We start from the raw sequence: 57671 nt of genomic DNA on the forward strand, positions 1-57671 counted from the left end.
TGAACAAATAAGTTTGAAGGAATATATCGACCCGTTTACGGGTGAGCCGGTGAAAGGAAATAAGAAATAAAGCACCTTATAGGTGCAGTTTGTAAAAGTATGCGGTTGGCAAACCGTTTCGATGTGCGAGTAGCACAGCCAGTAACATGCCCTTATAGGGCTAGAGCAAACCACCCGTTTTACGGGTGGTCATGATTTAGTCAATAAGAAATATAAAATTTGATTTATAAAAATTCATGTAAATAGGAAATTTAATATATAAGGTATTAGAATATGTATTTTTATAAGGAAAAAATTAATAAATTAAACATTAAAAAATAATTATATTTTTTAAAAAATACTATGAGAAATAAAAAAATTCTGTTATTCTAAATATTGTATTTAGACAAAAGACAAAATAGTAATATACATTAGGAGAGATTAATTTTGAAGCAAAATATAAAGGAATATGGAATTATAACCTTAGGTGTTTTTTTAATAGCAATATCAATTGAATATTTTTTTGCACCTAATAATTTAGCAGCAGGAGGGGTCACAGGACTTTCAGTTGTAATAACGCATTATTTCCCAGCATTGACTGTTGGAGGTATAACCTTTGTAATGAATTTATTTTTATTTGTGATAGCTTTCATAGTAGTTGGCGGTGATTTCGGTTTTAAAACTATATATGCTAGCTTTGGTCTATCATTTATATTATGGTTTATGGATGAATTTATACATCCACAGGCTTTAACAAGTGATTTAATGCTTGCTACAGTTTTTGGAACAATTATAACAGCAATAGGACTTGCAATAGTTTTTAATATAAATGCATCAACTGGAGGAACAGATATTTTAGCTAAAATACTAAATAAGTATACAAGTTTTAATATAGGTATATCTCTATTATGTGTTGACTTTCTAGTAACATTATTAGGTGCTATAACATTTGGAGCAGATAAAGGATTTTATGCACTTTTATCAGTAATATTAAATGGGCCGCTTATAGATAAAATAATTGCGGTTATGAATCAAAAGAAACAAATTACAATAATAAGTGATAAGAATGAAGAAATAGCAAGCTTTATAATGGATGAATTAAAAAGAGGATGTACTTCTCTTTCAGGGGCAGGAGCATATAGCAAAGAAAATAAACAAATAATATATTCAGTTTTAGATAAGAAGGAACTTGAGAAAGTTAAAGAATTTATAGATACTATTGATCCCGAAGCATTTTTTACAATTGGACAAATTGATGAAGTTCAAGGAAAAGGCTTTCTTAAAGTAAGTGGAATATAATTAAGGAGAATGTTAGTAAGATAATTGAGAATCTTACTAACATTCTTTTTTTATCAAAGTAAAATTAGTGTTAATAAATAAGCAAGTAAATAATCATACTAATAATAGTTGGTATAATTATAGTATGTTTAATAGGAGGGGATTTTTATGAAAAAATTGATTGCGCTTATATTAGCATTAGGAATTACGTTTGGATTAATTGGGTGTGGAAATAATACTACTAACAATAAGGTAAATGAACAGACCAAAAAAGTTGCTCCCGAAAATACAATAAACTCATTTTTTGCAGAATTTAAAAAATGTAACTTTGATAATGCAAAAAAATATTTGCTTGTTGATAAAAATATAGACTTTACAGCATATAAAGATTTTACAAATGGAGAGAAGGATGCAATAGGATATTGGGTTGAAAAGACTGGTTATGAAATAAAGTCAATGGAAGTAACTAACGAAAGTGCAGAGGCAACGGTAAATGTATCAACACTTAATGGTCAAAAAATATACAGTGATTATATGGAGAGCTTACTTAGTTTAAAAGAGAAATACATATCTGCAAAGGATCCACAAGATAAGAAAAATTATATGCAAGCTTATGATAAGGCATTAATAGATTCAATAAAAAGCAAAAACAATGAAATTGTAACAAATACAGTTAATATTGAATTAGAAAATAAAGATGGTAAATGGTATATAATAGGAAATCAAAGTTTCACAAATGCACTTTATGGTGGATTTGATCCAGAAAAATTAAAGTTCTAGAGAAAAGTGGGGGAGACTAAATATGAAAAAGATAATATTAGTTTTAGTAGCTATATTTATGTCAGTATTTTTAATTAGTTGTGGAGGAAAAACAGAAGCAAAAGATAGTGTTAAAGATTTTTTTAGTGCGTATCAAAATATGGATTTAAGTAAAGCTAATGAATATGTAGAAGATGGTGGACTTCTTCAAAAATCAATAAAGCAATTTGAAGATTATGATAAGAGTAGAATAGAAGCCCTTAAATATTGGAGTAGTAAATTAAATTATAAAATATTAGATTCAGAAGAAAAAGATAAGGAGTCTAAGGTCAAAGTTGAGGTAACTGCGCTAAATGGGTCACAGATTTATAATGAGTATATGCAAAATGTTCAGTCACTTAGAATTAATGAAGCAACATTAAATAATGAATCTGTAGATGGTGATGCAGTAGGAAGTGATTTTGATAAAGCATTTATAACTGCATTAGAAAATCAGACTAATTCATTAATTACTACAGATGTAACAGTGATACTTAAAAAAGAAGATGGAAAGTGGAAAATACAAAATGATAAAGAGGTGTTACAAGCTATATTAGGAGGATTAAATCCAGATCAAATAATATCATAGAGATTATTTTAAATTATATCAAGGTATTCTAATATATTTATCTTGATATAATTTTATTATTGACTTATTTATCATTATATCGTAATATTACGATATAATGATAAATAATGAAGAATTAAGAAGGTGTTATATATGCAAAATAATTATAAAGAATTAGAATCGCAGGCTGAATTTCTAAAGGTTTTAGCGCATCCAGTTAGACTTTGCATTGTAAGAGGATTAATGCAAAAGGATAGTTGTAATGTAAGCTTTATGCAAGACTGTTTAGGAATGCCACAGTCAACTATATCACAACATCTACAAAAGCTTAGAAGTGTTGGAATTATTGAAGGCGAAAGAAACGGATTAGAAATAAATTATAAAATAAAAGATAAAAGAGTAGAGAAAATTATAAAAACTTTATTAGGTGAATAATTGTTAGTAAGTTTTTTAGAGGGAGGATATAGGTTATGAAAAAGAAAGTTTTAATTGTTGGAGGAGTTGCAGGTGGAGCATCTACTGCTGCAAGACTTAGAAGGTTAGATGAAGAGGCAGAGATAATAATTTTTGAAAAGGGAGATTACATATCATTTGCAAATTGTGGATTACCTTATCATATTGGAGAAGTGATTAAAGATAGAGGAAAATTAATACTTCAAAGTCCTGAAAAAATGAGAGATAGATTTGAGATAGATGTAAGAGTTAATAGTGAAGTTACTGGAATTGATACAGAAAATAAGAGAATAAAAGTTAGATCAAAAAATGATGGTTCATATGAAGAAGAGTATGACTATTTGGTGCTGGCTCCTGGTGCAAAACCAATTACACCAAAATTACCAGGATGTGATAGTGAAAAGATTCATATTCTTAGAACTATAAATGATATGGATTTAATAAAGGATGCTGTTGATAAAGGCGATGTAAGAAATGCAATAGTAATAGGTGGAGGTTTTATAGGAATTGAAGTAGCTGAAAATCTAAAACATAGAGGGATTAACGTAAACCTAATTGAAGCTGCACCACATATCTTAGCACCCTTTGATTCAGAGATGTCAGAATTATTAGAGATGGAAATGAATGATAATGGAGTATCAATTATTCTAAATGATAGAGTAGAAGCATTTGAAGAAAATAATGATACTATAAGTGTTAAATTAAATAGTGGAAAAAGTGTAACATCAGATATAGTAATCTCTGCAATTGGAGTTATGCCAGATACTGATTTCATAAAGAAATCAGGAATAGAACTTGGTGAAAGAGGTCATATAATAGTTAATAAAAATATGAGAACTAATATAGAAAATATATATGCTGCTGGAGATGCAGTTGCAGTTTCAGATTTTATAAATGGAAAGGTTGCGTATATTCCTCTTGCTGGTCCTGCAAATAGACAAGGTAGAATAATAGCAGATAATATTTCAGGAATAAAATCAGAGTATAAAGGAACTCTTGGAACATCAATAATAAAAGTATTTGATTTAGTAGCAGCATCAACAGGAAATAATGAAAGAACTCTTAATAATTTAGGAGTTAATTATAAAAAAGTTTATCTATATCCAATGACTCATGCTGGTTATTATCCAGGTGCTAAGCAACTATCAATAAAAGTTTTATATGATGTAGAAGGAAAAGTACTAGGAGCTCAATGTGTTGGAGTAGATGGTGTTGATAAATTTATCGATGTAATAGCTACTGTTATAAAGCTTAAAGGAACAATGGAAGATTTAAGAGAGCTTGAGCTTGCATATGCACCACCTTTCTTATCAGCTAAATCACCAGCAAACATGGCAGGATTTATTGCAGACAATGAAGAGAAAAGATTAACTAATTTATTCTTTGTAGAAGATCTTAAGGATTTTGATAAAGATAAAGCAATATTAGTCGATTTAAGAGATTCAATTGAAGTTGAAGGTGGAATGATTGAAGGTGCTGTTCATATTCCTTTAAATAATTTAAGAAGTAGATTAAATGAATTGGATAGAAATAAAGAAATATGGGTTTATTGTGCTGTTGGAGTAAGAGGTTGGATTGGTGAGAGAATACTTAAAGGTCGTGGGTTTAAGACTAAAAATCTATCTGGCGGATATAAAGCATATAAAACTTTTGGATATAAAGCAAAAGAAATAACTTTTGATGATAGTGATAAAGGTGGAAATGAAAATGGCTTAGATAGAGGCTGTGCCAGGCAACATCAGGAAATAGCAATAGAAGATAATAGAGAAAGAAAAGTTAGAGAATTAGATGCGGAAGGATTATGCTGTCCAGGACCATTAATGCAAGTTAAGATGATGATGGATATGATGGAAGATGGAGAAATGCTAAATGTTAGAGCTTCAGATCCAGGATTCTTTAAAGATATAGAAGCCTTTACGAAAAGGACAAAAAATACTTTAGTAAGTGTAGAAAAAGATAAGGGAATAGTTAAGGCATCTATTATAAAGGGTATTGAAGGAAATACAGAAATTGCAGTTGATAGTAAAAATAATAATTCAACATTAGAAGAAAAGAATGGGCAGACATTAGTTGTATTTAGTGGAGATTTAGATAAAGCTATAGCATCATTTATAATAGCAAATGGTGCAGCTGCAATGGGTAAAAAAGTTACAATGTTCTTTACTTTCTGGGGACTTAATATATTAAGAAAAGATGAGAAGATTGATTCAGATAAGAATTTAATTGAAAAAGTATTTGGTAAAATGATGCCAAGAGGAAGTAAAAAGTTAAGTTTATCTAAAATGAATATGGCTGGTATTGGTCCTAAAATGATAAGAGGAATAATGAAAAATAAAAATGTTCAATCTTTAGAAGAACTTATAGAAGCTGCAATAGATAGTGGTGTTGAAGTAGTTGCTTGCACAATGTCTATGGATGTAATGGGAATAAAAGAAGAAGAGTTAATAGATGGTGTAAAACTTGGTGGCGTAGGTTACTACTTAGGAGAAGCGGAAGAGTCTACATCAAATTTATTTATATAAATTTAAAAGACAAGTAGCTTTATGTAAGAGATAATATTATTAGAGAATAAAATCTATCTGCATAAATTTAAGAGAGATTAATCATAAATATTTTAATAGAAATTTTCTATAAAATATAATATGGTTAGTCTCTTTTGAACGTTTTAAATATGTATTTTACCGAATAACGCATTCATATTTAAAACATAATAATTTTAAGAGGGAGGTTAAGGAGATGGATGTAAATAAGAAATGTTCAAAGAGCATTCATTTTAGAGCTTTTAGAGTAATAAATGATATATTGGTATCTCGTAAAGATAAGAGATGCAAAGTTCCTATTAACATAATATCTAGATTAGATATTCCATATGATAAAGAAAAGGATATTTGTAAGTTAGATATACATAAGCCAAGATTTATAGGAGAGTCACTACCTATTATAATTTATTATCATGGTGGTGGATGGGCTGTTGGAGATAAGAGTATATATAGAAATTTTTGTAGTTTACTTTCAGGAAAAGGATTTGTTGTTTTTAATATAAATTATGAATTAACATCAAACAAGCCTCACCCAGAGCCAATTAAAGATTGTATAAAGGGTGCAGAATGGGTGTATAAACACGCAAAGACATATGGAGGAGATAGAAATAATATTTTTATTATAGGGGATTCAGCAGGAGGTCATATTGCAGGATTACTTGGTGCCTTATGTACAAATAAAGAGATGAGAGACAGGTATAAAGATAAATATAATATAACAATCTCTTTTAAAGATAAATTACGTGCAATAGGAGTGCTATGTGGATTAAGCGATTTTAGAGCTTGCTATGATATGGAAGTGCATTATATGAAAGTACCTATAATGAGACAATTTGCTGAAATGCTTCTAAATACAGAAAATATTGATGATTCAGAAATAGGAAACGAATTATCAGTAGCTAAAAATATGACGAAGGATTTTCCAAAAACATTTATGACAACTGTAGAAAGTGATCCGGTACATTGTGAGAGTATTGATATTGAAAAGGCTCTTATAGAAAACAAAATACCATATAGGATGGTTGCCTTTGATAAAAGCCATAAAAAGCTATGGCATATATATCAGTTAGACCAAAGTTTACCTGAATCGCAAAGATGTTTGGATGAAATGATAGATTATTTTATAAAGAGCCAAAAATAGGGGGAATAATATAATAAATTAAATGAATATATTGTTATAGGTATAATATGATAATAAAGATATGGTACTAAATTTTGAACATATTCTATATAAGTAGTTGAATAAGTCTATTTATTTCCATATAATTAATTGATAGTAAATATTATGTAGAAAGGGAGAAATAAATGAAAAAAATATTTATTGCTTTTATACTGGGGGTATCAGTACTTGGTATGGTTGGATGTGCTGATAAGGAAAGTAAGAATGATAGTAATCAAGAAGTCCTATCTAAAAATGAATTATTAGAAAAAGAGAAGGCTGAAGAAGAAGCAAAGAAAGAAGAAGAATTAAAGCTTGCAGAAGAGAAAGCCAAGGAAGAAGCGGCTAAGAAAGAGGCAGAAGAGAAAAAAAAGAAAGAAGCTGAAGAAAAGGCGAAAAAAGAGCAGGAAGCTAAGAAGAATGATCAAAACAAAGATACTAATATAAAAGAAAAGACATTTACGTTATATTCAGTAGATGTTTCAAATGATAAAACTATAACAATTGGAAATGTTAAAACAAAGTCTGATGATATAAAAGAAAATTTAAGTGCTATAGCAAGCACTTTATCAAAAAAGAATTTTAAATCATTTGCAATAGAGGTTAAGGAAATAAAAAAGGTTAGTGGAAAATCAATTGCATATATAAATCTTAAAGACAGTGGAAATAAGAAATGGTCTGAAAAATATTTTCAAGGGTCATCCGGGGGATATATAACAACTACATCACTTACTGAGAGTTTTCTTCAAAGAAAATATAAAGGTAAATGGGTAGATGGAGTAGCATTTACTTATAATAATAAAAAAGTAGAAGATACAGGACATATACCAGAATTAACAAAGATAAATTATAGATAAATAAAAAGATAAATGATATAAGAACATATCATTTATCTTTTTTATTAATGTTATATTATTTTAATAGATTAGAATGGGAAACTATAAGCCATAGATGATATTAAAGTAGTTAAAAGTGTACCTACTATTATTGCAATAACTCCTGCTGATGCTAATAAAACTAAAGGTGCAACTAAAGTAGTACCACCATTAGCTTTTAAAGCTTCATCAGTATCACCATATTTATCAAAGAATTTCTTTAAAGATAATATTTTCTTTTTAGAATGTCTTATATAAATACAATTACCAAATATGCCTAAAAGTATCATAATAATTAGTGGAATTAATCCAGCTAAAAGTGGACTAAAATTATCAAGGATTGCAACTGCAAGAAAATCAACTATTGTTACACCTACAAACCAAGCGTATAGTTTTCTATATAATAGCCAGTATCCACCTAAAAAGAATGATGCCCAATTCCATGAGGAAAAAGTATTTTTATTTTCATTGTTTTTCCATTGATTAAAGTAATGCTCTGTGTTTTTTAATCCAACAAATTTAATGAAATTAGAATCGGTTATTTTATCTAAAGATGAATTAGAATCTTCATTAGGATATTCTGATTCATAACAATCAGTAAAACCTTCCTCTTTTATATTTTCTTTGATTTCTTCTTCAAAACTCATATTATAGCCTTCTTTCTATAATGTATTAATTATTTCATTATGAGTATACTAAATAAATTTTAATAAAGTATGTAAATTAATCAAAAAAGAGGCTTTTTATATAAAAATTTAAAATTTGTACAAATTTATAGTTTTAAAGCTTATAAGATTATAAAGGAAAGTAGTTAGAATTATTATTTTATTATCAGTAGATAAGTGAACTTTTAATGATATATGTTTAGACAGATGATATATTTTGCATAATAAAAATTAGTATGTAAAATATGATAGAAAGTGGTTTTATAAAATATCAATATATAGAGGAAGAAGGAGATTATAAATAATCTCCTTCTTTTTGGTGTAGTTAAATTTATATTACTATTTAATTGTTATAGTTGGTAAATTACTTAAGTTATTTGACTCATTATCATCAGGTAGGCTTCTTAAGTATTCGTCACCCTTAGCTGATACACTAATAGCAACTCCTTTGAGTTCACCATTCTTAGCCATCTCAATTGCTGCTGCTTTATCCACTTGATGACCGTTTTGAATTTCATAACCTACAATTCTACTACCATATTTAATAACTCCTGTAATTTCCTTTGCATCATCTTTAGGAGTAGGGATATTCTTATTAATATTTTTAGGTAATCTACCTGTTGTTTCGTCTGCCATATTAATACACCTCCGTTTGATACAAATATAGTTTAAGTAGAATTAAAGAAAATATACATAACTATATAAAGTTCGTAGAAATAGTCATATTCAATAATTATATTTAATAAGGAGCAAATAACGATAGTGTTATTCTAATTAGAATTATGTATTAATAGATTATACAAAGGAATTATATTAGGAGAATCTTATGAGATTAGATTTATATACGATTTATCTTTATAACTATTCAAAAGAATATCTTTTCCAAAAAAATGTTGATTTTAAAAAGATAAGTGAGTTCTCAAAGTCATCAAAGGCTGTATTTAGAGATGATTTTATTTTTGAAAAAATAGTAGCAACAAATGTTATTGAATTTTATGAGTATTTGAAAAAGAGAAAATGTTTTAAAGTAGGACTATTAATACACAATAAAAAGGAACTATTTATAAAGTTTTGGTGCAAATTTTCACTAGAATATTGGCATGGAGAATATATTACTAAATCTGAAATAGACTGTTCATATATGGAATATAGAAAAGTAAAAGAAGAGTTATGGGCAGATAAGTATATGGAGCTTACAAAAAAAGAAAAAGATGAATTAAGATTAAGGTTTAAAATCAATAATTATATAGATGATTAGATAAAGAAAAAAACTCCTTACGGAGTTTTTTCATATTACCAAAATAAGATTCCAGTTGCATTTAATTTTATACAAAATATAATAAAAGCTAAAGTATTAGTATAGTAATGTTTATTTTTAATAGAAAATATTGTTATACATGTAAAATTAAAAAAGAAGCATAATTTTAGATTTAATTATCCTCTGAAAAAATAATTTCTACTCCTTTTTCTTCTAATTTTTTAACTTCTTCTTTATTAGCGTTTATATCTGTAATAACATAGTTTACTTTATCTATGTCACCACTAGAAAAATTATGATGTATTCCTATTTTTGAACTATCAGCTAATATAAATGTTGGACCATTACAATTTTCTAGCATTTTCATATTAACGGTAGTTTCTTGAAGAACAGAAGTACTTATTCCAGAATTAGAGGTTATACCACTCACTCCCATAAAGCATTTTGTTGCTGTTATTTTTGAAATAATTTGTGTTGCTATGTCTCCAACCATAGATTGTTTTCTTCCGTAAACTTCTCCGCCTGTAAGAATTACTTCAACTTTAGAAGACAGATTCATACCTAAAATTTTTCCATTGTTTGTTATTACTACAACTCGTTTATCTTGTATATAATCTAAAATCTTTATGGCAGTTGAGCTTGAATTTATAAAAATGCTATCTCCATCTTCTATAAATTCTGCTGCCTTTTTAGCAATTGATTCTTTAATTTTATGTCTTGCATCATTTTCTTCATTAGAATAAGGATCTTCATTTAGAGCACCCTCTATAAGTTCAGCTCCTCCGTAACGTCTTTTTATAACGCCTTCATTTTCTAAATTTTGAAAATCTCTTCTTATAGTTATATTAGAAGTATTTAAAAGTTTTGCTAAATCTTCTGTCTTAGCAAACTTATTTTCTTTTAAATATTTTAATATGGCTTGTTGTCTTTTAAAGACAAGGCCTTTTGCATTTTTCACGTTATCTTCCTCCTTAAAAGCTATTTGCTTATTAGAGCTTCATATAGAATTTAATTTGTTGTTACTTATTTCCAATAATTATTATAAATTAAAAAATACAGTTTATATAGTTAATTATATTTTATTTTAAATTTTAAAAGAACAATTAAAATGAACATAAATTATATATATATTCATTTTATATTGAAAATGTATATAAATCAATAAAATAGTTCAGAAAGAACATAAAAATAAAAATTTTTAAGAAAAAACGATCAAAAAGTACTTGCAAAGAAAACAATTACAGTATATAATTAAGTCAATAAATGATTGAACGAACCTTTAAACGTTCAAAACAATCATAAAAGATGGACAAGGTGTAGGAGGTATATATTATGAGTACAGTAAATGAAATAACAAGAGAATCATGGATTTTAAATACATTCCCAGAATGGGGAACTTGGTTAAATGAGGAAATAGAAAATGAAGTAGTAGATCCTGGAACATTTAAAATGTGGTGGCTTGGTTGTACAGGGATATGGCTTAAATCAGAAGGAAACGCTAATATATGTATAGATTTTTGGTGTGGAAGTGGAAAGAAAACAAAAAAAAATCCATACATAAATCCAGAGCATCAAATGGCAAGAATGTGTGGAGGAAAGAAGTTACAACCTAACTTAAGAGTTGCACCATTTGTATTAGACCCATTTGCAATAAAAGAAATAGATGCAGTAATATCAACACATGATCACAACGATCATATAGATGTAAATGTTGCAGCAGCAGTTCTTAAAAATTGTTCAGAAGAAGTTCCGTTTATAGGACCACAAGCTTGTGTAGATAAGTGGATTGGTTGGGGAGTTCCAAAGGAAAGATGTATAGTTGTTAAACCAGGAGATGTAGTAAAAATTAAAGATATAGAATTACATGCATTAGAATCATTTGATAGAACAGCATTAATCACAGCTCCACCAGAAGGAGATTTAAGAGGTAAGATGCCTGTTGATATGGATTATAAAGCAGTTAACTACTTCATAAAGACTCCAGGCGGAAATCTATATCATAGTGGAGATTCACATTACTCAAATTACTATGCAAAACATGGAAATGATTTTAAAATTGATGTAGCACTTGGATCATACGGAGAAAATCCAAGAGGTATTACAGATAAAATGACTTCAGTTGATATTTTAAGAATGGCGGAATCATTAAACACAGAAGTTGTTATACCATTCCATCATGATATATGGTCAAACTTCCAAGCTGATACTAATGAAATATTAGCATTATATGATATGAAAAAACACAGGTTACAATACAAATTTAAACCATTTATATGGCAAGTTGGAGGAAAGTTCACATTCCCAGAAGATAAGGACAGGAGAGAGTATCATTATCCAAGAGGATTTGATGATTGCTTCGAAGTAGATATAAACTTACCATACAATTCATTCCTATAAAATATAAAAGCAGTGGGAGGCAAAAGACATGTTAAAAGAGTTGATAGAAAAAGGGAGATATTCTTTCCATGAAGGCTTTGATAATTGGGAGGATGCAGTGAAAGCTGCATGCGCTCCCTTAGAAGAAGAAAAAGCTATCGAAAGAGAATATTCGGATTTAATAATAGAAAGTATTAAAAAGCATGGACCTTATATAGTAATTGCACCAAAGATTGCTATACCACATGCACAAGAAGGCAAAGGAGTCAATGAAACTTCTATATGCTTTATGAAAACGAATACACCGGTTAGGTTTGGAGATGGTGATGAATATGATGCACAATTATTTTTTGTATTAGCATCAACAGATAACAATATCCACCTACAAAACCTTTCAAGAATGGTAGAACTTATATCAGACGAAGAAATGGTAGAGAAACTTTTAAAAGCGAAATCAGTTGAGGATTTAAAAGAATTAATATAGTAAATATTTAATTTTAGGTTTTAAAATTTCTATAGAACTTTAGCGTTCAACCTAAATACTAAAGTTCTATAGAGATTTAAGATACATAAACTTTTTAAATTATCTTAAATCTTAAAAATAAAGATACGGATAAAATTATTAAGTTAAAGGTGGATGAAATATAAAGGGATAAAAGGGAGGATAAATCTTATGGATTATGTAATTTCAGTTTGGGAATTTTTCCAAAATAACATTCTAACAAAACCTGCATTCTTTATTGGTTTTATAGTTCTTATTGGTTATTTATTATTAAAAAGACCTTTTTATGATGCATTAGCAGGGTTTATAAAAGCAACAGTTGGTTACTTAATTTTAAATGTTGCAGCAGGTGGACTTGTTAGTAACTTCCGTCCAATTCTTGCAGGGCTTAAAGATAGATTTAACTTGCAAGCAGCTGTTATAGATCCATATTTTGGTCAAACGGCAGCACAAGAAGCAATAGGTAAAGCTGGAAAGTCGTTCTCAATGATGATGGTTGTTTTACTTATAGCATTTATATTTAACTTAGTTCTTGTATTACTTAGAAAGTTTACTAAAGTACGTACAGTATTTATTACAGGTCATGTAATGGTACAACAATCAGCAACCGCTTTATGGCTTGTATTCTTCTGTTTTCCTGATTTGAATAATATGGGAGTAGTAGCTATGCTAGGACTTTTGTTAGGAACTTATTGGGCAGTATTTTCAAATCTTACTGTTGAGCCTTGTCAAGAACTTACAGAAGGTGGCGGTTTTGCAATTGGACACCAGCAAATGCTTGGAGTCTGGATTACAGATAAGATTGCAGGTAAAGTAGGAAATAATAAAAAGAGCATTGAAGATTTAGAACTTCCAGGATTCTTATCAATATTTAGTGATAACGTTGTAGCAACTGGTATATTAATGACAGTTTTCTTTGGAATTATAATGGGAATACTTGGACCAGACTTAATGCACACTATTGATAAGGGATTTGATCAAAATACAAACTTTATATTCTATATATTAGAAAAGTCACTTAACTTTGCAGTTTATTTAAGTATATTACAACTTGGAGTTAGAATGTTCGTTGCAGAACTTACAGAATCATTCCAAGGAATTTCAAATAAAATACTTCCAGGTTCAGTACCAGCTGTAGACTGTGCAGCTACATACGGATTTGGACATCCAAATGCAGTAACAATTGGTTTCTTATTTGGAGCAATCGGTCAATTTATAGCAATAATAGGTCTTGTAGTATTTAAGAGCCCTGTGCTTATAATTGCGGGATTTGTACCATTATTCTTTGATAATGCTACATTTGCAGTATTTGCAAATAGAAAAGGTGGATTAAAAGCAGCAATGATAATACCTTTTGCATCTGGAGTTATACAAGTTCTTGGTGGTGCATTTGCAGCTTACTACTTTGGATTAGCACAATTTGGTGGATGGCATGGAAACTTTGACTGGGACACATTATGGCCAGTAATTGGAGTTTTAATGAGTAAATTCGCTTATGTTGGAGTGGCAATAGCAATTATAGGAATGCTTTTAATACCACAACTTCAATACAGAAAAAATAAAAAAGGGTACTTTAAAATAGTTGAAGATTACGAAGGCTATTTAGAAGATGAAGAAAAAGAGAAGGAAATGGCCTAAAGTTTAGATTACAAATAATCTTAGTAATAAATTAATATGGGCTAAACTTTTTAGGATTTACAATATAAAGGTTTAGTCTATATAAAAGCAGATTAAAGGTTAAAAATATAGATAAAAAAGAATTGATTTAAATTAGGAGGAGATATTTATGTTAAAAGTAATAGCAGCATGTGGAAATGGAATGGGATCAAGCCAAATTATAAAAATGAAAATAGAAAAGGTATTTAAAAAATTAAATATTCCAGTATCAATTCATCATACAAGTATTGGAGCAGCAAAAACAGAAGCATCAAGTTATGATGTAGTATTTTGCTCAGAAGCTTTAAAAGGAAACTTTGATAAAGCAAAAGGTTCAGGAACTATAGTAATTGGACTTAGAAACCTTTTATCAGAAAAAGAAATTGAAGAAAAAATAACAGAAAATATAGTTAATAAATAAAGATTAAAATTTTAGTAGTACTTATCTCTTAATATTTTTTTATGAGATAAGTACTATGTTCAATTTTGGAATTTAGGGAGGCATTTTATATGAAGATAGAAAAGAAGTTCTTAACTGATTTACATAGATGTTATGCAACTAGTAGCACAGTTATAGATGGGGATAGAAAAATACTTATAGCAACAGAAGGAGAAGGCCCTTGCTTTATGTATGAGGGTGAAGATTTTAAACAATCAACAGTATGGGATGGTCCTGGAGGAACAATGTCAATTATACCTATACCGGGAAAGAATGGAGATTTCCTTGCAGTACAAAGGTTTTTCCCAACATTCCAATCAGAGGATGCTGAAATAGTATGGGGAAAATATGTGGACGGGAATTGGAAAATAAAGACTTTGTTTAAACTTCCATATCTACATCGCTTTGACATACTAGAGGCAAATGGAAAGATATATTTCTTGGGGGCAGTTTTATGTAATAGCAAAAAATTTAAAGAAGACTGGAGTGATCCTGGGAAAATATATGTTGGAGAAATTAAAGAAGACTTAAATGAAAATATAGAAATTAAAGTAATTAAAGAAGGATTAACTAAAAACCATGGATATTGCAGATCAGAACATGATGGAAAGATGGTTGGACTTGTAACATCAGAAGAAGGGATATTTAGGATTACGCCACCTCAAAATAACGGAGAAGAATGGTTAGTTGAGCAAATAATGAATAGGCCAACAAGTGATGTTGCTGTTGTTGATATTGATGGTGATGGCGAAGATGAATTAGTTACTATAGAGGAGTTTCATGGAAAGCACTTTAGAATAAATAAAAAATATGGGGATGAATACAAAATAATTTATGAATATCCAAAAGAAATGGATTTTGGACACGTTGTATGGGGAGGAAAACTTAGAGGAGTTCCAACAATAATTGGTGGATATAGAAGATGTGATAAAGACTTATTTTATGTACAGTGCATAGATAAAGAAAATTTAGAATTTAAAACAGAAGTTATTGATTCAGGCGTTGGGCCAAGTAATGTAGCTGTTATAAATGAAGCGGATAGGGATATTATAATATCAGCAAATAGAGAACTTGGACAAGCTGCTTTATATATAGTAACTGATTAAGTTGATTTTATAAATAAATAGTAAAAAGACAATTATTAAAATCTAAAACGGTAATTAAGGATTTTAAAAGAGTATCAAAGATATATATGTAAAAAGATTAAAAGGCTATTTTAAAAATTAAAGGTAGAAATCTAAATTTTAAGGTTTCTACCTTAATTAAAAGAGATTATTTTAGGGAGGTTTTTATATGTTAGAAAACTTAAAAAAAGAAGTTTATGAGGCAAATATGCTTCTTCCAAAATACAATTTAGTAACTTTTACATGGGGAAATGTTTCAGCTATAGATAGGGAAAAAGGACTTGTAGTGATTAAGCCATCAGGTGTTGAGTATGATACTATGAAGCCTGAAGATATGGTTGTTGTTGATTTAGATGGAAAGGTTGTAGAAGGCAAATATAAACCTTCATCAGATACAGATACTCATATAAAGATTTATAAAGAGTTTGAAAATATTGGAGGTGTTGTTCATACTCACTCAAGATGGGCAACAATATTTGCTCAAGCAGGAAGAGGAATAAAACCATACGGAACAACTCAGGCAGATTATTTTGCAGATGAAATTCCATGTACAAGAGATATGACAAGAGAAGAAATTGAAGGAAATTATGAATACAATACTGGAGCAGTAATAGTTGAAAGATTTAAAGATATAAATCCGAAGTATATTCCAGCAGTTCTTGTTAAAAATCATGGACCGTTTACTTGGGGGAAAGATGCACATGAAGCAGTCCATAATGCAGTAGTTTTAGAAGAAGTCGCAATGATGGCATATAATACAGAAATTTTAGCAAATCAAAAGGTTAATAGTATGTCAGATGATTTATTAAATAAGCATTTTTCAAGAAAGCATGGTCCTAATGCTTACTATGGACAAAATGGAGCTTAGTAAATAGTAAGAAGAATATAAGAGGTTTTCTGAGGATTAAATTTAAGGAGAGATTTTTATGAAAGATTATTTTATTGGATTATATGAAAAAGCAATGCCAAATACTCTTACATGGAGACAAAAGCTTGAATGTGCAAGGGAAAATAATTTTGACTTTATTGAAATAAGCATAGATGAAACAGATGAAAAACTTAAAAGGCTTGATATGACAAAGGAAGAAAGAAAAGTTCTGGTAGATCTTATGTTTGAAGTTGGTGTTCCTATAAGGACTATGTGTCTTAGTGGACATAGAAAGTATCCTTTAGGTAGCGAAGATGAAACTACAAGGAAGCGTTCAATGGAAATAATGGAGAAAGCTATAGAGCTTGCTGATGATTTAGGAATTAGAATAATTCAGCTTGCTGGATATGATGTTTATTATAAAAGCGGAAATGAAAAAACAAGAGATATTTTCTTTGAAAATCTAAAAAAAGCAACTGAAATGGCATCAAGATCAGGTATTATATTAGCTTTTGAAACTATGGAAACTGAGTTTATGAATACAGTAGGAAAAGCTATGAATTATGTAGAGAAAATAAATTCACCATATCTTGGTGTATACCCGGATTGTGGGAATATAACAAATGCAGCATTGACTCATAACGAGAATGTAATTGAAGATTTAAAAAAAGGGGAAGGGCATATAATGGCAATTCATCTTAAGGAAACAGTGTCTGGAAAGTTTAGAGAAATTCCATTTGGAACAGGTCATGTTAACTTCGAGGATATAATAAGAACTTCTTATTATATGGGGGTCAGAAGGTTTGTTACTGAATTTTGGTATACAGGAACAGGAGATTATAGAGACGGTATTAAAAATGCAAGAAGCTTTATGGAAGATAAGTTTAAAAACGCTTTAGGGAATTTGTAAGGGAGTGAGTTTTTTGAAAATATTTATAGATACTGCTAATGTAGAAGAAATAAGAATGGCCAGTAAGCTAGGAGTTTTATCAGGAGTGACTACAAATCCATCATTAATTGCTAAAGAAGGAAGAGATATAAAGGAAGTTATAGAAGAGGTTTGTAGTATTGTAGATGGACCTATAAGTGCTGAAGTTATGAGTTTAAATGGAGATGAGATGGTTAAAGAGGCTAGAGAACTTTCTAAAATCCATAAAAATATAGTAATTAAGATTCCGATGTGTGAGGAAGGTCTTAAAGCTGTAGCTACTCTTTCAAAAGAAGAAATAAAAACGAATGTAACATTAATCTTTTCACCACTTCAAGCATTACTTGCAGCAAGAGCAGGAGCTAGTTTTGTAAGTCCATTTCTTGGAAGGCTTGATGATATAGGAAATCCAGGGATAGAAGTTATTGAGCAAATATCTGACATGTTTACTATACACGGAATTGAAACTGAAATTATTGCAGCTAGCGTAAGAAATCCAATGCATGTATTAGATGCGGCAATGGCAGGATCAGATATAGCAACAATTCCTTATAATGTTATAGTGAATATGATAAAGCACCCATTAACAGATGCTGGAATTGAGAAGTTTATAAAGGATTATGAAAAATCTAAGAAGCAAAGAAAAGGATAAGCTGTATAGACACATTTAGTTTGATAAAAGACCTCTGTTTAAAAACAGAGGCCTTTTATATTTTTATATATAGATTTTCAATAAAGTTTCAAGTTGAAAAATATTATTAAAAATAATTATATCAAATATAAAAACTACGAGAACATCGTAGTTTCTATATTTTAAATATATCTAGTATTTTACCATCACATTCTTTAATTGAGTGATTTAACATATTTAAAATAGTAGTTCCTTCGTCTACTAGACTCATGTCACCTATATAATTATTCTTTTTTATATTTGGCCCTTTTATCATAAAGAATGTTCTATAATCTAGACTTTCAGGGAAATAGCCATGAGTTGCAACATCGTGGTTTCCAGAGGTTTCTTCAATTATATCTCCATCAATAGAATTAATGAAGTAGTAACCATCATTTGCTTCTAACATAAAATCACAATTTTTATCAGCTCCGAATGATATGGCCTCTTTATTTGAATATATATTTTTTATGCACTTATTATTATCTTTAGAGAAATTATTAATAAGTACATAAACAGTTTCTCTAGAAATATTTGAATCTTTATTTATATAAATATAAGCTGAGCCATCACAATAGTTACAATATATATCCCATGATGTTATTTTATTTTTATTATCAACTTTGATATAGCCTTTATCTAAGAAGAATTTATTTAGTTTAATTACATAATCTGCATCCTTAAAACTATGATCACCAAGTGCTATTAATGTGCTATTTTCATAAATATTATTATCTTCTAAGAAGTTAATTATTTTTCCAAGTCTATCATCATGACGATTTAAGGCTTCTTTAATTTTAGGTGATTTAATACCAAAGTTATGCTTATGAGTATCTACATCTGTAAGATGAACTAATATAAAATCAGCAAGATCATTTTTAAGTACATACATAAGGCTTTCAAAGGTAAAGTTATCTAAGTTAGGTTGATTAAGTCCATCTCTTAATTTTCCAAATAAATTATTTAATTTAAGCTGAAATGATAGTGTGCCATTTAGAGCTGAAACTAAAATTTGATTTTGCCAAGGTCTATTTGCAAAAACTTCAGGTAAATTCAATTCAATAGTCTTTGATTTTGCTGTAACTGGCCAAAGTAGGGCACAGGTCCTAAATCCAGACTCCTTAGCTACATCATAAATTGTTGGCCCTTTTATATATTTTTGTTCCCAAAACCAATCAGGATTCTTTCTAAATGGTTCAATCTTAATATTATTTACAATTCCATGATTAATAGGATATTTACCTGTTGAAATTGATACATGTGCTGGATAAGTAAGAGAAGGGTATACTGATTTTACTATATCTGAATATGAGGATTGTTCCATAAGCTTTTTAAAATTAGGTAATGTTTTTATATATTTAAAATCATTTGTATCTACTGCATCGAAAGATAATATTATAAATTTTTCTTTCATAAAAATAATCCCCCTTTAAAGGTAAAATATTATATTAATATTCTACTATAAAGGGAGAAGTTTATATAATTAGTTTTTAAATTTTTATTTTAGAATAATATCTCCATTAGTATTGCTTAAGTTTACAATATTCTTTCCATTACCTAAAGAGAAAGATTTATCATTGATAGACCTATCTTCATGATAAATACCATTAGTGTTACTTTTTGCTAAGATTTGATAATCATCAAGATTTTTAATGTTATTAAAAGTTATTTCTCCATATTTAGTAGATATGTTTGTATTCTTTCCTAATTTAGAAAGATTGGTTCCAATATTACCATTATTAGATTTAATATTAGAATTTCCAATAAAACCTTGTACATAAATATCACCATAATTAACGGATATATCAGAATTATTGATGTTAGAATCATTTGATTGTATATGACCATTTGAAGCTTTTAAATTAGCATCAGTAGCTTTTATGGTCTGTAGATTAATATCTCCATAATTAAGGTCTAAATTTAATCTAGAAAGAGTCAAATCTCTAAGATTAACATATCCGTTACTAGATTTTATATTTAAATTTCCAGTATAACTTTTAGGAAGTAAAAGTGTAATACTTATATTATAGATATTGCTAAAATCATTAGGTAAAGATAGTTCTAATGAGTCACCTGTTTCTTTAAATTTTATAGTGGAATATTTAAACTCGGTTACTTTGCTTTGACGTCCACTTAATGAATAGTTTACTTCAATATCATTAGAAGATGTACTTTCAATCTCTATATCTGCAGACTTATAATTTATATTGATATCTTTTATATTTTTATTTAGTTTATGGTTATATGATTGATTTATTGAAGTATGAGGCTCATTCCAAGTTGAAAAGTCAAATATTGATCCATCTATACCAAAGTATTTAGTAACTTCATCTTTATAATTAGATAATCTATAATTGCCACTATATAGAATAGTACATGCACCTATATATGAAAAAATGCATACAAGAAGGAGAACTAATAAGGTTATTTTAAATTTCTTTTTAATTAGTGGTTTTCTCATATTAATTACCTCCTTCAGGTGATTTTTTAAATAAATTTATAATCGTAAATAATACCAATTTTATAAGGTAGTAGGAAAGCATAGTTAAAAGAGCTGTTAATGCAAGTGAACCTATTATAAATAATATGATTACGCTGTTTGGAAATTCAGTAATAAATGCTGGAGTACTTGAAGCACCAATAACAACTATCCCTATTTTGCTAAGCATCACAAATATTCCGCTTACACTTATTGCTAGTCCACCAATGATTAATGCACCAAGAAGAGCAACAAAAGCAATAAATAATCCAATGGCACAGGCTCCTGCACCTAATGCTAGTGGTGCTAAAAAAATAAATGCTATTATTATTAAAATAAATTTAATTAAGCCTTTAGCACTAAATGAAAAGTTTTTAAAGGGCCTTGAATCTTTTTTATTTTCGGTTTCTTCTTTAGAAAAATTATATTTATAATCTTCAGTGTCTTCAAAAGTCTTTTCCTTAGAATCTTCTTCACCCTCTTTAGTAGCTTCTTCATCAGATATAGCTTCATATTTTACATCACCATAAAACTTTGTATCATTTTCAGTATATGATGAAGTAGTATCTTCAGTTGTTTGAACCTTTTCTAGGTATGCACTTCTATATTGATAAACTAATTCATAAGGATTTCCTAGTTCATCTATAATTTCTTCTTCTGTTTTACCATTTGATAATCCAACTGTAAAATGCTCTTGATAATCAAATATAATATCTGCAAGCTCTTTTTCAGGGAAATCTTTTAATCCGTTAGCTAGTATAGATAAAAATTCATTTTTACTCACACTTATAACCTCCCATAATAATGTTGTTAACTGCGTTTTGGAACGCTAACCATTCACGTTCAAGATTTTCTTTATAATCATAGCCAAGTGCTGTAAGTCTATAATACTTTCTTGGTGGGCCTTCCATAGATTCTTGAAGATATGTGGTGAAATATCCCTCCTTAGTTAATCTCCGAAGAATGGGGTAAACCGTGCCATCTGAAATTGAGATATGTTTTGAAATTTCGTTAATTAACTCATAACCATAACAATCCTTAATAGATAATACTGAAAGAACACATAACTCTAAAACACCTTTTTTTAATTGAGTATTCATGGCATCAGAACCTTTCTGTAAAATATTTCATGTCTATAGTATACAATTCAGTACTATACAATGCAATATAGTGAAATAGAATTTATTTATATTTTAAGAAAATAATAAGATTTCTTAAGAATTAGATTTTTAATGAAATTTTATTATAGCTCTAGTAAAAATAGATAATAATATAAATAAAATATCATCATATTCTAAAAGTAAATTTTTATAGAATATGATGATATTTATATAGGGTAGCATTATTACATTTTTAGCTTTGAAACTTGCTTAAACATATTAATCTCTTTTTCAGAGGATACTTCCTCTAGAGATTCATTCCAATCTTTATCAAATTTTATTTTAAATAATTCTATTTTTTCATGAGACTTAACTGGAGCTAGTGCAACGTATTCTGATCCAGATATTAAAACTTGCTCTAAAATCTCATAATCAATTTTGTTATTGTTTTCATCTCTAAAGGTCATTACTTTTTTATCACTCAAAATTATCACTCCTTACCTTATAAGATTAGTATCTTAATTAAATAGATTTTTATGCTATAAACTGTTCTAAATTTACTATTTTAAAATTATGAAAATAATTACATGGGAAAATCAAATCCAAAATATGTAAGTTTAATACACAGTCAGAAAACGTTGAAGATAGGAGGTTTAAGGGGGATTGTGTTAATAATGTGGATAAGTCTAATAACTTTGTGGATAAGTTCTCTTTGATGTTAAAATTTAAAAAAAATAAGGTTTGTACAATATATATGTATAAAATAAAATATAAGTAACAATATAACGTATATTGTAGAAATAACAATTATCAATTACAATTTATTGTAGAATGATAATGAATAGTGTTAAAATTACTCAATATTACTAACAAAGCTGTGGACAAAAACTGTGGATAATGTGGACAAGTTAGAAAATTCACAAAATAAAAGGAGATTAATAATGAAATATAATAAAGAAATATTAGAAGCTAAATTTATAAGTAGACCAAATAGATTTAACGCCAAGGTAAATTTAAATGGAGAAGATATAACGGTTCATGTTCCTAATACTGGAAGATGTAGAGAGATATTAACAGATGGTGCAACTGTGCTTTTAAGGAAAGAAGATAATCCAACTAGAAAGACAGCCTATGATTTAGTTGCAGTTTACAAGGGAGAGATGCTTATAAGTATAGATTCTCAAATACCTAATAAAGTGGTTTTTGAAGCTCTTCAAAATAAGAAAATAAAAAAGCTAGTTAAGTACAATAATATACTTAAGGAAAAGACCTTTGGTAACAGTAGATTTGATTTTAAGTTATCAAGTGATGAAGGTGAAGAATATTATTTAGAAGTTAAAGGTGTAACATTAGAGGAAAAAGGTCACGCTGCCTTTCCAGATGCGCCCACTGATAGAGGAAGAAAACATTTATTAGAGCTTATTGATGTAAAAAAGAGTGGAAGAGGTGCTGGAGTATTATTTTTATTGCAAATGGAAAATATGAAGGATTTTGTTCCTAATGATGAGAGAGATGAAAAGTTTGGTGAGGCACTTAGAGAAGCACGTGATAATGGTGTTGATATATTTGTATATGAGTGCATTGTAGATAAGGAAGGTATAACTTTAAATAAAGAGGTTAAAGTTAATTTTTAGAAAACATACTTCTAAAAGATAAGAGGGTACTTTATAATAGAGGTAATTGATGTTTTATAAGAGGGAGAAAGTGTATGAAATATAAATTTTGTCCAAAGTGTGGAAGAGAATTAGAAATGTTTAATTGTTGGGATGAGGGTGAAGTTCCGTATTGCCCAGTTGATAATACATTGTATTTTGATACTCCAAGACCATGTATTGTTGTTGGAGTAGTTAAAGGTGATGAAATTCTTTTATTAAAACAAAGTTATATATATAAGAATTCTAAGGTGTTAATATCTGGATATGTAGATCAGGATGAATATGCAGAAGATACAGCTTATAGAGAAGTACTTGAAGAGACTGGAATAGAGACTAAAAATATAAAATATTTAGGATCTGATTTTGTGGAAGGTAAAGAGCTTTTAATGATAACTTTTATGGCTGAATATAAATCAGGTGAAATAAAAAAATCTGATGAAGTTGAAGGCATTGGCTGGGTTAAAATAGATGATGCTTTAGCACAAATGCAAGAAGATAAAATAGGAACAAAAGTTGTTAAGAAGATTATTGATATTAGAGAAAAATAATAATTATTAGAGATAAAAGATAAGTAGTATTATATATTAATTTATAAATTTATGTTTCATAAATTTAGATAAGTATAGTATTACTTATTTTTTTGTAAAGAGTGTATTGAAATATGTTATAAATGCCCTATATGGTATAATTAGGTAAAAGGGGCGTGATAGAATGGTGGAGAATAATAAATCAATAGTTATAAAGTTAATAGGATATTTTTATATCTTTGGAGCAATAATTTTGGTTTTAACATTTGGAGTTAAACAGGAAATCAATTTCAATATTAGGTTTGGAATGCAATATATACCAGAGGGTATATTTAAAGTAGCCCTTATATTAGTTACGGCTATAATGGCTTATGGATATTTAAAGATGAAGATATGGGGATACTGGATGATGGTTATATACTCAATATTATTTTTATTCGCAAGCTTAAATGGTATTAGCAATTATAATAGCCAACCATTTATAGGAAATACTATATTTTCTATTATTGTATTAGCTTGTACATTCAAGCAGAGAAAGAGCTTCACTTAAAATGACAAAACCTAAATAGATAGGAAGATATATGTGTATAAAATATATAGATAAAAAACACTATTGTAATATTACAATAGTGTTTTATTCTTTTTGAAATAAGTGTTATAGAAATATATTAATGTGATTCTATTCTTTGAAGTTCTATATGAAGTACATTACTTTCATAATTAATATTTGCGCTATCAACCATCATACCTACAAGAGAAAGTTCACAATCAAATTCACTTTCGCCACCAAGGTGCCAGTAATACTGTTCAACTTCATGCTGACGAGGGATGTTCAATGTTTGAACTAAGTTATCATAATCATCTTTAGGGAAATTATCAATAATAGCATCTATAGTTATATTAGATGTATTATCTATATTTTTTACATTAACAGTTATGTCTTCTGCTAAAAAGTGATAGCAAAAGGACATTAATTCATTTATTATCCTAAGATTTTTTTCAATTTTAAATTTCATCCTTACGAACCTCTCTTTTAAATGTAGTAATAATAGGTATTAAAATCATAGCTACAAATCCACCGGCTAAACCATTATTATAAAGATTTAGACCACCATGTAAGTACCCCACATTTGTAACTAATGCTACATGAAGTATTCCTGAAATTATACCAATCTTCCAGCCAAATTTACCGCCTATAGGAGCTAAACAGGTACTAAAAAGTATTGCAAGTAATATTCCAGGGTCAGATATGGAATAGATACTTATAAACCCTCCAAGAGTTGCACCAATCATAACAGGTATTATGTTTCTTATATGTTTACCAAAGCATCCAAAACCTATTATGGTAAATATTCCTCCAAGGGTTGGACCATTTAGATCTCCACCTATAAGTAGTAAATAGAATGTAGCAAATAGACCTACTATTCCCATATTAATATAAGCGGTCTCTCCAAAAAGTAGGTAAAAGTCTGACACAAGTTTACCAGATTGTTTACTTATCCTTTTTAAATTATTTTTTGTATTTCTTCCATAATAAAGGCCAATACCAATTAAATAAAGGCATATTATTATCATAAATACAAGAAAGAATTCATTATTACCTTTATTCCAAATTAATTGAGTCTTAAAGTCAATGCCTATTGATCTAAATAAAGACATTAATAGAGTTGCCAGTAGTCCACATGCAAAACCTATATTGTATAAATTATATCCAGCATGGGAAGATATACAGTGTGTTGCTATAGGAGTTAAAACAAATCCTATAAAAACACCAATAATTGAACCAAAAAATAATCCTAAGATTGGGTTATCTGAAGTAAAGCTAAGCTGACTAACTGTTGGTGCAAGGGTTGTGGATAATAGCATAACTAATGTGTAATTAAGTAGTGGTTGTTTTTGATATCTTGCAAAAAGATAAACACCAAACATAACAGGCCATATGTTTAAAATATTTTTTCCAAAGAAAGAAAAGCCAGTCATAAGCCATAAAGCCATTATTGTTGAACCATTTGGTTTTATACCTACAAGAACTAATATAAAGATGCTTATTATACTAGTTAGTGCTGCATTAACTAAGGTAGCTCCTATGCCACCAATCTCTACATAATCAGTAATTAATATGTCAGGGGTTAAGAGAATTTTCTTCAAACCATTAAAGATCTCATGGGGTGAATTAATAATAAAGGCTGTAACTATAAAAAATAAATAAATAACCAATAAAATTTTATATGGTAAGAAGAGTTTTTTCTTTCCAATCACAGTCTTTTCACCTCGTTTTATTCTATTATTTGTAAATATTATATTACAAAACTAGTCATATTAGCTAGAAAAATAATTAAAATATTACTATATAATATTTCCACAAAGGAAAGTTGGATATATAATATAGTGTAAAGTTAATACATAATTTTGGAGGGATAATAATGAATAAGGATAATGAAAGGTATGTACCTGAGATTTTAGGGACTTTGAGAAATCATATAATTGAAGCACCAGCAATTATAAGGAAGTGTAGTGGAATAAAAATATTTGGGAAGAGAGTTAAGTCTATAATGTTTTCCACAGATGTTGCAATGATAAAGAATACAAATGCAGACGCAATAATGGCAGTATATCCTTTTACCCCCCAGCCTAAAATCACTGAAGCCATAATAACAGCTGCGGATGTTCCCGTATTTTGTGGAGTTGGTGGGGGAATAACTCAAGGTAGAAGGGTTGTAAACTTAGCATTAGATGCAGAATTTAAAGGAGCAATAGGAATAGTTGTAAATGCTCCAACTTCAAATAGCATAGTGAAGAGAATAAGAAAGACAATAGATATACCGGTAGTTGTAACTGTTGTTTCAGAAGATACAGATATAGAAGAAAGATTAAATGCAGGAGCAACTATATTAAATGTATCAGGTGGAAAAGATACACCTAAAATAATAAGAAGGATAAGAGAAGAATATCCATTAATACCTATAATAGCAACAGGTGGGCCAACACAAGAAAGTATTCAAGAGACAATAGAAGCAGGCGCAAATGCAATAAGTTATACACCACCATCATCAGCGGAAATAATGGGGGATTTAATGGATGTTTACAGAGAAAGAAAATTATAGAAAAAATTAGAAAAAGTTTCAAAAAAGTATTGTAAATTAATAAAAATATGGTATCATAATTAGTACAAGTTGTATAAAATATAATATAAAATTGAAGACAAACCTAGGGTAGAGGTGCCAAGATTAAGAGTAATCTTTAGGAGTTTTGCAGACTATGATAAAAGATGAAAGGAAGATTGGCCGAAGTGTAATTATTAGCAAAGGTAATTATGCTGGGGGTGTATATAATATATGCATCACTGTCACATATCGTGGAGAGCTACAAGGATTAAAAAGTTACAATGATTATTTCACCTATTGCATCTTAGCAGTAAGTAATATTCTTATACGTAATAATAGACCTTATAACCACACGCTATTACCCGTCACAGTTTAATCTGTGGCGTTTTGTTTTACTTAAATAGAGTGGAGGAATCATTATGAAACTATTTGGTAATATGAAAACAGAAGAGAATACATTGGTAATTGGAGGCGTAAAAACAACAAAATTAGTAGAGGAGTTTGGAACACCTCTATATGTTATGGATGAACAATTGTTAAGAGATAATTGTAAGAAGTATATTACTTCTTTTAAATGTAAAGAAAGAGGAAATAAAGTAGCATATGCAGGCAAGGCTTTCTTAACTCTTGCAATGTGTAAATTAATTGAAGAAGAAGGACTTTGTTTGGATGTAGTATCAGGGGGAGAACTTTATACTGCATACAAAGCAAATTTTCCGTTAGATAGAGTATTATTTCATGGAAATAATAAAACATTAGAAGAAATTGAAATGGGTGTACAATTAGGAGTGGGAACATTCGTAGTTGATAATTTATTTGAAATAGAACAACTAAATCAAATGGCAAAGAATTATGGGAGATCACAAAATATTTATCTTAGAATAACTCCAGGGATAGAAGCACATACTCATGAGTATATTAAAACTGGTCAGATAGATTCAAAATTTGGGTTTGCACCAGTTGGAGATAATATAATAAATGCAATAAAAAGAGCGATAAAACTAGAAAATGTAAATCTATGTGGGTTACATTGTCATATAGGATCTCAGATATTTGAGCTAACGCCATATGAAGATGCTGCTGAAATAATGCTTAATTTAATTAAGAGAATACAAGATGAAACAGGATATTTAATTGGAGAGTTAGATTTAGGTGGTGGATTTGGAATTTACTATAGCAAGGAAGATAAGCCTAGAGAAACAAATGAATATTGCGGTGCTATATTAGATAAAGTTGATGCAGTATGTAAGGAAATTAATTTAGAATCTCCAACACTTGTAATTGAACCAGGGCGTTCAATTGCAGGGAATGCAGGAACTACATTATATACAATAGGATCAATAAAGAATATTCCATCAATAAGAAAGTATGTATCAGTGGATGGAGGTATGACAGATAATATTAGACCAGCGCTTTATAAAGCAAGATATGAATGTATTGTTGCAAATAGAGTTATATATGATTCAAAAGAAAAGGTAACAATATCAGGAAAATGTTGTGAATCAGGAGATATATTATTAAATGCTATAAAGATACCATCAGTTTTAAGTGGTGACTTATTAGCAATGATGTCAACAGGAGCTTATGGATATTCAATGTCTAACAACTATAATAAAATACCAAAACCAGCAGTTGTTATGGTTAAAGATGGAGAAGCAAGAGTTATATGTAAAAGAGAGAGCTATGAGGATATAATAAAGAATGAAGTAATATAAAAAATTAACTAAAGGGTATAAAGAGGGGAAGTATGGATAATAAATTTATAAGAGAGTGGTTACCTCCTATAATTGTGGCTGTTTTACTGGCTATAATGATAAACAAATTCTTAATATTTAAAGTAGATGTTCCTACAGGTTCTATGGAACCTACTATAAATATAGGAGATAAATTCTTAGTAACTAGGGTATATAATTTTGAAAATCTAAAAAGAGGAGATATTATAGTCTTTAAAAATAATGAGAAGAATCAAGTTATGGTAAAAAGACTTATAGGAGTTCCAGGAGATGAGATAGATATTCAAGGTGAAAAATTATATATTAATGGAGATGAGATTAAAGAAGACTATGTAAAATATCCAGATAAATACTTTGGAAAATTTAAAGTTCCAGAAGGTAAATACTTTTTCTTAGGGGATAATAGGGCAAATTCTGGAGATTCAAGAGAGTGGAAAGAGCCATATATTGATGAAAATGATATAAAAGGAAAAGTTCAAATAAGGGTATATCCTATTAAGAATTTTGGAAGTATAAAGTAGTATATTTAGAATTTATATCTAAATAAAAGAGGAGATTATATAGTCTTCTCTTTTATTTATTGATTTGGATTATTAAATTTGGACAGAATCATAAATAAGTTAAAAGTAGAGTGTTCTAGAGATATATTGAAGATTAAAAACTTTAATCTATGTATTATCATATCTTAAATTTAATCAGCATAATTTAAACCTATAAATAATATTAAGATAACTATAAAAACAAATATCCATAATACCCTATATATTTCACACAATACTATAAATATCTGCTGAACTTATAAAAATTATTTTTATTACCAAGTTTATATTGATAACAAACAATAAAACTAACTGTTTTAAGGGTTATTATATATTATATTATATATATATTGAAATTATATATATAATAGGGTAAAATGAAAAATAAATTATCTTAAATGTATAATTTTCATACAAAATTCATATAAGTTTATTCTAAAAATAATATATATTAGAATAATTTCTAAATTTACACATATGACACATAAAGCTTAACTAACTTTATAATAAATTTAAATCTCCTGAAAGAAAATTGACAAAAAAATATGATATAATTAATGATAATATCAAGTTTTAGAAAGGTTAAAGAGGGCGATAATATATTTATGAAAGACGCATATATAGTGGATAGAAAAGAAGGCGAATATTATATTTTGGAATCTCCAAGTGGAGATATGATTAATGTTCATGAAAGTGAAGTCCATATGTCACCAAAAGATGGAGATGTATTATATAAAAAAGAAAATAAATACTATTATAGTAAAGAAATGACCAAGCAACGTAAGAATGATATTAAAGAGTTAATGAAAGGAATATGGGTGGAATAATGATCGAAGATCCAAATACATCACAAGATCAGAAGATAGAAGAAGAAAAAAATGATGTAAAGATAACTGACTATACAATGAAAAGATCCGATAGAGGAAAGAAACAAGTTAAAGAAAAGAAGAAGAATTTCTTTTTTGATTGGATTGTACCAGTTTTTATAGCAGTAGTTCTTGCTATATTGATAAATAATTTTTTAATCTTCAAGGTATATATCCCAAGTTCCTCAATGGTACCAACTTTAAAGGTTGGAGATCGACTTTTGGTAACTAGGGTTTATAATCCAGAAAAGTTACATAGGGGTGATATAGTTGTATTTGACTCTGATGAGCTTAATGAAACTGTAATAAAAAGACTTATAGGACTTCCAGGGGATTCAATCAAAATTGATGGAACAGCAGTCTATGTTAATGGGAAAAAGTTAGATGAACCATATGTAGAATATCCAATGGATTCATATGGAACTTATATAGTTCCGGAAGGTAAGTATTTTTTCTTAGGAGATAATAGAGCAAATTCTAATGATTCGCGTTTTTGGAAAAATCCTTATATAGATGGAAGTAAGATACAGGGGAAAGCCCAAATAAGGATTTATCCTTTTAATAACATAGGTTTTTTAGAGTAGAGAATTATACTAAAGAAAGAGGTGGATTAAATGGAACAGCAAAATAAAAAAAGAAATAAAGCTGGGATTATTTATTTTATAATAGCTCTAGCTATAATAATGTCTTTTAATTATGTTAGAGAAACATCTATGAATAAAGAGATTAGTTATACAGAGTTCCAGCAAATGGTTAAGGACAAACAAATTTCAAAAGTTATAATAACTAATGAGAATCTAATAATAACACCAAAGGATGATAATGAATTTAAAGGTAAAACTTTATATACTGCAAATATAAAAAATGATGATTTACTTAAAGAGTTAAATGCTTCAAATATTACTGTTACAGGACAAAATCCTAAACAATCACCAGTATTTGATTTATTACTTGTTTACGGATTACCAATACTTTTAATGTTCTTTGTATGGAGAATGTTATTCTCAAAGATGGCAGGTAAAATGGGTGGCGGAATGATGTCTATGGGCAAAAATAACGCCAAAGTTTACATGGAAGATGAAATTGGAGTTACTTTTAAGGATGTTGCAGGACAGGAAGAAGCTAAAGAATCACTAGAAGAGGTTATAGACTTCTTAAATGATCCAAGAAGATATACAGAAATAGGTGCTAAGCTTCCTAAAGGTGTCCTTTTAGTTGGACCTCCAGGAACAGGTAAAACATTACTTGCAAAGGCAGTAGCAGGAGAAGCAAAAGTGCCATTCTTCTCAATATCAGGTTCAAGCTTTGTTGAGATGTTTGTTGGTGCTGGTGCAAAAAGAGTTAGAGAATTATTTAAAGATGCTCAAGAAAAAGCTCCTTGTATCATATTTATAGATGAAATAGATGCCGTTGGTAAGAGTAGAGATAATCAATTACAAAGTAATGATGAAAGAGAGCAAACTCTTAATCAATTACTTTCAGAAATGGATGGATTCGACTCTTCAAAGGGTATAGTAATACTTGGTGCTACAAATAGACCTGAAATACTTGATAAAGCATTACTTAGACCAGGTAGATTTGATAGAAGAGTAATAGTTGATAGACCAGACTTCCCAGGAAGAGAAGCTATACTAAAAGTTCATGCTAAAGATATAAAACTTGGAGATGATGTAGATTTAGAAGAAATAGCAAAGAGTACTCCAGGAGCTGTCGGAGCTGATCTTGCAAACATAATGAATGAAGCAGCACTTAGAGCAGTTAGAGAAGGAAGAAAAGAAGTTATTCAAGCTGACTTAAGAGAAGCTGTTGAAGATATAATAGCAGGTAAAGAAAAGAAAGATAGAATTCTATCACCTAAAGAAAAGAAAGCTGTTGCTTTCCATGAAGTTGGGCATGCTTTAGTTGCAGCACTTTTAGATGGAGCAGATCCAGTTCATAAGATTACAATAGTTCCAAGAACAATGGGTGCACTTGGATATACTATGCAATTACCAGAAGAAGATAAATACTTAATTTCAAGAGAAGAGTTATTAAACCAAATTACAGTAATGCTTGGTGGAAGATCTGCTGAAGAGGAAGTATTTAATTTAGTTTCAACAGGAGCATCAAATGATATAGAAAGAGCAACGCAAACAGCTAGAAGTATGGTAACTGTTTATGGTATGTCAGATAAGTTTGATATGATGGCTCTTGAATCAATACAAAATAGATATTTAGATGGTAGAGCAGTAAGAAATTGTAGTGAAGAGACTTCAACTATGATAGATAATGAAGTTTTAAAAATTATAATAGAAGCTCATAAAAATGCTAGAAAGTTATTACATGATAATAGAGATCTTTTAGATGAGATATCAAATGTTCTTCTAGAAAAAGAAACAATCTTTGGTGATGAATTTATGGATATAGTATATAATAAATATCCAGAAATGAAAGTAAAAAAAGAAGAAGAAGAGAGAATAAAAGAAGAGGCTAGAAAAGAAGCTAAAATGCTTGCAGAAAGTAGAAAAGAAATTAAAAGGGAAGCTACTATTCTAAGTCTTGAAAAGATAGATGAAGATGGCGAAAGTGAAGCTGTAGTTACTAAAACTACGACAATAGACGAGAACAATGATGAGAGTTCTTCAAAAGAACAAGATGGTTCAGATAATCAATAATTTGAAAAAAAAGGAGATGTAGCGCGCTTGAATAATAACCTAGATTTCCTAATGGAAGAACAGCATTTAGAGAATACTTTAAAGACATTAAATGAAGAGATATTAAATTATATAGAGAAAAGAAAATATATAACAGAATATATCGTAGACTATAGAAAAAAGGTTATAGAAGAATACAGAGATGATGAAGATAGGGTATTAGAGTATTTTGATCATGAAGCTTATGTAAAAGAGGAAGCTTATAAAAATATTGATAAAAAGCTTAGAGAATATACTATTCTTAAGGAGTCACCTTATTTTGGAAGGATAGACTTTATAGAAGATAGTACTCCAGAAGAGATCTATATTGGTAGATTCGGATTGACTAAAGAAGGAACATATGAGCCAGTTATAGTTGACTGGCGTGCTCCTATTGCATCACTATTTTATAAAGGAAGCCTTGGAAAATCATCATATGAGTCACCAGTTGGTGATATAGAAGCTGATATATTGGCAAGAAGACAGCTTATAGTTAAAAATAGTGAGCTTAAGGGAATATTTGATTCAGCAGTTGATGTAAAAGATGATATTCTTCAAATGGTTTTAACTAGTAATGCTGGAGAAAAGCTTAAGGATATAGTAATGACAATTCAAGAGGAGCAAGATGAAATCATAAGAGCTCCTAAAGATAAAGCTGTAGTAGTAAACGGAGTTGCAGGATCAGGTAAAACTACAATAGCACTTCATAGAATATCATATCTTTTATATAACTTTAGAAAGCAATTTGGTGATAAAGTACTTATTTTAGGACCAAATGATATATTTATGGATTATATTGCTGGAGTCTTGCCTTCACTTGGAGAAGATGGAATAGATAATATGACATTTGAAGCTTTTGCAAGAAGAGAGATAGGAATAGACGAAGATATAACTGAATTCTCTTATTATATAGAAGAAGCTATGAAAGGGAATGAAAAGGCTCTAGAAGAATATAAAGAAAAGAGCTCAAAAAGATTTGTTTCAAAGCTTGATGATATAGTTAATGATATGAATAGTACTTATTTTAATATTGAGCCAGTAAAATTCTTCGGAGAAGAAATAGTATCTAAAGATGAGATACAGGCTTTATTTACTGATCATTACGCATATATGCCTTTATTTAGAAGAAGTGAAAAGGTAAAGAGAATACTAACTTCAAAAATAAAGGATAAGAGAGATGAATTAGTTTGGAAATTAAATAAGGATATAGAAAAGAAGATAAGTGAATTAAGTGAAGATGATCTTATTTTTGAAAAGAATAATTTAGATTTCCAAAGAAGAATTAGAATAAGAGAAATAGTAAGAGAAGTAATGAATGCTAGAGATAGAGTAGACGCGTGGTTATCACATGAAAGTATCCTTAGCATATATAAAAGGGCTACTAATACTGAGTTTTTAGGATATATGGATCTTGCAGGAATTCTTTATTTAATGATTAAATTAAATGGGAAGAAGACAAAGAAAGAGTATAAACATCTTGTAATAGATGAAGCACAGGATTATAACTATATGCAATTTATGGTTTTAAAAGAGCTAACAGGATGTAATAGTTGTACAATAGTTGGAGATAGCAATCAAAGACTTATTGATACAAAAGAAATACCTGCAATGCTGAAATTAGATGAAGTATTTAAAGATAATGTCTTAGAGTTCTCATTAAATAAGAGTTATAGATCAACTCAAGAAATAATGGAATATGCAAGTAAATTCTTAGATGAGGATAGAATAGTACCATTAGTTAGAAATGGAGAAAAAGTTCTTGAAGAGGAAACTGAAAGTATTGGGGAGACAATTGATACAATAACTTCAATAATTGAAGATTATGAAGAAGAAGGTCTTGAAAGTATAGCAGTTATAACTAAAAAGAGAGAAGAACTTAAGGATATATCTCATAACTTAAAAGAAAAAGTTAAGATTCTTACTTTTGATAGAAATGATATAATTTATAGAGGTGGTAAGGTACTTGTTCCAGCTTACTTTGCTAAGGGATTAGAGTTTGATGGAGTAATAATATTAGAAGATGAAGAGGAGACTCCAAATCTTGTTAAATATATTATGTGTACTAGAGCGCTTCATAGATTATCTGTTATAAAACAAAATAAAAAATAAAAGAGCCTGTAGGCTCTTTTTTTATTATCAAGAAACGCATAAAAATCTAAGATTATATATATTACTTTTTAAACTGTTCAAACTCTAAGATAATTTCATCATAAATTTTATTTACCACATCAAAGTCCATATTATTAGCATAATGCTTTTCAAGTTTATCATGAAGAAGCTTTGCTTCAGTGATTAATGAAAGACCTTTATTTAATAATATATCAAATTCGCATCTATCAAAATCTAGTTCATCTTTATACTTATCAAGTTTATGTTTGTTACATAGAGATGACATATCAAAAACTGTTCCGTTTATATTAAGTTTCGATATTTCATTTTCAGTAAATACTCCGATGTTTTCATCAGGTATAATAATGTGTTCAATATCATTGGGTAGTAATGGATGATGATAGTACTCTACATAAAGACCTGATTTTTGAGCAGATTCTCCAATTGATTTTAAGATATTACTTTTAGAAAGTCCAGGCTCTCCTTTAAGTACAAATAAATTTTCAACAGAGCTTGCTAAATCTTCACCAAAAGAAACTATGCCATTTGGAGTGAATGCTGTAGCAAAAGTATGTCTTTCTCCTCCAAAAGCAGGTGATGATTTCTTTGGAAGAACTATACCTTTAACAGTTGCTTCAAATTTAACCAATAGATCTTTGTCTACTGAGTTATTATTAAGATTTCTCCAGTCTAAGTAGACTTTGCTAGCCGAATTAAAGAAGGTATATGCTCTACTAAAACTTTCGCTTATATCTTTTCCGATATTTATTATTTCAGTCTTATGAGTAACTAAGTTTTTATAGTTAAGAGCTTGAGCTAAATCTATTATTTTATCCACGGCACCAGGGGTTACAGGATCAGTTGTATGGGGTGCAGTACCATCTAATATTGCGACCTTTAGTTCTTTAACTAGAATTGCATCTAGTGATTGATCATCAGAAGAACAATGGTATTCTTCTACAGTATAAAAATTAGATTTAAAATAAAAGGCTAATTTTTTCATTAGAGAAGATTTTCCAGTTCCGGGTCCTCCTTTTAAGCATATTATTTTATTAGCATTCTCTTGAGAAATTAGATTTTTAAATAACGAATAAAATCCTTGAGAGGTATTGTTTCCAAGAAACATGTGTCTATTCTTTGCTTTGCTCATAATGCCACCTTCTTACATATAATATATTCTAAATAATATATTATATATTGTCTTGAATATATTTGTTACTACAACAAAGTATACTGCACTTAGGAAGGTTTACATGAATTGAAATTAAGTAAATATACATTAAATATGCATAAATACTTAAAAAAAGTGGGTAAATCGAAAAAATATAAAAAATACTTGCATAAATATTAATTTGTATTGTATACTTATAACAAGTTGAAAATGTAAATGAATTGAAACACTTAAATAAAAAGGGGGATATAGATATGAAAAAAGGATTATTGAAAAAAATATTTGCGGTAGCACTAGTAGGAGTAATGACATTTAGTATAGTAGCTTGTGGGGACAAGGCTAAGACAGATGAAGGAAATAAAAAGGAATTGGTAGTTGGACTAAGTGCAGATTATGCACCTTATGAATTTCATGCAATGGTAGATGGAAAAGATACAATTGTTGGGTTTGACGTTAAACTTGCTGAAGAGATAGCAAAAGATTTAGGAGCAACACTTAAAATTAAAGAAATGAAATTTGATTCACTTCTTGGGGCATTGCCAGCAGGACAAATTGATATGATAATTTCAGGAATGAATCCTGATCCAGAAAGAGCAAAAAAAGTAGACTTTTCAGATATATACTATACTGCACAACACTCTGTATTAGTAAAGAAGGAGGATGCAGCTAAATATAAAAAGACTGAGGATTTAAAGGATGCTAAGGTGGGAGCACAAATGGGATCAACTCAAGCAGATATAACTAAAGAGGTTATAAAAGCTAAGGATCCAACACTTTTATCTAATGTTAATAATTTAATATTAGAGCTTAAATCCGGTAAAATCGATGCTTTAGTTACTGAGAAACCAGTTGGAGAGATGGCAATTAAGAGTAATAATGATCTTGTATTGTCAGATATAGAATTTAAAGATGAATCAGGTGGAAATGCAGTTGCTGTTAAAAAAGGAAATAAAGAATTATTAGATCAAGTAAACAAGACAATAAAGAGATTAAAAGATAGTGGAGAACTTGATAAATTTATAGTTGAAGCTAACGAATTAGCTTCAAAACAAATACAACAAAAATAATATATGAAAAGAAATTTAAGATTGACGATGAAATTACTTCATTGTCAATCTTAGCTTAAAAAGGGGGCTTTAAAATGGGATATCAATTTGACTTTAGTTTTCTTCCACAATACTTTCCAGTATTTTTAGATGGAGCTAAGATGACATTAATTATATCACTTATATCAGTATGTTTTGGTACTGCATTTGGATCGGTTTTATATTTTATGAAAACTGTTAATTTTAAAATAGGTAAATTCAAGCCATTATTATGGATTGCAACTATTTATATAGAGATAGTTAGAGGAACACCAATGATATTACAAATCTTAATGGTGTATTCAGGATCAGCATTATTCTTTGGGTGGGATTTTAGTCCACTTACAGCAGCGGTTGTTGCGATTTCATTAAATTCAGCAGCTTATGTATCTGAGATTATAAGAGCAGGTATAGATGCTGTAGACAAAGGGCAGATGGAAGCTGCTAGAAGCTTAGGAATGACAAAGGTTCAATCTATGAAAATGGTTGTACTTCCACAAGCAGTTAAAAATATTATGCCAGCTGTAGGAAATGAATTTGTTGCAGTAATAAAAGAATCTTCAATGGCTTCATTTATTGGAGTTGGAGAGCTTATGTTTAGTGCAGATATAGTAAAAGGATCAGTTTATTTAGTTTTTGAACCACTTATGGTAATAGGTGTATTATACTTTATTATGACTTTCTCACTTGGAAGGCTTATGGCATATTTTGAAAGGAGGCTGAAGGCTAGTGATATACGTTAAGGAACTTGAAAAATACTTTGGAAAACATAAAGTTTTAAAAGGAATAAATGAAGAGGTAAAAAAAGGCGAGGTTGTTGTTGTAATAGGGCCTTCAGGGTCAGGAAAGAGCACATTTTTAAGATGTTTAAATCTTTTAGAGCAGCCAACAAGCGGAGAGATAATATTTGAAGGAAATAATATTATAGATAAAAAGATTAATATAAATAAGATTAGAGAAAAAATGGGAATGGTATTCCAACAATTCAACTTATTTCCACATAAAACTGTTATGGAGAATATAATAATGGCTCCAATGAAGGTTAAAGGATGGAAAAAGGATGAAGCAATAAAAAAGGGCGAGGAACTTTTAGAGAAAGTTGGGCTTTTAGAAAAGAAAGATGCTTATCCAAATTCATTATCAGGTGGTCAGAAACAAAGAATAGCAATTGCAAGGGCATTAGCTATGGAGCCAGACGTAATGTTATTTGATGAACCTACGTCAGCTTTAGACCCTGAAATGGTTGGAGAAGTTTTAAGCGTAATGAAATCTCTTGCAAATGATGGTATGACTATGATTATAGTTACACATGAAATGGGATTTGCAAAGGAAGTCGGCGATAGAATTCTTTTCATGGATGAAGGTATTATAATAGAAAGTGGAAGTCCTGAAGAGGTATTTGATAATCCTAAAAATCAAAGGACTATGAACTTCTTATCAAAAGTTTTATAGATATATGTATAAATAAAAAATTATAAGTATAAATAGAGAGGAAAAAAGCTCTCTATTTATATTAATTATAAAAAATTAAAAAAATATTTAAAAAGTGGTTGAAATTGTAAAGGAAAGATGTTATTCTTAATTCAAGGAAACGTTTTCTGAGATGAAAACTAGTAAAATGATATTTTTTTATTTTAAACTTTTTGGAAAGGATTCTAAGTGGGAAAATAATTTATATTAGTTTAGAGGCGTTATATAAATAATAAATTTTTTTTGAGTTAATTGGAAAGGTTTCCAGATGTGATTGGGAGGTTTAATATGGCTGGAGTTATTTTAAAAGATGTTTATAAAATTTATGAAAATGGATTTAATGCAGTAAAAGATTTTAATTTAGAGATAAAGGATAAAGAGTTTGTAGTGTTTGTTGGTCCATCAGGATGTGGAAAATCAACAACATTAAGAATGATTGCAGGACTTGAAGATATAAGCAAGGGTGATATGTATATTGGCGATAAGCTTGTAAACGATGCACCGCCCAAAGATAGAGATATAGCAATGGTATTCCAAAATTATGCACTATATCCTCATATGTCAGTATATGAAAATATGGCATTTGGATTAAAACTTAGAAAAGTTTCAAAAGATGAAATAGATGAAAAGGTTAAAGCAGCAGCAAAGATTCTGGATATAGAGCATCTATTAGATAGAAAACCAAAGGCACTTTCAGGTGGACAAAGACAAAGAGTTGCTATGGGAAGAGCAATAGTTAGAAACCCGCAAGTATTCTTAATGGACGAGCCTCTTTCAAATTTAGATGCAAAACTTAGAGTTCAAATGAGAATAGAGATATCAAAATTATATAAAGAACTAGATACTACTTTTATATATGTAACACATGACCAAACAGAAGCTATGACGCTTGGAACTAGAATTGTTGTTATGAAGGATGGGGAGATTCAACAAGTTGCAACTCCAACTGAGATATATAATAATCCTGTAAATATGTTTGTAGCTGGATTTATAGGAAATCCTCAAATGAATTTCTTGTATGGTAGTGCAGAATTTAAGAATGATAAATCTTATATCAAGATAAATAATATAGGAGTAGAACTATCAAAAGAGAATACAGAAAAATTAAAGCAAATTAAAAAAGATAAAATAGATTTAATAATTGGAATAAGACCAGAAAAAATATTATATATGCCTGAAGATATGAATAAAGAAAATATTTTGAAATTTGAAGGTGTGGTTGAATTAACTGAGAACTTAGGTGGAGAGGTTTATATTCATGTAAAAGTTCAAGATAGAAATATCGTTATAAAAGCAAAGGGTGGCACAGAGAAGGCCATAGGAGAAAAGTTAGAAATAGCATTTGATATCAATGATATACATGCTTTTGATAAAGAAACTCAAATAACTATTTTCTAAGATTTTTGATAAAAGTATTATTGATTTTTGGAGGGATTAACATGGTTAAAAAGAAACTTATTGCTTGCCTTATGGCTGTAGTAGTAACAGGATCATTATTCGTAGGGTGCGGAGGATCAAAAGAAGCCTCAACAAAAGGACAAGAAATAACTATTTGGACAAAAGTAAAAGAAGATGAAATGAAGGTTATTGAGGATTCAGCTAAGAAATGGGCAGAAAGTACAGGAAATACCGTAAAAGTAGTAAATGATGAAGGTGAATTCCAAGATTATTTACAAGCTGCAAACTCAAGTAAAGGACCAGATGTATATATAGGTATGCCTCACGATAATCTAGCAACATTTAAAGAAGCTGGTTTATTAGAAGAAGTACCAGATGGAAAATTTGATAAGAGTAAATACACAAGTGATAGTGTTTGGGATGCAACAGCATTTGATGGAAAGAATTATGCAGTACCTTTAGCACAAGAGACAGTAGCATTATTCTACAATAAAGATAAGGTTAAAGAAGCACCTAAGACTATGGATGAATTAGTTAAAGTAGCAAAAGAAAATAACAATGGATTCCAAATTGATTTAGGAAACTTCTATATAACAGGCGGAATTATTCAATCATATGGTGGATATATATTTGGTGGAAAACCAGGAAATTATGATCCAAATGATATAGGACTAGATAATAAGGGAGCACAAGAAGGATATCAATTCTTACAAGATTTAGTATTAAAAGATAAATTAATGCCAGCTGATATAACTGGTGATATTGCATCATCAAACTTTAAAGATGGTAAGTCAGCCTTCTATATTTCAGGACCATGGGATATAGCTCAATTTGAAAAAGCAGGAATGAACTTTGGTGTAGCTAAAGTACCAACAATAAAGGGTGAAGGATATAAATCATTCTTAGGTGTACAAACCGCTATAGTAAGTTCAAAATCAAAGAATAAAGACTTATCATGGGATCTATTAAAATACATTGTTGATAATGAAGGAGAAGCATTATTTAAAGCAGGTAACAGAATACCAGTATTAAAAGATGTTTTAAATTCACAAGCTGTTAAAGATAATAAATACTTCCAAGGATTTATAGATCAAGCTAAGACAGCTGTACCTATGCCAAATATCTTACAAATGCAAGCTGTATGGAATGCAACTAGCCAAATCACAAGATTATACAAAGGTGAAAGTCCAGCTACAGTAGGAAAAGATGTTGTTAGTGCAATTAAAAAAGGTATTGAAACACAAGGACAATAATATCTAAGACGGGGGAGGGAAGGTAGGAACTTCTCTCCCTTATTAATTTAAGGAGTGAATATAGTGAGCAAGAAAAAGATAACATATAAAGATAACCTAAGAGCTTTAAAGTTTATGTCGCCGTCACTAATAAGTATGATTATATTAACTGTACTTCCGATTATATGTACTATAGTAATAGCATTTACAAATTATAATATAAAAACACTTAATACAGGATGGAAGTTTGTTGGACTTAAAAACTTTGCAGATATTATAACAGGTCCACTAAAAGAAATATTCTTACCTGTATTTGGATGGACAATAGTCTCAACAACAATAATAACTTTTGGTGGTTTTTTTGTTGGATTAATATATGCATTAATTCTATCAAATAAGAATATGAAGGAATCAGCTATATATAAAGCTTTTTTAGTAATACCTTGGGCATTACCAGCAACTATAGTTATAATTTCTTTCACAGGACTTTTAAATAGCCAATATGGAGCTATAAATGGAATATTAATGAATCTTCATATAATAGCAGAACCTATAATGTGGCTTACAGAACCATGGGCAGCAAGAACAGCAATAGTACTGATAAGTATTTGGCTTGGTTTCCCATATATGATGAATGTATGTATAGGAGCACTTGCAGCAATTCCTGAAACATATTATGAAGCAGCAAGTATAGATGGAGCAACACCTGTGCAAAAGTTCTTCAAAATAACACTACCATCTCTTGCAAATACTGCATTTCCACTTTTAATTGGATCATGGTCATTTAACTTTGGTAACTTTACAGCAGCATACCTTTTATTAGGTGGTGGACCAGTAAGACCTGACTCACCATTTGCAGGTTATACTGATGTACTTGGATCAGCAGCTTACAAAATGACAATTCAATTTGGAAGATTTGATTTAGGGGCAGCACTTTCAATAATACTATTTATAATAGTAGGAACTATAGCATTTGTTCAAATGAAAGCATCTGGCCAATTTAAAGAGGTGGATTAATATGATGAGTTTAAATAAGAATAAGAAATATAAGCATAAAAGAAGATTAAGTAAGCCTGAAAAAGTTACACTTTGGATAAGTAGAATATTTATTTGGATTAGTATAGCAATAGTATTATTCCCAGTGCTTGCAATAGTTACTGCATCACTTTCAGAAGGTACAAGCTTTACGCAAAGCAGTATAATACCAAGCAAGATAACATTTGAAAATTATGCATTTGTACTTAAGGAAACTGATTTCTTATTATGGGTATGGAATACATTTAAAGTATGTTTATTTGTTGCATTAGCTCAAGTTTTAATGACATTACCAGCAGCTTATACATTTAGTAGATTAAGATTTACTGGTAAAAAATATAGTCTTATGTTCCTTTTAATACTTCAAATGTTCCCAGCTTCTATGGCATTACCTGCTATTTTAGGAGTTGCATATAAGCTTCCATGGGGAATGGATAATTTATGGTTCTTAGTACTTGTAATGTGTGGTGCTAGTGCTTATAATATTTGGCTTATGAAAGGATATATTCAAGGATTACCTAAAGAACTTGATGAATCAGCTCTTGTTGATGGAGCAACACATGGACAAATATTTAGAAAAATAATATTCCCATTAACTAAACCAATGCTTGTAGTTATATTCTTCTTCTCATTCATTGGAACATTTGGTGAATTTATTTTATCAGCAGCATTACTTAAAGATCCGAGCGTTAAAACTTTAGTAATAGGATTAAAATCATTCATGGATAGTGGTGTTTCAGCAAACTGGACTGCATATGCAGCAGCATCAGTAATGGCAACAATTCCACTTGCAATAATGTTTGCAGCAATTCAAAAATTTGTATCAAAAGGATTAGTTGCAGGAGCAGTTAAGGAATAATATACGTTAAAGTTTTAGGAGGATGTTATGAATAAGCAAGCTATTTATCATATACCAGATGTACCTTATGCATATGCAATTGATAGAGATACCTTAAGAATAACATTAAGAGTTGCAAAAGATGATATTAAAGAGGTTAAACTTTATTATAGGTGTCGATATGATTTTAAAAGTCCATATGAGACAGTTAAGATGAATTTATTTGAAGATAATAATCTTATAGAAATATATTCAGCGGATATAAAGGTATTTAGAAATAGATATAGATACTATTTTGAAATTACAGATTTAGAGGGAAAGATCCATTATTATGATGAACGTGGATATAGAGAGAATATAGGGAATAAAGAAGCAGACCTTATACCATTTCAATATGCATATATAGGAGAAGCTGATGTCTATGAAGAATCAAAATGGCTTCAAGAAGCAGTTGTTTATCAAATTTTTCCTGATAGATTTTGTAACGGTAATAAAGAAAATGATCCTAAAGGAATAAAAAAATGGGGAGATAAGGTTGATACTAAATCAATATTTGGTGGAGATTTAAAAGGAATAATTAACAAGATTGATTATCTAAAAGATCTTGGAGTAAATCTTATATATATGACCCCGATATTTATGTCTCCAAGTAATCATAAATACAATATAAATGATTATTATAAAATTGATCCACAGTTTGGAGATAAAGAGGATTTAAAAAATCTAGTTAAGAAGGCACATGAGAATGGCATTAAAGTTATATTAGATGGAGTATTTAATCACACAGGAGATGAATTCTTTGCATTTAAAGATATACTTAGAAATGGAAAAGATTCCGAATATAGAGGTTGGTATCATATAGATAAATTGCCTATAGATCAAGATAAAGTGAATTACTATACATTCGCAAATGATGTTAAGAATATGCCAAAACTTAATACTAATAATGAGAAGGTTCGTAAATACTTTATTGATGTAGCTAAGTATTGGATTAAAGAAGTAGATATAGATGGATGGAGATTCGATGTTTGTGATGAAGTAGATCATAGATTTTGGAGAGAGATGAGAGTTGGAATAAAAGAAATAAAAAGAGATGCAGTTCTTATTGGAGAAATAATGCATGAAGCAGTATCTTTCTTAAGAGGAGAACAACTTGATTCCATTATGAATTATCCATTTAAACATGCTATGGTTGATTTCTTTGCAAAAGGAACTATAGATGCAAAAGAATTAAATGATGCACTTTCAATGAATAGATACATTTATATGGAAAGTATAACAAGACAACTTTGGAATCTATTTGGAAGTCATGATACAGCTAGATTTTTAACAGAATGCAAGAATGATATTCAAAAAATGAAACTTGCTATAGTATTCCAATTTACCTATCTTGGTGTTCCATATATTTATTATGGAGATGAAGTTGGAATAGATGGTGGAGATGATCCACAGTGCAGAAAATGTATGCCTTGGGAGGAAGAAAATCAAAATAAAGAAATCTTAGATCACTATAAAGAGCTTATAAAAATAAGAAAAGAAAATAAATCATTAATTCATGGCGACTATAAGTGCCTACATGAAGAAGGTAATGTAATTTCTTTTAGAAGAAGATTATATGATGAAGAAACTATTGTAATTATAAACAATGATGAAAAAATATCAGAAATTTCTTTAAATATAAAAGGAAATTATATAGATATGTGTAATAATATTACTATAAATTGTAATGATAAAATTATAGTAAAGCCTTTATCATATATAATTTTAAAGAAGAAATAATACAAGGTTTGAGAGGACGTAAGACATGAATATTAATGATATAGCTAAAATTGCTGGAGTTGGAGTTGGAACTGTTTCAAGAGTTATAAATAATCATCCAGATGTAAAAGATGAGACTAGAAAGAGAATAAAGAAAATAATAAAAGATAGTAATTATATACCTAATAATAGTGCGAGGAATTTAAAAAAATCTAATTCTAATACCATTGGAGTTTTAGTGAGAGGGGTATTCAATCCGTTTTTCTCAGAAATGATAGATGTAATAAGTAAAAGAATAACTAAAAATGGATGTACTATGGTACTTAGACATACGGACTATTCAGCTAGTGGTACAGCAGAAGTCAGAAATTTAATAGAACTTGAAAAAGAAAGAAAGCTTCAAGGGATAATATATTTAGGATGCGATATAAAAGAAGTTTGCGAAGATACTTTTAAGGATATAAATATTCCTTTAGTATTAGCATCTACAAACTGTACTTATGATACAGATGCTAATAATTTTTCTTCAATAGGTATAAAACAAGCAGAATCAGCTTTTAATGCAACTAAATATCTAATAGATACAGGACATAAGAATATTGCAATTATTCTTGGACTTAAAGAAGATGCTGGACTTGGATCAGAAAGATTACTAGGATATATTGATGCATTAAATAAAAATGGAATAGAAGTTAAAGATGAATATAAAGTATATGGTAAATATAGTGCAAAAGGTGCTTATGATGTTACAGAAGAACTTATAAAAAATAATAAAGAAATAGATGCAATCTTTTGTATATCGGATATTATGGCAACTGGATGTGTAAAAGCTTTAATTGATAATAATATTAAAGTTGGAGATGAGATATCGGTACTTGGATTTGATGGTATGGATATAGCAGAATTTTATAACCCTTCAATAACTACAATAGTACAGCCAAGAAGAGAGATGGCAGAACAAAGTGTAGATATGTTATTTGATTTAATAAAGAACAATTCAGAAAATAAGCATGTAGTACTAGACACTAAATTAGTTGAAAGAGAATCTTGTAAAAGAATATAGTTTAGAGAGTGATGTGAGAATATATGAAGATAAGAAAATTTTCTTTTGGAAAGATAGTAGATTGTAATTCTGTTATTAAAGATATAAAGACAGAAAATGGGGAAATACCATACTTTTTTAATGAGAATGGTAAGTTAACACTTAAATTTAAAAAAGAAGATTTGGTTTATGGTCTTGGAGAAAATGTTAGAGGCATAAATAAAAGAGGTTGGATATTTGAAAGTTATTGTTCAGATGATCCAAATCACGCTCAGGATAAAAGATCACTATATGGAGCTCATAATTTCTTAATTATACATGGAGTAGATAGAAGTTTTGGAGTACTTATAGATACACCAGCTAAAGTAAAATTTGATGTTGGATATTCTAATAATGAAAAATTATATATTGATGTAGAAGGAAACAACTACGATTTATATATAATAGATGGTGATAATTTAAATGATATTTCAAGAGAATTTAGAGCACTTATAGGAGAAAGTTATGTTCCTCCAAAGTGGGCTTTTGGATATCAACAAAGTAGATGGAGTTATAAGGATGAAGAGGAAGTTAGAACTATTGGTGATAAATTTAGAGACAAGAATATTCCTATAGATTGCATATATTTAGATATAGACTATATGGAAAGATTTAAAAATTTCACAGTAAATAGAGAAGCTTTTCCAAACTTTGAAGATATGGTATCTGATATGAAGAAGGATGGAATAAGACTAATCCCTATAATAGATGCAGGAGTTAAGATTGAAGAAGGTTATGATATTTATGAAGAGGGTGTAGAAAAAGGTTATTATTGTAAAGATAAAGATGGAAAACCTTTTGTAGCAGCAGTATGGCCAGGAAGAGTTCATTTCCCAGATTTCTTAAACAGCGAAGCAAGGCTTTGGTTTGGAAAGAAGTATAAATGGTTAGTGGATAAGGGAATAGATGGTTTCTGGAATGATATGAATGAACCAGCTATATTCTACTCAGAAGAAGGTCTAAAAAAGGCCTATGAAAAAGTAGAGGAAAGTAAAAATAAGAATTTAGATATTTATAGTTTCTTTGCATTAAAAGATGCATTTACAGGACTAAGTAATAGCCAAGCTGATTATAATAGTTTCTATCATAATATGGATGGAAATATAATAAAGCATAACGATGTTCATAATTTATTTGGTCATAATATGACAAGATCAGCAGCAGAAGGTTTAGAAAGTATTGATAGTAATAAAAGATTTTTATTATTCTCAAGAGCATCATCAATAGGCATGCATAGATATGGGGGTATTTGGACTGGAGATAATACATCACTTTGGGAGCATTTAGAGATGAATGTAAAAATGATGCCAAATTTAAATATGTGTGGTTATCTTTATACCGGAGCTGATACTGGCGGTTTTGGAGGAAATTGTACTGAGGACTTAATGAAGAGATGGTTCCAATTTAGCATATTTACTCCGTTATTTAGAAATCATTCAGCTATGGGAACAAGAAAGCAAGAACCATTCGCTTTTGGAGAAGAAACAGAGGGTACACTTAAGAAGTTTATAGAATTTAGATATGGATTTATTCCTTATTTATATAGTGAGTATATGAAGGCATCAATAAATAATGAACTTATGTTTAAGCCGTTAAGTTTTGATTATAATGATGAAATTTCAAGAGGTGTAGAAGACCAAATACTTTTAGGTGATTCATTAATGCTTGCACCAATTATTAAGCAAAATGCTAAAGGTAGATATGTATATTTACCAGAAGACATGCTTATGGTGAAGGCAAAATCATTAGATGAAATTAATTATGAGGTAATGACTAAAGGACATTATTATATAGAAGCTGATATTGATGAATTTATATTTTTTATAAGAAAAGATAAGATACTAATTTTAGGAGATTCAGCAAAGAATGTAGAAAGTATAAAGAATGAGGAATTAGATGTTACAGTATTCTTAGAAGATAGAGCAAACTATATGCTTTATGACGATGATGGAAAGTCAAAAGAGTATATAAAAGGTATCTATAATAACATTAATATAGAAATAAAGAATGAAGATGGAGATATTAATGTAAATTGTGAAGTTAAAGGACAAACTAATGTAAAGAAACTAAATATTACAGTAATATTAAAGGATAAGGATAACATTAAAAAGTGTTATAAATTTTAGGAGGATATAAAAATTATGAGAAAGAGAAGTAGTGGGATATTAATGCATATCTCTTCTCTTAATGGAAAATTCGGAATCGGTTCCATGGGAGAAGAAGCTTATGAATTTGTAGATTTTCTTGTATCAGCAGGTCAAAAGTACTGGCAGATACTACCTCTTGGTCACACTAGTTATGGAGATTCACCATATCAATGTTTCTCAGCTTTTGCTGGAAATCCACATTTTATAGATTTTAAAATATTATGTGATGAAGGACTTCTTAAAGAGGAAGATTATATTGATAAAAATTTTGGAGATGATCCAGAGTTTGTAGATTACGGACTAATATTTGAACTTAGAAATGAAATTCTTAAAAAAGCATATGAGAATTTTAAGAGTAAAGAATTAAATGGATATCAAGAATTTAGATATAAAAGATTTAAAGAAGAAAATAAATTCTGGCTTGAAGATTACAGTGCTTATATGGCTATCAAAGAGTATTTTGGCTTAGTTTCATGGCAAGAGTGGGATGAAGATATAAAAAATAGAGAAGAAAAAGCTCTTAATAAATATAAAAAAGAACTTAAAGATGAGATAGAATATTATAATTTTATTCAATTCATATTCTTTAAGCAATGGAATGAACTTAAGGAATATGCAAATTACAATGGCGTAGAGATAATAGGAGATATTCCAATATATGTTGCAGAAGATAGTGCAGATATGTGGAGTAATCCAAAAATGTTTAAAGTTGATGAAGATAATACTCCAAAATTTGTGGCAGGATGTCCACCAGATGCTTTTGCAGTAACAGGTCAATTATGGGGAAATCCAATATATGATTGGGATGCTATGGATAAAGACGGATATAAATGGTGGATTCTTAGAATAAGAGAAAGCTTAAAGCTTTATGATATGGTCAGAATAGATCACTTTAGAGGTTTTGAATCTTACTGGGAAGTACCTTATGGAGATGAAACAGCAGTAAATGGAGAATGGGTCAAAGGACCTGGAATTAAATTATTTAATGCAATTAAAGAAGCTTTAGGCGATGTAAATATAATTGCAGAAGATTTAGGATTTATGACAAATGAGGTAATAGAATTTAGAAATGAAAGTGGATTTCCTGGAATGAAAGTACTTCAATTTGGATTTGGTGGGGAAGATAGTACTGATTTACCTCATAATTATATAAATAATTCTGTAGCTTATACAGGAACTCATGATAATGATACAGTACTCGGATGGTTTGAAAATAATACTTCAAAAAAAGAAATTAAAAAAGCGAAGAAGTACTTATCATTAAATGAAGAAGAGGGAGTAAGTTTTGGTTTTATAAGAGGTATTTGGAGTTCAGTAAGCTTTTTATCAGTAGCTACTATGCAAGATTTATTAGACCTTGGTAGTGAAGCTAGAATGAATATACCTTCAACTCTAGGTGGAAACTGGGAGTGGAGAATAAAACCAGGACAACTAACTGATGAACTAGCAAAAAAGATATACGATTTAACAAAGTTATATGGGAGGCTATAAAAGATGAGAGAAGAATTAAAAAAGAGCATGGAAAGAGAATTAAAAATTAGATATGGAGTAGGATTAGATGATGCAGATGCAGGACAAATATTTAGTAGTCTTTCATCAGCTTTAATGGAAACTATAGTAGATGATTGGAATAATACACAAGAAGTTTATGAAGAAGGTAAACAAGCTTATTATTTCTCAGCAGAATATTTAATGGGAAGAGCCCTTGGTAATAATTTAATAAGTTTAGGATTATATGAAGAAGTAGAAGCGTTACTTAAAGAATTAAATATAGATATAAATGTTATTGAAGAAGCTGAAGATGATGCAGCACTTGGTAATGGAGGCCTTGGAAGACTTGCTGCATGTTTTATGGATTCAGCAGCATCAATGGAAGTACCACTAAGAGGTTATGGAATTAGATATTCAAATGGATTATTTAAGCAATACTTTGAAGATGGATTCCAATATGAATGTGCAGATAACTGGTTAACTCATGGTGATCCTTGGAGCATAAGAAAGGATAAAGATGAGGTAATAGTTAAGTTTAAGGGAATGGATGTTAAAGCAATTCCATACGATACACCAATAATAGGATATAAGAGTAAAAATATAAATACTTTAAGACTATGGAAATGTGAGCCAATAGAAGAATTTGATTTTAATGCATTTAATGAAGGTAAATATGCTAAAGCAGTAGAGCTTAAAAATAAAGCTGATGATATATCAAGAGTATTATATCCAAATGATGATATGAAGGCTGGAAAGTTATTAAGACTTAAGCAACAATATTTCTTAGTAAGTGCATCACTTCAAGATATACTTAGAAATCATATAAGAATTCATGGAGAAAACTTTGATGAGCTTCATAAATATCATGCAGTTCAATTAAATGATACTCACCCAGTCCTTGCAATTCCAGAGCTTATAAGAATATTAGTAGATGATTATGGATTATCTTTTGATAAGGCACTTAATATAACAAAGGGTATATTTGCATACACTAATCACACAATATTAGCAGAAGCACTTGAGAAGTGGGATAATAAATTAATGGTAGCTTTATTCCCAAGAATAGTGCAAATAATCAAGATGATTGATACAAGATTTATAAAAGAATTAAAGAAAAAGGGTTACTCAAAGGAAGAAATAGAAGAATTTAGAATAGTTAAAGATGGAGTAACTAGAATGGCAAACCTTGCAATTCACATAGGATTTGCAGTTAATGGTGTTGCAGAGTTACACACTGATATATTAAAGGATATTGAACTTAATAATTGGTACAAGCTATATCCAGAGAAGTTCCAAAACAAGACTAACGGAATAACTCCAAGAAGATGGCTTAGATTATGTAATAGACAATTATCTTCATTTATAACAGAGCTTTTAGGAGATGAATCTTGGGTTAAAGATTTAGGAAAACTTAAAGAACTTGAAAAGTTTAAAGATGACGAAGAAGTTTTAAATAGATTCATGGAAATAAAGCATGAAAAGAAAGAAGAACTTGCTAAGTATATTAAGGAAACAGAAGGAATAGAAATTGATCCAGATTCAATATTTGATATTCAAATAAAGAGATTACATGAGTACAAAAGACAATTATTAAATACATTATATGTATTGGACCTTTACTATAGATTAAAGAAAAATCCAAAGCTTGATATTCCAAAGACAACATTTATATACGGGGCTAAAGCATTCCCGGGCTATAGAAGAGCTAAAGCTATTGTCAAATTTACTAACGAAGTTGCAAAGCTTATAAACAATGATAAGGACATAGATGGAAAGATAAAGGTTGTATTCGTAGAGAATTACAGAGTTTCTTATGCTGAAAAATTATTCCCAGCAGCAGATCTTTCAAAGCAAATTTCAACAGCTGGTAAGGAAGCATCAGGAACAGGTAACATGAAATTTATGTTAAATGGAACTCCTACATTTGGTACTTATGATGGTGCAAATGTTGAAATAGTAAGAGAAAGTGGAGAAGAAAATAACTTTATCTTTGGACTAAGAGTTGAAGATATAGAAGCTTTAAAAGGAAAGTATGACTGCAAGAAGTTCTACAAAAAGGATCCTTCACTTAAGAAAGTAATAGATTCACTAATAGATGGAACATTTAGTGATGGAGGAACTGGATTATTTGAGGATTTATATAATTCATTAATTGAAGAAGGCGATGGATACTTCTTATTAGCAGACTTTGAAGCATTTAAAAAGGCTGAAGATGAAGTATTTAAAGCTTATAAAGATAAGAAGAGATGGGCTAAGATGTGCTTTGAAAATACTTGTAATGCAGGTACATTCTCTTCAGATAGAACTATATTAGAGTACAGCAAAGATATTTGGGGAATTAATCAGATTGAAAATACAAAGTAGTATTTAGGAGAATTTATTATGAGATTTGGTAAAAATAGCTGTAAAAGCTATGAAAGAGGAATTGAAAAGGAATGGATGCTTTCAAATGGAAGAAGTGCTTTCTCAGGAAGTACTATGATAGGTGCAAATAGTAGAAAGTATCACGCTATATTAATAGCAGCACTTAAATCTCCAGATGAAAGACATATGATATTACCTAAAGTTTGTGAGAAATTTATTTCAAAAGGAACAGAATATCCATTAACAACAACTAAGTATAAGGATGAAGTTATTGAAGGTTATAAAAACCTTCAAAGCTTCTCATATAATGGGATACCAGAGTATACTTACTTTGTAAATGGAACTTCAATAAAGAAAAGAGTATTCTTAGAGCGAGGGAAAAATACAGCTGTGATAGAGTATTCAATTAAAGGGAATAAAGACGGGGGAGACCTTATACTTACTCCATGGTTTTCTTTTAGAAATCCAGGAGAACCAAGCAAGGATGAAAACCTTAAATTTAATAAGAGTTATTTAGATAATGGTTTTAATCTTATCCCAGAGCTTAAAAAGGATTTAAATATAAGATTATTTGTATCTGAGGGTGAAGTATCATCTAAAGAATCTAGTATAACTTCAGAAGTTTATTATGATGTAGATAAATCAACAGGTGATAAATATCTAGATAGATATTATGTTCCAGGAGATGTAACTATTAGTATTAGACCGCATGAAGAAAGAAAAGTATATTTAGTCTGTACTATTGAAAAAGATACAGAAATTAATGCTAAGGATATAGTTAAAAAAGAAGAAGAGAGAATTGAAAGTTTAAGAAATACTTTTGATGATGATAGAGTAATAGCAAAGTATCTTCCGATATCAGCAGATCATTTCATAGTTGATAGAGATTCAATAAATAGCAAAACTATTCTTGCTGGATACCCATGGTTTTTAGATTGGGGAAGAGATACTATGATTGCATTAACTGGTGTAGGAATGTGTACAGGAAGACTTGATGATACTAAGGATATTTTAAGAAGCTTTAGTATATATGAGAAGAATGGGCTAATTCCAAATATGTTCCCTGATTTTGGGCAAGAACCTTTATATAATACAGTAGATGCTTCACTTTGGTATATTCATGCTATATACATGTATTTATTATATAAGAATGACCCAAGGGAATTAAACTTTGTAAAAGAAGAATTATATGGAACTATAAAAAACATTATTAAAGCATATATGGAAGGAACAGATTTTTCAATAAAGATGGACGAAGATTCATTAATTATGGCAGGGGATGGGCTAGACCAAGTTACATGGATGGATGTAAGAGTTAATGGAATAGTTGTTACTCCAAGACATGGTAAGCCTGTTGAAATAAATGCTCTTTGGTACAATGCATTAAAGATAGCATCACTACTTGGTGAAAAGTTTAATGATAAAGAATATAAAGAGTATGAAAGTATTGCAGTAAAAGTTAAGAATTCATTTAATGAAAAGTTCTGGAATGAAGATGAAGAGTGCCTTTATGATGTAGTTAATAATATAGAGAGTGATCCGTCTATAAGACCAAATCAAGCATGGGCAATATCTCTTCCATTTACTATGCTTCCTAAAGATAAGGAGATTAAAGTAATAGAAAAGATATATGATTGCTTATATACTCCTTTTGGACTTAGAAGTTTAAGTAAAGATCATGAGGATTATAAGCCTGTTTATGAAGGTAAACTTATAGATAGAGATATGGCATATCACCAAGGAACAGTTTGGTCATTTCCAATAGGAGCATTTTTAAGTGGTTATTGTAGAGTACATGAGTACTCAGAGGAAGCTATAAAGTTTGTAGATGAAGCACTTAAAGAAATGGAGATTCATATAGAAGATCAATGTCTTGGTGGAATAGCTGAAATATTTGATGGAGATTCTCCACATAATCCTAGAGGTTGCTATAATCAAGCTTGGGGAGTTGGAGAAGTTTTAAGAGTATACTATGAGTGCATAAGAGGCAATAATAAAAGACTAGAAGAAGCAAAGAAGAATATATTTAATAAATAAAATAATGTCCTATAATCATAAAGAATAAAGAATTTATCTAATATGATTATAGGACTTTTAAGAATAAAGAGTTTGTTTAAGGATGTGAGGGTATATGAATATAAAAGAAATATATAATACGTATAATGGAGATGAAAAAGCTAAGCTAAGGGATATATTTAACTCAAAAGAATTTGAAGAAAAGTATGGTTATGATTTAGAGTTAGGAGCAATATATTCAAAGGATAAAACTATATTTAGATTATGGTCACCAGTAGCTTCGAAGGTAACATTACAATTATTTTATAAAGATGACCAACTAAATAAGTTATGTAAACTTAAATCTATTGAAATGGAAGAAATAGATAACGTATGGACTTTAGAGAAAAATGGAGATTTAAATAAAGTTTATTATAGATATGAAATAGAAATAGGAGATAAGGTAAATATAGTTACAGATCCTTATTCAAAAGCTGTATCTGCTAATGGAGAATATTCAATGGTAGTAGACTTAGAAGAAACCAATCCAGTAGGTTGGAATAAGGATAAAAAGCCAGAATTTAAAGATCCAACTGATGCAATTATATATGAAATGCATATAAGAGATTTTACAATAGATGATAATTCAGGATCAAATTTTAAAGGTAAATATAGAGGTGTATGGGAGTCACGTACTAAAACAGATGGTGGATTAGCTACAGGAGTAGATCATTTAAAAGAGCTTGGAATAACTCATGTACATTTACTTCCAACATTTGATTATAAATCAGTAGATGAAACAAAGTTAGATGAGCCGCAGTATAACTGGGGATATGATCCGGAACATTATAATTGTCCAGAGGGATCATATTCAACTAATCCTTTTGATGGAGATGTAAGAATAAAAGAATTTAAAGATATGGTTTTAAATCTTCATAAAGAAGGTCTAAGAGTAGTTATGGATGTGGTTTATAATCATACATATGAATCAAAAAATTCATTATTTAATAAAGTAGTACCATACTATTACTATAGAGAAGATGAAAATGGAAATCTTTCAGATGGTTCAGCTTGTGGAAATGAAACTGCATCAGATAGAAAAATGTTTAGAAAATTTATGATAGATTCAGTAGTATATTGGGCTAAAGAATATCATATTGATGGATTTAGATTTGATTTAATGGGATTACATGATATTGAAACTATGAAGCTTATAAGAGAAGAACTTGATAAAATAGATAAATCTATAATTATTTATGGTGAAGGTTGGGCTGGAGGAGAAACTCCACTAAAAGAAAACGATAGAGCTTTAAAGAAGAATACAACTCAATACGAAAAGCTTCAAATAGCGGCATTTAGTGATGATATAAGAGATGGTGTTAAGGGTGATGTATTTATTGAAGAAAAGCCAGGCTTCGTAAATGGAGGAGAAGGCTTTGAAGAAACAATAAAATGTGGGATAGTAGCTTCAACAAATCATGATCAAATAGATTATTCAAAGGTTATATATTCAGATGAATTTTGGGCAAATGAGCCATATCAAACAGTTACTTATGCATCAGCACATGACAATTATACATTATGGGATAAGCTTTATATAACAGCTAGTGAAGAGTCTGAAGAAGACCGTATAAAAATGAACAAATTAATAGCTTCAATAATTCTGACTTCACAAGGTATATCATTCATACATGCAGGTGAAGAATTCTTAAGAACTAAGATTGATGAAAATGGAACTCTAATTGAAAATAGTTTTAAATCAAGTGATTTAGTTAATAGGTTAGATTGGAGCAGAAAAGAAAAATATAAGGATGTCTTCGAATATTATAAAGAACTTATAAATCTAAGAAAAAATCATAAAGCTTTTAGAATGAACTCATCTGAAGAGATAAGAGAAAACTTAAGATTTTTAGATAGTAACGAAGATAAGGTTGTTTCATATATAATAAATGGAGAATCATTAAATGATAGATTCAAAAAGATAATGATTATATTAAATGGTAATAAAGATGAAGCTAAAGTAAATCTTTTAGAAGGCATATGGAAACTAATTGCTAATGGAGAAAGAGTCGATGAAGATGGAATTAGTGAGGATATTTGTAATGAGATAATAGTAGATGGAAGAAGTGCAAATATATTAGTTATAGAATAAATAATGTAAGAAATAGGAAGTGCTACAAAATGACTATAAATAAATAGTTATGATCAGTTTTTATTTCTATATTTTAGTCAAAAGAAGGGGTGTTACAAACCCAACTTTAATTAGTTTTGCAACATCCCTTTAAAATTAAACTCCAAAGAAAAATGCTCCTATTAATGATATAAAGACTAGAACAGTTAATATTACTATGAATGCAGTTATTCCAAATAAAACTAAAGGTGCAACGAGATTAGTACCACCATTAGTACTTAAACGTAAATAAAGTGCATCAGTACTTAAATTTTTAGAGTACTTTTTAATATTTCTTATCTTAGTTAGTGAATCTTTTATATATATTTGATTTGCATATACTCCAACACCTATTCTTATAACTAAGAAAGCTATTGGTGCAAAAGAACCTAAGAAAAATGACACCCCTATATTAATTGCAAATAATATAGCAGCAATCTTGTACATTTTTCTATATAAAAGCCAATAAACCATTAAAAAGAATGCAGCCCAGTTCCAAGAAGAAAACTTTTCATTATCTCTGTACATCTCTAATTTTTCTAAATAATACTCGGTATTTTTCACTCCTATAAATGAAACAAATTCATTAGAAGTTATATCATCGTCGTTTATACTATTATTATAACAATTTTGATAATAGGAATTATTACCGTGATCTTTATTAAAATCATTATAGGAAGAGTTAAATGCATTTGAAGATTTTGATTCTCTAGCTTTAGATTCATCTAAATGAATATATTCTTTATTGGATTCACATGAAGGATTATTACATTTTCCATCAGTGCCCAGTTCACTCCCACATTTTTCACAAAACATTGAATATCCCCCTTATTCAAATGATAACAAAGTTAGTATAACACACAGAAAACTTTAAAACAATTACAAATATTACTTTATATGTAATTTAAACTGATCAAAAATACCTCATTAAGTAGAGGATAAATAATAATTTAACCAATTCTGCTTAACAAGGTATATTTAACTTAATTAAAAGGAATTTAACTAATCATTACTATAATCATGATCCACTGTTATTACACAATTATAATTAGGATGAATCTCTTTTATTGACTTAATGATATCCTTCTTTAGATCTTCTTCATCCATAACTTTGCATAAAGCTTTTGAATTTACTACTATATCAAATATAAGGTTTTTTTCATTTCCTTCCCCAACTATCCTAAAGTCATGCATTGATTTTATTAAAGGATTATATTTAATAATTTTATTTACTTCTTTATAAGCTGCATTAACTTCATCATCTGATAAGCATATAGGATCCATGTGAATAACTAAGTAAATATTTAATTTTTTAGATATCTCTCTTTCAGCTTTATCTATAATATTATGTATTTCCATAATATCAATATCTGATGGTATTTCAGCATGAGCTGAGGCCATACATCTACCTGGGCCATAATTATGAACTATAAGGTCATGTACACCTGTTATATTATCATAAGATAACATCATAGTTTCTATATCTTTTACAAGTTCAGGATCTGGTGCTTCTCCA

General features: G+C 29.3%; 53 protein-coding genes, 1 pseudogene and 1 riboswitch (1 of these 55 running past the window's edge). Of the genes and pseudogenes, 41 read left to right on the forward strand and 13 right to left on the reverse strand.

The genetic code is table 11. The features are described 5' to 3' along the window. The 8 genes and pseudogenes from K5V21_RS19820 to K5V21_RS00035 all read left to right on the forward strand — a co-directional run. Positions 1–70, forward strand: a pseudogene (locus K5V21_RS19820) (IS200/IS605 family transposase); the annotation flags it as partial. Positions 71–426: 356 nt separating this feature from the next. Then, the gene (locus K5V21_RS00005; protein ID WP_221858171.1) at positions 427–1278 is read left to right on the forward strand and encodes a YitT family protein; all 852 of its coding nucleotides are present in this window, start codon (positions 427–429) and stop codon (positions 1276–1278) included. A gap of 147 nt (positions 1279–1425) precedes the next feature. Continuing rightward, on the forward strand, positions 1426–2037 hold the full coding sequence (locus K5V21_RS00010; protein WP_221858172.1) for an LptM family lipoprotein: 612 nt from the start codon (positions 1426–1428) through the stop codon (positions 2035–2037). A gap of 22 nt (positions 2038–2059) precedes the next feature. Next, complete coding sequence (locus K5V21_RS00015) at positions 2060–2644, forward strand: DUF4878 domain-containing protein (protein ID WP_221858173.1); 585 nt, start codon at positions 2060–2062, stop codon at positions 2642–2644. A 132-nt stretch (positions 2645–2776) separates the two neighbouring features. Further along, positions 2777–3058 (forward strand): ArsR/SmtB family transcription factor, encoded by a 282-nt coding sequence (locus tag K5V21_RS00020; RefSeq protein WP_221858175.1) that lies wholly within the window; start codon positions 2777–2779, stop codon positions 3056–3058. 35 nt (positions 3059–3093) lie between these two features. Further along, positions 3094–5598, forward strand: coding sequence for a DsrE/DsrF/DrsH-like family protein (locus K5V21_RS00025; RefSeq protein ID WP_221858176.1), 2505 nt, complete (start codon positions 3094–3096; stop codon positions 5596–5598). Between the two features lie 214 nt (positions 5599–5812). Further along, positions 5813–6757, forward strand: coding sequence for an alpha/beta hydrolase (locus tag K5V21_RS00030; protein WP_221858177.1), 945 nt, complete (start codon positions 5813–5815; stop codon positions 6755–6757). A 164-nt stretch (positions 6758–6921) separates the two neighbouring features. After that, positions 6922–7632 (forward strand): hypothetical protein, encoded by a 711-nt coding sequence (locus tag K5V21_RS00035; protein ID WP_221858178.1) that lies wholly within the window; start codon positions 6922–6924, stop codon positions 7630–7632. A gap of 68 nt (positions 7633–7700) precedes the next feature. On the opposite strand, the gene K5V21_RS00040 is transcribed toward K5V21_RS00035, so the two are convergent. Together K5V21_RS00040 and K5V21_RS00045 are read right to left on the reverse strand one after the other, a co-directional pair. Further along, positions 7701–8297, reverse strand: coding sequence for a DUF2628 domain-containing protein (locus tag K5V21_RS00040; protein WP_221858179.1), 597 nt, complete (start codon positions 8295–8297; stop codon positions 7701–7703). Between the two features lie 357 nt (positions 8298–8654). Continuing rightward, on the reverse strand, positions 8655–8951 hold the full coding sequence (locus K5V21_RS00045) for a DUF3892 domain-containing protein (RefSeq protein ID WP_204593877.1): 297 nt from the start codon (positions 8949–8951) through the stop codon (positions 8655–8657). A 190-nt stretch (positions 8952–9141) separates the two neighbouring features. Between K5V21_RS00045 and K5V21_RS00050 the strand changes: the two genes are divergently transcribed. Continuing rightward, positions 9142–9573: a hypothetical protein gene (locus tag K5V21_RS00050; RefSeq protein ID WP_221858180.1), complete on the forward strand. Its 432-nt coding sequence runs from the start codon at positions 9142–9144 to the stop codon at positions 9571–9573. A 172-nt stretch (positions 9574–9745) separates the two neighbouring features. Here K5V21_RS00050 and K5V21_RS00055 read toward each other — a convergent pair whose 3' ends face one another. Further along, on the reverse strand, positions 9746–10531 hold the full coding sequence (locus K5V21_RS00055) for a DeoR/GlpR family DNA-binding transcription regulator (RefSeq protein ID WP_204593873.1): 786 nt from the start codon (positions 10529–10531) through the stop codon (positions 9746–9748). A 374-nt stretch (positions 10532–10905) separates the two neighbouring features. On the opposite strand from K5V21_RS00055, the gene ulaG reads away from it, so the two are divergent. From ulaG to fsa, 8 genes are all read left to right on the forward strand, one after another. Further along, the gene (gene ulaG / locus K5V21_RS00060) at positions 10906–11970 is read left to right on the forward strand and encodes an L-ascorbate 6-phosphate lactonase (RefSeq protein WP_221858181.1); all 1065 of its coding nucleotides are present in this window, start codon (positions 10906–10908) and stop codon (positions 11968–11970) included. A gap of 28 nt (positions 11971–11998) precedes the next feature. Then, positions 11999–12433 carry a PTS sugar transporter subunit IIA gene (locus K5V21_RS00065; protein WP_221858182.1) on the forward strand — a complete coding sequence of 145 codons (435 nt, stop codon included), beginning with the start codon at positions 11999–12001 and terminating at the stop codon, positions 12431–12433. Between the two features lie 189 nt (positions 12434–12622). Next, positions 12623–14089 (forward strand): PTS ascorbate transporter subunit IIC, encoded by a 1467-nt coding sequence (locus tag K5V21_RS00070; protein WP_221858184.1) that lies wholly within the window; start codon positions 12623–12625, stop codon positions 14087–14089. A 148-nt stretch (positions 14090–14237) separates the two neighbouring features. Then, complete coding sequence (locus tag K5V21_RS00075) at positions 14238–14528, forward strand: PTS sugar transporter subunit IIB (RefSeq protein ID WP_204593868.1); 291 nt, start codon at positions 14238–14240, stop codon at positions 14526–14528. 89 nt (positions 14529–14617) lie between these two features. Then, positions 14618–15652, forward strand: coding sequence for a hypothetical protein (locus K5V21_RS00080; protein WP_221858186.1), 1035 nt, complete (start codon positions 14618–14620; stop codon positions 15650–15652). A gap of 187 nt (positions 15653–15839) precedes the next feature. Further along, the gene (araD, locus tag K5V21_RS00085) at positions 15840–16538 is read left to right on the forward strand and encodes an L-ribulose-5-phosphate 4-epimerase (protein ID WP_204593866.1); all 699 of its coding nucleotides are present in this window, start codon (positions 15840–15842) and stop codon (positions 16536–16538) included. Positions 16539–16596: 58 nt separating this feature from the next. Then, positions 16597–17448 (forward strand): L-ribulose-5-phosphate 3-epimerase, encoded by an 852-nt coding sequence (locus K5V21_RS00090; RefSeq protein WP_221858187.1) that lies wholly within the window; start codon positions 16597–16599, stop codon positions 17446–17448. A gap of 13 nt (positions 17449–17461) precedes the next feature. Then, entirely contained in the window at positions 17462–18118 is a 657-nt protein-coding gene (gene fsa, locus K5V21_RS00095) for a fructose-6-phosphate aldolase (RefSeq protein ID WP_221858188.1), read from the forward strand. A gap of 154 nt (positions 18119–18272) precedes the next feature. Here fsa and K5V21_RS00100 read toward each other — a convergent pair whose 3' ends face one another. From K5V21_RS00100 to K5V21_RS00120, 5 genes are all read right to left on the reverse strand, one after another. Beyond that, positions 18273–19550, reverse strand: coding sequence for an alkaline phosphatase family protein (locus tag K5V21_RS00100; RefSeq protein ID WP_221858189.1), 1278 nt, complete (start codon positions 19548–19550; stop codon positions 18273–18275). 84 nt (positions 19551–19634) lie between these two features. Further along, on the reverse strand, positions 19635–20597 hold the full coding sequence (locus K5V21_RS00105; RefSeq protein ID WP_221858190.1) for a DUF4097 family beta strand repeat-containing protein: 963 nt from the start codon (positions 20595–20597) through the stop codon (positions 19635–19637). Position 20598: 1 nt separating this feature from the next. Further along, positions 20599–21399: a DUF1700 domain-containing protein gene (locus tag K5V21_RS00110; RefSeq protein ID WP_221858191.1), complete on the reverse strand. Its 801-nt coding sequence runs from the start codon at positions 21397–21399 to the stop codon at positions 20599–20601. Beyond that, positions 21392–21715 (reverse strand): PadR family transcriptional regulator, encoded by a 324-nt coding sequence (locus K5V21_RS00115; RefSeq protein ID WP_221858192.1) that lies wholly within the window; start codon positions 21713–21715, stop codon positions 21392–21394. Before K5V21_RS00115 ends, K5V21_RS00110 begins: the two co-directional genes overlap by 8 nt. A gap of 245 nt (positions 21716–21960) precedes the next feature. Further along, on the reverse strand, positions 21961–22200 hold the full coding sequence (locus K5V21_RS00120; RefSeq protein WP_221858193.1) for a DUF1292 domain-containing protein: 240 nt from the start codon (positions 22198–22200) through the stop codon (positions 21961–21963). A 456-nt stretch (positions 22201–22656) separates the two neighbouring features. Here K5V21_RS00120 and sfsA point away from each other — a divergent pair, with 456 nt between their 5' ends. The 3 genes from sfsA to K5V21_RS00135 all read left to right on the forward strand — a co-directional run bounded on the left by sfsA (position 22657) and on the right by K5V21_RS00135 (position 24447). Next, a complete protein-coding gene (gene sfsA, locus K5V21_RS00125; RefSeq protein ID WP_221858195.1) occupies positions 22657–23349 on the forward strand; it encodes a DNA/RNA nuclease SfsA in 693 nt (230 codons plus the stop codon). 74 nt (positions 23350–23423) lie between these two features. Next, positions 23424–23918, forward strand: a complete 495-nt coding sequence (locus K5V21_RS00130; RefSeq protein ID WP_221858196.1) for an NAD(+) diphosphatase — start codon at positions 23424–23426, stop codon at positions 23916–23918. Positions 23919–24081: 163 nt separating this feature from the next. Beyond that, the gene (locus tag K5V21_RS00135; RefSeq protein ID WP_221858197.1) at positions 24082–24447 is read left to right on the forward strand and encodes a hypothetical protein; all 366 of its coding nucleotides are present in this window, start codon (positions 24082–24084) and stop codon (positions 24445–24447) included. A gap of 118 nt (positions 24448–24565) precedes the next feature. Here K5V21_RS00135 and K5V21_RS00140 read toward each other — a convergent pair whose 3' ends face one another. Both K5V21_RS00140 and K5V21_RS00145 read right to left on the reverse strand, forming a co-directional pair. Next, entirely contained in the window at positions 24566–24913 is a 348-nt protein-coding gene (locus K5V21_RS00140; protein ID WP_204593846.1) for a hypothetical protein, read from the reverse strand. Then, positions 24903–26156: a DUF1576 domain-containing protein gene (locus K5V21_RS00145; RefSeq protein WP_221858198.1), complete on the reverse strand. Its 1254-nt coding sequence runs from the start codon at positions 26154–26156 to the stop codon at positions 24903–24905. The genes K5V21_RS00140 and K5V21_RS00145 overlap by 11 nt, the downstream gene beginning before the upstream one ends. Before the next feature lie 164 nt (positions 26157–26320). Here K5V21_RS00145 and K5V21_RS00150 point away from each other — a divergent pair, with 164 nt between their 5' ends. From K5V21_RS00150 to K5V21_RS00180, 7 genes are all read left to right on the forward strand, one after another. Beyond that, entirely contained in the window at positions 26321–27001 is a 681-nt protein-coding gene (locus K5V21_RS00150; RefSeq protein ID WP_221858199.1) for a hydrolase, read from the forward strand. Positions 27002–27102: 101 nt separating this feature from the next. Further along, positions 27103–27271: riboswitch (Lysine riboswitch) on the forward strand. A 149-nt stretch (positions 27272–27420) separates the two neighbouring features. Beyond that, positions 27421–28716: a diaminopimelate decarboxylase gene (lysA, locus tag K5V21_RS00155; RefSeq protein WP_221858200.1), complete on the forward strand. Its 1296-nt coding sequence runs from the start codon at positions 27421–27423 to the stop codon at positions 28714–28716. A 32-nt stretch (positions 28717–28748) separates the two neighbouring features. After that, positions 28749–29255 carry a signal peptidase I gene (gene lepB / locus K5V21_RS00160; RefSeq protein WP_221858201.1) on the forward strand — a complete coding sequence of 169 codons (507 nt, stop codon included), beginning with the start codon at positions 28749–28751 and terminating at the stop codon, positions 29253–29255. 623 nt (positions 29256–29878) lie between these two features. Next, positions 29879–30100 (forward strand): DUF3006 domain-containing protein, encoded by a 222-nt coding sequence (locus tag K5V21_RS00165; RefSeq protein WP_221858202.1) that lies wholly within the window; start codon positions 29879–29881, stop codon positions 30098–30100. Positions 30101–30177: 77 nt separating this feature from the next. Continuing rightward, positions 30178–30723 carry a signal peptidase I gene (gene lepB, locus K5V21_RS00170; RefSeq protein WP_204593537.1) on the forward strand — a complete coding sequence of 182 codons (546 nt, stop codon included), beginning with the start codon at positions 30178–30180 and terminating at the stop codon, positions 30721–30723. Between the two features lie 30 nt (positions 30724–30753). Continuing rightward, on the forward strand, positions 30754–32793 hold the full coding sequence (gene ftsH, locus K5V21_RS00175; protein ID WP_221858204.1) for an ATP-dependent zinc metalloprotease FtsH: 2040 nt from the start codon (positions 30754–30756) through the stop codon (positions 32791–32793). Between the two features lie 27 nt (positions 32794–32820). Beyond that, on the forward strand, positions 32821–34920 hold the full coding sequence (locus tag K5V21_RS00180; protein WP_221858205.1) for a HelD family protein: 2100 nt from the start codon (positions 32821–32823) through the stop codon (positions 34918–34920). Positions 34921–34981: 61 nt separating this feature from the next. On the opposite strand, the gene K5V21_RS00185 is transcribed toward K5V21_RS00180, so the two are convergent. Next, positions 34982–36070, reverse strand: coding sequence for an ATPase (locus tag K5V21_RS00185; protein WP_221858207.1), 1089 nt, complete (start codon positions 36068–36070; stop codon positions 34982–34984). 275 nt (positions 36071–36345) lie between these two features. Here K5V21_RS00185 and K5V21_RS00190 point away from each other — a divergent pair, with 275 nt between their 5' ends. The 14 genes from K5V21_RS00190 (at position 36346) to pulA (ending at position 56137) form a co-directional block, all read left to right on the forward strand. Next, positions 36346–37158 (forward strand): transporter substrate-binding domain-containing protein, encoded by an 813-nt coding sequence (locus K5V21_RS00190; RefSeq protein WP_221858209.1) that lies wholly within the window; start codon positions 36346–36348, stop codon positions 37156–37158. 74 nt (positions 37159–37232) lie between these two features. Next, positions 37233–37919 (forward strand): amino acid ABC transporter permease, encoded by a 687-nt coding sequence (locus K5V21_RS00195; RefSeq protein ID WP_221858210.1) that lies wholly within the window; start codon positions 37233–37235, stop codon positions 37917–37919. Next, positions 37906–38628, forward strand: coding sequence for an amino acid ABC transporter ATP-binding protein (locus tag K5V21_RS00200; protein WP_221858211.1), 723 nt, complete (start codon positions 37906–37908; stop codon positions 38626–38628). Before K5V21_RS00195 ends, K5V21_RS00200 begins: the two co-directional genes overlap by 14 nt. 306 nt (positions 38629–38934) lie before the next feature. Then, the gene (locus tag K5V21_RS00205; protein ID WP_221858213.1) at positions 38935–40044 is read left to right on the forward strand and encodes an ABC transporter ATP-binding protein; all 1110 of its coding nucleotides are present in this window, start codon (positions 38935–38937) and stop codon (positions 40042–40044) included. A gap of 41 nt (positions 40045–40085) precedes the next feature. After that, positions 40086–41297 (forward strand): sugar ABC transporter substrate-binding protein, encoded by a 1212-nt coding sequence (locus K5V21_RS00210; RefSeq protein WP_204593113.1) that lies wholly within the window; start codon positions 40086–40088, stop codon positions 41295–41297. Positions 41298–41411: 114 nt separating this feature from the next. Beyond that, on the forward strand, positions 41412–42293 hold the full coding sequence (locus tag K5V21_RS00215; RefSeq protein WP_204593538.1) for a carbohydrate ABC transporter permease: 882 nt from the start codon (positions 41412–41414) through the stop codon (positions 42291–42293). A gap of 1 nt (position 42294) precedes the next feature. Beyond that, entirely contained in the window at positions 42295–43170 is an 876-nt protein-coding gene (locus K5V21_RS00220; RefSeq protein ID WP_221858215.1) for a sugar ABC transporter permease, read from the forward strand. A gap of 27 nt (positions 43171–43197) precedes the next feature. Then, positions 43198–44928 carry a glycoside hydrolase family 13 protein gene (locus tag K5V21_RS00225; protein WP_221858217.1) on the forward strand — a complete coding sequence of 577 codons (1731 nt, stop codon included), beginning with the start codon at positions 43198–43200 and terminating at the stop codon, positions 44926–44928. 25 nt (positions 44929–44953) lie between these two features. Continuing rightward, a complete protein-coding gene (locus K5V21_RS00230) occupies positions 44954–45970 on the forward strand; it encodes a LacI family DNA-binding transcriptional regulator (RefSeq protein ID WP_204593116.1) in 1017 nt (338 codons plus the stop codon). A gap of 23 nt (positions 45971–45993) precedes the next feature. Beyond that, on the forward strand, positions 45994–48114 hold the full coding sequence (locus K5V21_RS00235; RefSeq protein ID WP_221858218.1) for a TIM-barrel domain-containing protein: 2121 nt from the start codon (positions 45994–45996) through the stop codon (positions 48112–48114). Between the two features lie 15 nt (positions 48115–48129). Further along, positions 48130–49626, forward strand: a complete 1497-nt coding sequence (gene malQ, locus K5V21_RS00240; RefSeq protein WP_221858219.1) for a 4-alpha-glucanotransferase — start codon at positions 48130–48132, stop codon at positions 49624–49626. Positions 49627–49629: 3 nt separating this feature from the next. Beyond that, positions 49630–51990 (forward strand): glycogen/starch/alpha-glucan phosphorylase, encoded by a 2361-nt coding sequence (locus K5V21_RS00245; protein WP_221858220.1) that lies wholly within the window; start codon positions 49630–49632, stop codon positions 51988–51990. Positions 51991–52008: 18 nt separating this feature from the next. Beyond that, a complete protein-coding gene (locus tag K5V21_RS00250) occupies positions 52009–54027 on the forward strand; it encodes an amylo-alpha-1,6-glucosidase (RefSeq protein WP_221858221.1) in 2019 nt (672 codons plus the stop codon). A 94-nt stretch (positions 54028–54121) separates the two neighbouring features. Then, complete coding sequence (gene pulA, locus K5V21_RS00255; RefSeq protein ID WP_221858222.1) at positions 54122–56137, forward strand: type I pullulanase; 2016 nt, start codon at positions 54122–54124, stop codon at positions 56135–56137. Between the two features lie 135 nt (positions 56138–56272). Here the strand turns inward: pulA and K5V21_RS00260 are convergent, their stop codons facing one another. Then, a complete protein-coding gene (locus tag K5V21_RS00260) occupies positions 56273–56971 on the reverse strand; it encodes a DUF2628 domain-containing protein (protein WP_221858223.1) in 699 nt (232 codons plus the stop codon). A gap of 186 nt (positions 56972–57157) precedes the next feature. Continuing rightward, positions 57158–57671: the 3' end of a cation diffusion facilitator family transporter gene (locus K5V21_RS00265; protein WP_221858225.1), read on the reverse strand. It continues 671 nt past the right edge of the window; the window shows 514 of its 1185 coding nt (coding positions 672–1185); its start codon lies beyond the right edge, outside the window; the stop codon is at positions 57158–57160.

This window comes from Clostridium sardiniense (assembly GCF_019753795.1).
In the GTDB taxonomy this organism is placed as follows: Bacteria; Bacillota; Clostridia; order Clostridiales; family Clostridiaceae; genus Clostridium; species Clostridium sardiniense.

Excerpts from the sequence above, each read along its gene's own strand:
- K5V21_RS00010 (WP_221858172.1), top strand. The coding sequence starts at position 1,426 with ATGAAAAAATTGATTGCGCTTATATTAGCATTAGGAATTACGTTTGGA.
- K5V21_RS00015 (WP_221858173.1), top strand. The coding sequence starts at position 2,060 with ATGAAAAAGATAATATTAGTTTTAGTAGCTATATTTATGTCAGTATTT.
- K5V21_RS00020 (WP_221858175.1), top strand. The coding sequence starts at position 2,777 with ATGCAAAATAATTATAAAGAATTAGAATCGCAGGCTGAATTTCTAAAG.
- K5V21_RS00025 (WP_221858176.1), top strand. The coding sequence starts at position 3,094 with ATGAAAAAGAAAGTTTTAATTGTTGGAGGAGTTGCAGGTGGAGCATCT.
- K5V21_RS00030 (WP_221858177.1), top strand. The coding sequence starts at position 5,813 with ATGGATGTAAATAAGAAATGTTCAAAGAGCATTCATTTTAGAGCTTTT.
- K5V21_RS00035 (WP_221858178.1), top strand. The coding sequence starts at position 6,922 with ATGAAAAAAATATTTATTGCTTTTATACTGGGGGTATCAGTACTTGGT.
- K5V21_RS00040 (WP_221858179.1), bottom strand. The coding sequence starts at position 8,297 with ATGAGTTTTGAAGAAGAAATCAAAGAAAATATAAAAGAGGAAGGTTTT.
- K5V21_RS00045 (WP_204593877.1), bottom strand. The coding sequence starts at position 8,951 with ATGGCAGACGAAACAACAGGTAGATTACCTAAAAATATTAATAAGAAT.
- K5V21_RS00050 (WP_221858180.1), top strand. The coding sequence starts at position 9,142 with ATGAGATTAGATTTATATACGATTTATCTTTATAACTATTCAAAAGAA.
- ulaG (WP_221858181.1), top strand. The coding sequence starts at position 10,906 with ATGAGTACAGTAAATGAAATAACAAGAGAATCATGGATTTTAAATACA.
- K5V21_RS00065 (WP_221858182.1), top strand. The coding sequence starts at position 11,999 with ATGTTAAAAGAGTTGATAGAAAAAGGGAGATATTCTTTCCATGAAGGC.
- K5V21_RS00070 (WP_221858184.1), top strand. The coding sequence starts at position 12,623 with ATGGATTATGTAATTTCAGTTTGGGAATTTTTCCAAAATAACATTCTA.
- K5V21_RS00075 (WP_204593868.1), top strand. The coding sequence starts at position 14,238 with ATGTTAAAAGTAATAGCAGCATGTGGAAATGGAATGGGATCAAGCCAA.
- K5V21_RS00080 (WP_221858186.1), top strand. The coding sequence starts at position 14,618 with ATGAAGATAGAAAAGAAGTTCTTAACTGATTTACATAGATGTTATGCA.
- araD (WP_204593866.1), top strand. The coding sequence starts at position 15,840 with ATGTTAGAAAACTTAAAAAAAGAAGTTTATGAGGCAAATATGCTTCTT.
- K5V21_RS00090 (WP_221858187.1), top strand. The coding sequence starts at position 16,597 with ATGAAAGATTATTTTATTGGATTATATGAAAAAGCAATGCCAAATACT.
- K5V21_RS00100 (WP_221858189.1), bottom strand. The coding sequence starts at position 19,550 with ATGAAAGAAAAATTTATAATATTATCTTTCGATGCAGTAGATACAAAT.
- K5V21_RS00105 (WP_221858190.1), bottom strand. The coding sequence starts at position 20,597 with ATGAGAAAACCACTAATTAAAAAGAAATTTAAAATAACCTTATTAGTT.
- K5V21_RS00115 (WP_221858192.1), bottom strand. The coding sequence starts at position 21,715 with ATGAATACTCAATTAAAAAAAGGTGTTTTAGAGTTATGTGTTCTTTCA.
- sfsA (WP_221858195.1), top strand. The coding sequence starts at position 22,657 with ATGAAATATAATAAAGAAATATTAGAAGCTAAATTTATAAGTAGACCA.
- K5V21_RS00130 (WP_221858196.1), top strand. The coding sequence starts at position 23,424 with ATGAAATATAAATTTTGTCCAAAGTGTGGAAGAGAATTAGAAATGTTT.
- K5V21_RS00135 (WP_221858197.1), top strand. The coding sequence starts at position 24,082 with ATGGTGGAGAATAATAAATCAATAGTTATAAAGTTAATAGGATATTTT.
- K5V21_RS00140 (WP_204593846.1), bottom strand. The coding sequence starts at position 24,913 with ATGAAATTTAAAATTGAAAAAAATCTTAGGATAATAAATGAATTAATG.
- K5V21_RS00150 (WP_221858199.1), top strand. The coding sequence starts at position 26,321 with ATGAATAAGGATAATGAAAGGTATGTACCTGAGATTTTAGGGACTTTG.
- lysA (WP_221858200.1), top strand. The coding sequence starts at position 27,421 with ATGAAACTATTTGGTAATATGAAAACAGAAGAGAATACATTGGTAATT.
- lepB (WP_221858201.1), top strand. The coding sequence starts at position 28,749 with ATGGATAATAAATTTATAAGAGAGTGGTTACCTCCTATAATTGTGGCT.
- K5V21_RS00165 (WP_221858202.1), top strand. The coding sequence starts at position 29,879 with ATGAAAGACGCATATATAGTGGATAGAAAAGAAGGCGAATATTATATT.
- lepB (WP_204593537.1), top strand. The coding sequence starts at position 30,178 with ATGAAAAGATCCGATAGAGGAAAGAAACAAGTTAAAGAAAAGAAGAAG.
- ftsH (WP_221858204.1), top strand. The coding sequence starts at position 30,754 with ATGGAACAGCAAAATAAAAAAAGAAATAAAGCTGGGATTATTTATTTT.
- K5V21_RS00185 (WP_221858207.1), bottom strand. The coding sequence starts at position 36,070 with ATGAGCAAAGCAAAGAATAGACACATGTTTCTTGGAAACAATACCTCT.
- K5V21_RS00190 (WP_221858209.1), top strand. The coding sequence starts at position 36,346 with ATGAAAAAAGGATTATTGAAAAAAATATTTGCGGTAGCACTAGTAGGA.
- K5V21_RS00195 (WP_221858210.1), top strand. The coding sequence starts at position 37,233 with ATGGGATATCAATTTGACTTTAGTTTTCTTCCACAATACTTTCCAGTA.
- K5V21_RS00205 (WP_221858213.1), top strand. The coding sequence starts at position 38,935 with ATGGCTGGAGTTATTTTAAAAGATGTTTATAAAATTTATGAAAATGGA.
- K5V21_RS00210 (WP_204593113.1), top strand. The coding sequence starts at position 40,086 with ATGGTTAAAAAGAAACTTATTGCTTGCCTTATGGCTGTAGTAGTAACA.
- K5V21_RS00215 (WP_204593538.1), top strand. The coding sequence starts at position 41,412 with ATGTCGCCGTCACTAATAAGTATGATTATATTAACTGTACTTCCGATT.
- K5V21_RS00220 (WP_221858215.1), top strand. The coding sequence starts at position 42,295 with ATGATGAGTTTAAATAAGAATAAGAAATATAAGCATAAAAGAAGATTA.
- K5V21_RS00225 (WP_221858217.1), top strand. The coding sequence starts at position 43,198 with ATGAATAAGCAAGCTATTTATCATATACCAGATGTACCTTATGCATAT.
- K5V21_RS00230 (WP_204593116.1), top strand. The coding sequence starts at position 44,954 with ATGAATATTAATGATATAGCTAAAATTGCTGGAGTTGGAGTTGGAACT.
- K5V21_RS00235 (WP_221858218.1), top strand. The coding sequence starts at position 45,994 with ATGAAGATAAGAAAATTTTCTTTTGGAAAGATAGTAGATTGTAATTCT.
- malQ (WP_221858219.1), top strand. The coding sequence starts at position 48,130 with ATGAGAAAGAGAAGTAGTGGGATATTAATGCATATCTCTTCTCTTAAT.
- K5V21_RS00245 (WP_221858220.1), top strand. The coding sequence starts at position 49,630 with ATGAGAGAAGAATTAAAAAAGAGCATGGAAAGAGAATTAAAAATTAGA.
- K5V21_RS00250 (WP_221858221.1), top strand. The coding sequence starts at position 52,009 with ATGAGATTTGGTAAAAATAGCTGTAAAAGCTATGAAAGAGGAATTGAA.
- pulA (WP_221858222.1), top strand. The coding sequence starts at position 54,122 with ATGAATATAAAAGAAATATATAATACGTATAATGGAGATGAAAAAGCT.
- K5V21_RS00260 (WP_221858223.1), bottom strand. The coding sequence starts at position 56,971 with ATGTTTTGTGAAAAATGTGGGAGTGAACTGGGCACTGATGGAAAATGT.